Raw genomic sequence first — 46113 nt, 5'->3', positions numbered from 1 at the left:
GGACTTGCCCGAGCCCGAACGGCCGAGCAGCCCGACGATCTCGCCTTCGCGCAGCGACAGGTTCGCGTCGTCGAGCACGAGCAACTCGCCCTGCGACTTGTTGAAGCCGCGATTCACATGTTCGACGCGCAGGATTTCCTCGCCGAGGCGCGGCGGCTGAAGCGGCTGGGACGTCTGGACAGGGGCGTTGATTACGGTCTGGTTTTGCATCGCGCTTACTCTCAATCGAGACGGAGCCGGGATTCCGCATAGGCGTACATCGGACGCCACAGCAGACGGTTGAACAGGGTAACGAACAGGGACATCACGGCGATGCCCAGGATGATCTTCGGAAAATCGCCGGCGGCGGTCATCTGTGCGATGTACGAGCCGAGGCCATGCGCGACGACCCTGGTGTCGCCCCACTGCACGAACTCCGACACGATGCTCGCGTTCCACGCGCCGCCGGATGCGGTGATCGCACCGGTCACGTAGTACGGGAAGATGCCGGGCAGCATCGCCTGCCGCCACCACTGCCAGCCGCGAATGCGGAAGTTCTTCGTCGCTTCCTTGTAGTCGTTCGGATAGGACATCGCGCCGGCGATCACGTTGAACAGGATGTACCACTGCGTGCCGAGCACGATCAGCGGCGACAGCCAGATGTCCGCGTTCAGATGGAAGTGGACGATCACGATCACGAACACCGGGAACAGCAGGTTCGCCGGGAACGCGGCGAGGAACTGCGCGAGCGGCTGGATCTTCTCGGCCAGCGCGGGGCGCAGCCCGATCAGCACGCCGAGCGGCACCCAGACCACCGACGCGATCGCGATCAGCACCAGCACGCGCAGCAACGTGATCAGCCCGAGCACCAGCACATGGCCGACCTCGCCCATCGTCACGCCGGTCGCGACGAAGCTGACGACGCGCCACCCGACGTACACCGTCAGCAGGATCACGAACGCGCCCCACACGATATCGCCGACGCGCGACGAACCGCGCGCCGACGTGCCGCGCGAGCGCTTGCCCGTGAGCGCCGGCACGCGCAACGGAATCCGCGCGGCCTGCGACAGCAGCCAGCCGGCCGGCACGAGCAGCTGGTGAATCAGGTGCGTGCGGCGCAGCATGTCGAGCAGCCAGGACTGCGGCGCATCGCCCGACGCGGTGTTCTCCATCCGGAACTTGTCGGCCCACGCGACGAGCGGGCGGAACAGGAACTGGTCGTACGCGAGGATCACGACCGACATCGCGACGATCACCCAGCCCACCGCGCCGAGGTTCTTGTCGGCGATCGCCTGCGCGAGATACGCGCCGATGCCCGGCAGCGTGATCGTCTGGTTGCCGACGGTGATGGCCTCCGACGCGACGACGAAGAACCAGCCGCCCGACATCGACATCATCATGTTCCAGATCAGCCCCGGCATCGAGAACGGCACTTCGAGCTTCCAGAAGCGCTGCCACGGCGTCAGGTGAAAGCCGCGCGACACTTCGCTCAGGTCGCGCGGCACCGTGCGCAGCGACTGGTAGAAGCTGAACGTCATGTTCCACGCCTGGCTCGTGAAGATCGCGAAGATCGCCGCGAGCTCGGCGCCGAGCACGCGGCCCGGGAACAGTGCGAGGAAGAACGTGACCGTAAACGAGATATAGCCGAGCACCGGCACCGACTGCAGGATGTCGAGGATCGGGATCAGCACCATGCCGGCACGGCGGCTTTTCGCGGCGAGCGTGCCGTAGACGAGCGTAAACACCAGCGACGCGACCATCGCGGCGAGCATCCGCAGCGTGGTGCGCAACGCGTATTCGGGGAGGTTCGACGGGTCGAGCGAGATCTTCTGCGTCTGCAGCACGGCGATCGGCGCCATCGTCTGATGAAAGCCGACGATCGCCATTGCGAGTATGCCGATGATCAGCGGAAACGCGACCGCATCCCAGCGGTTGGGGAGCACGCGCCACGCGGACGCGTTGGCGGTGCGATTCGGATCGAAGAAACTGATATCCATCGGTAGCGTCTTGGTCGAATTGAAAATCGATGGGATCGGCCGCTGACGCGCGGCCGGATGCGCCGTTAGCCGGCGCGGCTCAGAACGGCTTGTTGCGGGCCCGGCACAGGACCGCCGAACGCGCGATCGACGCAGGCAAGACCAGCACCCGCGCGACGGCGGGCAGCATGATCGGCAGGACCGAACCCTCCTTGACCGGACCGGGATCCGCGCTCAGCTGAACGCCGACGTAGACGATGCCGCAGGCAACGATCGGCAAGAACGGCGCGAAGCCGACGGTGCGCGTGCGATGACCGCCCGCACCGCTGGTTTCCGTTGCCGCGAGATTCGGCATGAGGGGCTCCGGAGAAGTGATTCGGTGTCGCAGGCTATCGGGCGGACATGACGCAAACGTGACGTGTCACTTACAGGACATTGACAGGTCATCGGCCGGTGGTCCGTCATTGCGCCGCAAGCCGTGAGCAACCTCGCAACGCGCGGGAATAAATCCGCCGCCGCAGCGGTATGGCATACGAAGGCGCCGGCTTACTCCAGGACGATCCGGCCGTCCGGTTCCGTCACACGAATGCGAGGCTCACATGTCTTCATCGAATCCCACCCGCCCGTCGCGTCGCAAGGCCCTGCAATGCATGGCGTTCGGCGGCCTCGGCACGCTGTTTACGCTGTCGGGCGGCATCCTGACGCCGTTCGACCTCGCGCTCGCGCAAAGCGGCGCCGCACTCCCTGCGGACAAGGGCCGGCCGCTGTTCGTACAGATCAGCGACACGCACATCGGCTTCAACAAGGACGCGAATCCCGACGTCGCGGCCACGCTGCGGCAGACCATCGAGCTCGTCAACGCGATGCCCGCTACGCCCGCGCTCGCGATCCATACCGGCGACATCACGCATCTGTCCAAGGCAGCGGAGTTCGACCAGGCGTCGCAGCTGCTGTCCGCGCTGCGCGTGCCGGAGCTGCATACGGTTCCCGGCGAACACGACGTGACCGACGGCTCGGGCGCCGAATATTTCAGCCGCTTCGGCAAGGCGTCGGACAACCGCGGCTACTACAGCTTCGATCACGCGGGCGTGCACTTCGTCGCGCTCGTCAACGTGATGCACTTCAAGCCGAACGGGCTCGGCAGCTTCGGCGACGAGCAGCTCGCGTGGCTCGCGCAGGATCTGAAGGGGCAATCGTCGAGCACGCCGATCGTCGTGTTCTCGCACATGCCGATGTGGACCATCTACGAGCCGTGGGGCTGGGGCACCGGCGACGCACCGCAGACGATGGCGCTGCTGCGCCGCTTCGGCTCGGTCACCGTGCTGAACGGGCACATTCACCAGATCGTGTCGAAGGTCGAAGGCAACGTGACGTTCCACACCGCGCGCTCCACCGCGTTCCCGCAGCCGACCGCCGGCAACGGCCCCGGCCCGGTGCCGCTCACCGTGCCGCGCGACCGGCTGCCCGCGATGCTCGGCGTGACGACCGTCGACTTCGCCGGCCATCCCGTGGCGGCGTCGCTGCGCGACACGACGCTGGCCTGATCCCTCGCCTGATCCCTCGCCCGATTCCGCTACGCAAGGAGACCGACATGACCTTCCTCAAGCCCTCGACGCTGCTGGCGGCGCTGACCCTGTGCGCGGCCGCCGCCGGCACGCCGCTCGCCGCATTCGCGCAACCCCCGGCCGGCCCGCTCGTGACGATCCACAACTTCATGTTTTCGCCGATGTCGACCACGATCAAGGCCGGCACGACGGTCACGTGGAAGAACCTCGACGCGGAACCGCATACCGTCGTCAACGACGCGGGCATCTTCCATTCGAATGCACTCGACCAGGACGAGAGCTACTCGTTCCGCTTCGACAAGCCGGGGGTCTACAAGGTGTTCTGCGGGATTCATCCGTACATGAAGGAGACCATCACCGTGGAATGACGCGGCGCAGCGCGCCGCACCATGCGCGCGAAGATCCGGCACCGCGGAGCGACGCCCGCCGATCGCCTACACTGGTTCCAACCGGCCGGCCCCCGCCGGCCGTCACCGACCACGAGGCACGCGATGACGGCAAGTCAACCCGCACACCCGAAGCTACCCGGACAGGTCGTGCTCGTGCTCCAGGGCGGCGGCGCACTGGGCGCATACCAGCTCGGCGTATTCGAGGCGATGGACGCGGCGGGCATCCAGCCCGACTGGGTGATCGGCACGTCGATCGGCGCGATCAACGCGGCGCTGATCGCCGGCAACGCGCCCGCGCACCGCGCGCAGCGAATGGCCGAATTCTGGCGCCACGTCACCGAACGGCCCGCCGTGACCGTGCCGGGCTTCCCGACGACCTGGGACAAGATAGGCTCGGAACTCGCGGTGATCGGCGCGGGCCTCACGGGATTCTTCCGGCCGAATCCCGCCGCGTGGCTCGGGCCGCTCGCGCGGGTCGGCGTCGAGCACGCGTCGTATTACGTGGTCGAGCCGCTGCGCGACACGCTCGCGTCGCTGATCGACCTCGACCTGCTGAATGCGTGCCGGCCGCGACTGACCGTCGGCGCGGTCAACGCGTGCACCGGCACGATGCGCTATTTCGATTCGCGCGACCGGCCGCTCGACCTCGACCACGTGATGGGCTCGGGCGCGCTGCCGCCCGCGTTCCCGGCCGTGCGGATCGACGGCGCACCCTACTGGGACGGCGGCATCTACTCGAATACGCCGGTCGAGGTCGTGCTCGACGATGCGCCGCGCCGCAGCTCGATCATCTTCTCGGTGCAGATGTGGAATCCGGTCGGGCCCGAGCCGCAAAGCATCTGGCAGGTGTCTGAGCGGCAGAAGGACATCCAGTACGCGAGCCGCACGGACGGCAACATCGCGCGGCAACAGCAGATTCACCGGCTGCGCCACGTGATCAAGGAACTGGTGATGCGGCTGCCGGAGGCGGAGCGCACGTCGGCCGACGTGCAGGCGCTCGCCGCGTGGGGATGCCAGACGACGATGCACGTGATCAAGCTCGCGGCGCCGCGGCTCGACGGCGACGATCAGTGGAAGGACATCGATTTCACGCCGGACGGCATCGCGGCGCGCCGGCAGGCCGGGTTCGACGCGACGATGCAGGCGATCGCCGCGCGGCCGTGGGATCAGCCGATGGACCCGACGGAAGGGCTCAGCGTCTGGAGCCCGGAAGAGAACCGGATCGGCGAACGGCACAACTGAGGCAGCCGGCGCAACGTCCGCGCGCGCACCGCCTGCCCGGCAGCGGCTTAAAGCGCGCGGACGATGCCGCCGTCGACGCGAATGTTCTGCCCGGTGATGTAGCCGGCGCCTTCCGACAGCAGGAACGTCACGGTCTGCGCGATCTCCTGTGTCTTGCCGAAACGGCCGGCCGGAATGCGGGCCACGATCTCGGGCGTCTCCGGCCAGCTGTCGATGAAGCCGGGCAGCACCGAATTGATGCGGATGTTGTCCTTCGCGTACCGGTCGGCGTACAGGCGCGTGAACGCACTGAGCGCCGCGCGCAGCGCGGACGACACCGGCATCGCCTGCTCGGGCGCGTCGGCCGCGAAGCTCGAAATGTTGACCACCGCGCCGCCGCCCTGCTTCAGGAAGACCGGTGTCACGCGGCGCAGCACGCGCGCGACGTTGAGCACGATCAGGTCGAGCCCTTCGTGCCATTTGTCGTCGTCGATCGAGAGCAGGTCGCCCTTCGGCGGATGCCCGGTATTGTTGACGACCGCATCGATACGGCCGTACTTCGCGAGCGTCTCGTTCACGAAGCGCGCGATGTCGGCGTCTTCGGTGACCGACCCCGCCACGCCGAACCCGCCGAGTTCCTTCGCCAGTTCGACCGCGCTGCCGGACGGCGACATCAGCGCGACGCGATAACCGTTGCTCGCGAGATCCCGCGCAATCGCGGCGCCCATGCCCTTGCCCGCCGCCGTCACCAAAGCCACTTTCTCTACAGTCATGCTGTTCTCCTGAATGGGTCGGCGCAGCGCCGCGATCATCGTCCATGGCAGCACTGTAGGGCTCTATAATCGGCTTGTCGAACCATGATTTCTCCACCCACCCTGTAGAATTTCTACTGCATGAAGGCGCTATCGCGTACCCGCCGGTTCCCGCCGCTCAATGCGCTTCGCGCGTTCGAGGCCGCCGCGCGACACCTCAATTTCCGGCTGGCCGCCGACGAACTCGGCGTGACCCAGGGCGCGGTGGCGCAACAGGTCAGGCATCTGGAGGACGTCGTGGAGGTTCAGCTGTTCCGGCGGCTGCCCAGGGGGCTGGCGCTGACGCGCGAAGGGCTCGAGTATTTTTCGTCGGTCCAGCGTGCGCTGCAGATCATCTCCGACGCCACGGACGCGCTCGGGCAGCGCCCGACGGTTCTGGCGGTCAGCACGACGCCGTCGTTCGCGTCGAAGTGGCTGATTCCGCGCCTGTCGGACTTCGGCCGGCTGCATCCCGACATCGAGGTGCGCGTGATCGCCGACGAAAGGCTGGCGTCGTTCCGGGCCGACGGCGTCGACATCGCGATTCGACTGAGCAAGCCGCCGTTCCCGGCCGGCCTGGTCGCCGAGTTGCTGTTTCCGCTCGACATCTTTGCCGTCGCCAGCCCGAAACTGCTCGACAGCGGCTCGCCGATCCGGACGCCCGCGGACCTCGCCAAGCACGTGCTGTTGCACGACGCGCACGATCTGTGGCCCGAGTTCATCGACAAGCTCGGCGGCAAAGGCCGGGCCGATCCGACGAAAGGGCCGCGGTTCAGCCAGTCGCTGCTCGCAATCGACGCCGCGGTCGCCGGCCAGGGCATCGCGCTGACGAGCGAGCCGCTGGTCGAACGCGATATCGCGGAAGGCCGGCTGCGGCGCGTGTTCGACTTTTCGTTTCCGATGTCGCTCGGGTTTTACGTCGTCTTTCCGCAGGCCAGTGCGCACTCGGAAGCGCTCGATGCGATGCGGCGGTGGCTGTTCGCGCAGTACGGGAACGGGTGACGCGCTGAAGTCCGACCGACCAACAACCCCACTTCCATGAGTGCCTTCGCGCATATCGTTATTTTCCGATATATGATTCGCCCATCGACGATACCCGTTTGCCCAGAACACCACGCCCTTCCATGCCGACCGAACTCGACATCGACGCGATCCTGAAAGCGCTCTCGAACCCCGTGCGCCGGGAAATCCTCGTCTGGCTGAAAACGCCGGGCGCGCATTTCCCGGAGCAGACGCTGCCGTACGACCACGGCGTCTGCGCCGGGCAGATCGACGCGCGCTGCGGGCTGTCGCAGTCGACGGTTTCCGCGCACCTCGCGACGCTGCAGCGCGCGGGGCTCGTGACGTCGACGCGGATCGGCCAATGGGCGTTCTTCCAGCGCAACGAGGCCGTCATCGACGCATTTCTCGACGCCCTGCGTCGCGAACTCTGACCCAGGCCATGCGGGCCACCCGCCGCGCACGACGCGACGGCCATCCCGTCTTTCGTGAAAAGGTTATCTCCATGCCCACCCTGTTCGACCCCGTTACCCTCGGCGACCTGACCCTGCCGAACCGCGTCGTGATGGCGCCGCTCACCCGTGCCCGCGCAAGCGAAGCCCGCGTGCCGAACGACCTGATGGCCCGTTATTACGCCGAGCGCGCATCGGCCGGCCTGATCATCAGCGAAGCGACTTCGGTCACGCCGCAGGGCGTCGGCTACGCGGACACGCCGGGCATCTGGTCCGACGAGCAGGTGGAAGGCTGGAAGCGCGTAACGCAGGCCGTGCACGCGGCGGGCGGCCGCATCGTGCTGCAGCTCTGGCACGTCGGCCGGATTTCCGATCCGGTGTTCCTGGACGGCGACCTGCCGGTCGCGCCGAGCGCGATCGCCGCGGGCGGTCACGTGAGCCTCGTGCGGCCGCCGCGTCCGTACGTGACGCCGCGCGCGCTCGACATCGATGAAATTCCGGGTATCGTCGCCGCGTATCGCAAGGGCGCGGAAAACGCGAAGAAGGCGGGCTTCGACGGCGTCGAGATCCACGGCGCGAACGGCTACTTGCTCGACCAGTTCCTGCAGGACAGCACCAACCTGCGCACCGACGCGTACGGCGGCCCGATCGAGAACCGCGCGCGCCTGCTGCTCGAAGCGGTCGACGCGGCGATCGACGTGTGGGGCGCGGGCCGTGTCGGCGTGCACCTCGCACCGCGCGGCGACGCGCACACGATGGGCGATTCCGATCCGGCCGCGACGTTCGGCTACGTCGCACGCGAACTCGGCCGCCGCAAGATCGCGTTCATCTTCACGCGTGAATCGTATTCGGGCGACCAGCTGAGCCCGCGTCTGAAGGAAGCGTTCGGCGGCCCGCTGATCGCGAACGAGCAGTTCACGCTCGAATCGGCGCAGGACACGCTCGCGAGCGGCCACGCCGACGCGATCGCGTGGGGCAAGCTGTTCATCGCGAATCCGGACCTGCCGCGTCGACTCGAACTCGGCGCACCGCTGAACAAGCCGGTGCCGGAGACGTTCTACGCCGAAGGCGAGACGGGTTACACCGACTACCCGGCGCTCAGCGACGCGGCCTGACGGCCGGCGGCACGTTCATGCGCGCACGTCCGCGCGCATGAACACGCGCTGCGTCTCGTCGAGCCCGCGTGCGACGTGATGCGCGCGGATCGCATGCAGCGTGTCGTCGAGCGATGCGTCGTCGATGACGTCGAAGCCCAGGCGCGCGTAGTACGGCGCATTCCACGGCGCGTCGCGAAACGTCGACAGCACGACCTGCGCGATGCCGTCTCGCGCGGCGCGCGTCATGATCCGTTCGATCAGGCGCGCGCCGATCCGCTGCCCCGCATGCGACGGCGCGACGTCCAGCTCCTCCAGATAAAGCCGCTGCGCATCGAGCAGCCGGTAGAACGCGAAACCCACGCAGGCCCCCGCTTCGTCCGTCGCCACATACGCGCGACCGTCGTCGATGCGTGCGAGCACGTCGGCCGCATCGGTCGGCTCGCCTTCGGCGATGTCGGACATGCCGATGTCGCGAAAGCGCTGGGCGGCGGCCACTTCCACGGCGGCCATCGCGGCCGCGTCTTCCCGCGTGGCGGGACGAATCCGGATCGATACTGTCATCACGACGAGGTAGGCAGGCAGGAACGGCCGTCACTATAATCGAAACTTCATACCTTTCGAACGCCTTGCCCACGAGGTTCGCCATGACGCTGTCCGCGCTCGCCGTGTTCGCCATCGCCCTGCTCGTCACCGCCGGCACGCCCGGCCCGAGCGTCGCCGCGCTCGTCGCGCGCGTGCTGACGAACGGCGTGCGAGACGTGCTGCCGTTCCTCGCCGCGATGTGGATCGGCGAGGCGCTGTGGCTCACGCTGGCGGTGGCCGGGCTGTCGGCGTTCGCACGCACGTTCGAGACGGGCCTGCTCGTGCTGAAGCTGCTCGGCGTCGCGTACCTGCTGTTTCTCGCGTGGAAGATGTGGACCGCGCCGACCGACACGCAGGCCGGCGACCTGCCGCGCGGGCAGTCGCCGTGGCGCATGTTCGTCGCGGGCACGCTGGTCACGCTCGGCAATCCGAAGATCATGCTGTTCTATCTCGCGCTGCTGCCGACGATCGTCGATCTGACGCACGTCGGTGTGCTCGCGTGGGCCGAGCTCGTCGGCACGATGCTCGCGATCCTGATCCTCGCCGACTGCTTCTGGTCGCTGCTCGCGGTGCGTGCGCGCGCATTTCTGACGTCGGCACGCGCGAAGCGGGTCGCGAACCGCACGAGCGCGACCGCGATGGCGGGTGCGGCGGTGGCGATTGCGACGCGGTAGTCCGTCGATCGCACACCCTACCGCTCTCTGCAGACCTGCGATGCCGCAACTCGAGAAAATTCCCGCGGCACTTGCCGCACCGTCGATTTCTCGTCGCGAGATCGTGCTTCCGCTCGACGCCGCGCTCGAATGCATTGACTATTGCGAGCGTCATCGCATTCCGATCTATGGTTGGGAAGGTTGGGTCCTGACTGCCGACGGACGTGTCGGACATGGCAGCGCTCCGCAGGGCACCGTGAGTCTTGATGATTGGCCGCTGGCGGAGGCCGCCGCGTTCTGCCGCAGCACGATGGTGTCCGAATCGAAGGTGTGGCACAACGAATACCCCGGGACAACCGACCAGCTGCATTTCTGCATCACGATCGGCGACACGTACTGATTGCCCCACCCGCGCGATCGGTCCTCGATATCGACGGCGTCTCGAATGCCACGCATTTCACCTTTCTCAGGCAGTGCCCCGATCAGCTAGTTCGCAATCGTCAATGCGAATGCGCTAACAACCCACCGACCTGCGCCTGCCACCCGCCACAGGCACATCCTCATTACACTCAACCAACGCCCGCACCAACGCCCAGTCATCGTCGTCGCAGAAGTCGAGCAGCATCGCGCCACACGGCCCGCGCGCTTCTCGCAACCGCGCCGCGAGCCGCGCCTGAATCCCGACCACCCTGCCGTCGCCGCGCGCGACCACCGACGGATTCGCGCCCATCCCCGTGCCGCTGCAGAAATTGATCGCCCAGCGCCCGCTCTCCGGCGACGGCATGCGGCTCAGCAGCGCATCGATCACACGCCACTTGTAATGGATCGACCCGGCGACAGGCACACGGTATTCATCCTGGATCACGAACGCCGCATCCGGATGATCGACCGTAAACGTCGCATTGTCGGGCCACGCGGTCAGGTCGATGCCCAGCGGCCGGCTGCTGCGGAACCGCCGCAACAGCACCATCGCGCCGCGCACGTCGCCGAGCGCCGGCAGCGCGCCGCCCGCATGCCAGCGCAGCCGCGGATGCCGCGCGCAATGCGCATCGAACGTCGCGTCGAAACTGCGCGTGCACGCATGCGCGGGCCATTCGTCCTTCACCGACATCACGATGCATTCGCGCGGATGCGCATCGAGAAAGCGCGTGCAGTCCGCGAGCACGTCGTCGAACGACAGGCCGAGCGCGATGCCGCCGTGATGGATGTCGAACGTATCGCCCCGGTGCCGGCAGCGAATGTCGAGCAGCCGCACGCCATGCGCGAGCTGCGCATCGAGCGGCGCGCGCTGCGTGCGCACGAGCGGATCGTCGACCGTATACGCACAGGTGTCATGGCTGCCCGGTAGGGTCAGCGTATGCAGCGGCCGCGCGTCGTCGAGCGCCGACATCCAGTCGGCCAGCGGCGTGGAGGCTTCGTGTCGCGAAGGGATCATGAATCGATGACTGACAAGGAAAGAAAGACATGGGTGACCGCGTCGGATGTCGCCGTGCGGGCCGGCGTGTCGCGCTCCGCGGTGTCGCGCGCGTTCTCGCCGACGGCGAGCATCGCGCCTGAGACGCGCGAACGCGTGATGGCGGCCGCGCGTGCGCTCGGCTACCAGGTCAACCTGATCGCGCGCGACATGATCACGCAGCGCAGCAGCATGATCGGCGTCGTGACGGCCGGGTTCGAGAATCCGTTCCGCGCGCGGCTGCTGTCGGACCTGATGGCCGCGCTCGGGCAGCGCGCGTTCACGCCGCTCGTGACCAATGCGGACGATCCGCATCAAGTCCGGCAATCGCTCGAACGGCTGCTCAGCTACCGGATCGCGGGCCTGGTGATGACGTCCGCTTCGCCGCCGCTGTCGGTCGCGCAGCAGTATCTCGACCACCGGATTCCCGTCGTGATGATCAACCGCGAAGCGAACCTGCCGGGCGCGGACGTCGTCGTCAGCGACAACGCGGCGGGCGCCGTCCATGCGGCGCAACGGCTCGTGCGGACCGGCGCGCGCCGGCTCGCGTTCGTCGGGCCGCGCACCGCGAGCTACAGCGCACGCGCGCGCGCGGATGCGTTCGCGCAGGCGCTGCAACGGGGCGACGCGTACGATGCGGCGCTCGTCCGCGTGATCGATACGGACTCCGACACGCATGCATGCGGCCTCGACGCCGCACAGAAACTGTTCGCGACGGGCGAGCGGCCGGACGGTGTGTTCTGCTCGTCCGACCTGCTCGCGCTCGGCATGATCGACGCCGCGCGCGACGCCTTCGGCTTGCGCGTGCCCGACGACCTGCGCGTGATCGGCTTCGACGACATCCCCGCCGCCGCATACGACGCCTACCGGCTCTCGACGCTGCGCCAGGACACGCAAGGCCTCGCGCACGCGGCCGTCGACCTGCTCGCCGACCGGATCCAGACGTTCGACGGCGCCTCGCGCACGCGGGTCGTGCCGGTTACGCACGTGGTGCGGCATAGCTGCACGTAACGCGTCGCGTCACTTCAGCCCGCCGGCGAAGCCGCGCAGCAGGTAGCGCTGCACGTAGCCGGCCACCGCAAGGGTCGGTAGCGACGCCAGCAGCCCCGCGCTCATCAGGTCGCCCCAGTCGATGCCGTTCTCCGTCACGTAGCCGGCAATCGCGAGCGGCAGCGTGAAGCGGCTCGGCGTCGACACGAACAGCAGCGCGATCAGGAACTCGTTCCATGCGGCGATGAACACGAAGATCGCGGTCGCGATCAGCCCCGGCGCGCACAGCGGCAACACGATCTGCACGAGCCGCCGCGCGAGCCCCGCGCCGTCGATGCACGCGGCCTCCTCGTATTCGACGGGCACGTCGCGCACGAACGCGAGCAGCATCCAGATCGCCATCGGCAGCGCGTAGATCTGGTAAGCAAGCATCAGCCCGAGCGTCGAATCGAGCAGATGCAGCCGCTTCGCGAGCGCGAACAGCGGCACCGCGATCGTGATCGGCGGCATCAGCTTCAACGCCAGCACGAGCATCAGGAACAGCACATCCAGCCGCGCCGGAAACCGCAGCCGCACGAGCGCGTATGCGGCCGGAAACGCGAGCGTCAGCGCGAGCAGCGTCGTGCCGAACCCGACCAGCAGCGAATTGGCGAGCGGCGCGCCGATACCGTTCGACCACACCGACGCGAAATGCTCGAACGTCGGTGCAGCCGGCCAGATCCGCAGCGGATGATCGAGGCGCTCGAGCGTCGGCATGAACGCCGCGCCGGCCATCCACAGGCACGGCAGCAACAACAGCGCGAGCGCAATGATGCGCAGCGCCCACGGCGCGGCATGCGCGAACGCGGCACCCTTTCGCGCGTGCGCGAGGTACGCGGATCGCGCCGTCATGCGCGCCGCTTGCGAACCGTCTGCCATACGTACCCCGAAACGAGCAGCGCGGACGCCGCGAGCATCAGCACCGACGCGGCGCTCGCCGGCCCGACGTTGAAGAAGCGGAAGCCCGTGTCGTAGATGTAGGTCGACAGCGTCTGCGTCGCGTTGCCGGGGCCGCCGCCCGTCAGCGCGTAGACCTTGTCGAACAGCTTGAACGTGTCGATCGAGCGCAGCAGCAGCGCGAGGCCGATCTGCGGCGCCGCGAGCGGCAGCGTGATGTCGCGCAGGCACTGCCATTCGCTCGCGCCGTCGGTGCGCGCGGCTTCGTACAGTTCCTGCGGGATCGATTGCAGCCCGGCCAGCACGATCAGGAACGCCATCGGCGTCCACTGCCATACGTCGACGAGCGCGAGCGACCACAACGCAAGATGCGGATCGGACAGCCAGCGCACGCCTTCGACGCCGAACGCGGCGAGCAGCGCGTTCAGGAAGCCGTCGAAGTTGAGCCAGTTGCGCCAGATCGCCGAGCACACGAGCGTCGAGAGCATCATCGGCAGGATCGCGAGCGGCAGCGCAATGCGCCGCCCCGGAAACGCGCGCACGAACAGCAGCGCGAGACCGAAGCCGAGCGCGACCTCGACGAGCGACGCCGCGATCGTGAAGCGCAGCGTGTTGCCGAAACCGGCCGCGAACGCGTCGTCGCCGAGCACCGCGCGATAATTCGCGAGCCCGATGAACGCGCGCCGGCCGGCCGCATAGTCGACCTGGCAGAACGAGTCGATCAGCACCTGCGCGACCGGGTACAGCGCGAGCGCGGCCAGCACCAGCAGCGCGGGCCCGAGCAGCGCGACGAACGGCAGGCCGCGGCCGAGGGCTTTCATGCGCGGTTTCCGGACGATGCGTGGCGGCGTGCCGTCATTTGCCGGCCGCGGCCATCGCCTGCGCGATCTTCTGCTGCGCCTGGCGCAGCGCGGCGTCGGGAGCGGCCTGCCCGGTCAGCGCGAGCTGCAGCTGGTCGCCGAGAATGCTCTCGACCTGCTGCCAGTCCTTCACGCGCGGCCGCGCACGGCCGGCCTCGAGCGCCTTCAGCTGATCGGGGTACCAGCGGTACTGGCGCACCAGCGCCGGATCGGCGAACACGCTGCGGCGCGTCGGCGGAATGCCGATCCCGGCGAGACGCGTTTGCGTGTCGCGCGAGCTCAGGTAGGCCAGGAAATCCTGCGCGAGCTTCGCGTGCGGCGCATCCTTCGGAATGCCCATCTGCCAGATGCCGAGCATCGGCGCCGGGCCGGCCGTCTGCCCGGGCGGCGGCTGCAGCGCGATCTGCCCGACCACGCGCGACTGCTTCGGATCGTCGAGCGCCGGGATCCACGCCGGCCACACCTCGATCGACTGCGCGGCCGTGCCGCGCTGCAGTGCGTCGCGCACCTCGGCGGCGCCGTATACGTCGACGTCCTTCGGCGCGGCGGTCTTCAGCGCAAGGAAAGTCTTGAGCGCGGCCTGCGACTCGCGCGAATCGATCGTCACGTTGCCGGCACGGTCGAACACGTCGCCGCCGTAGGCCCACAGGATCGGCAGGAAGCCCGTCACGACCGGGTTGCCCTTGGTGCCGCGGAACACGACGCCCGACACGCTCTTGTCCGCGCCGCCGATAGTCTGCGCGATCTTCAGCACGTCGTCCCAGTTGCGCGGCGGCTGCAGCTGGTACTTCGCGAGCAGATCCTTCCGGTACGCGAACATCTCGACGTTGCCGACGATCGGCAGCGCGTACAGCGCGCCCGCCGCGTTGCGGCCGAGCGCGACCGCCGACGGCACGAGATCGGCGTCGGCGAGCGCTGCGGGCAGCGGCTTCAGCCAGCCGTTGCCGATGAATTCGGGTGCCCACGTATCGTCCATCATCACGAGGTCGTACGTGCCGGTGCCTTCGCGCATCGACAGCTTCAGCTTCTGGTACAGGTTCGCGTTCGGCAGCTTGAGCAACTCGATGTCGGTGCCCGGATGCAGCTTGGTGAAGCCGGCGACGGCGTCGGCCAGCCCCTTGCCGTAGATGTCGTCGCGGCCCGCGATGACGAGGTCCGCCGCGAAGGCGTGCGAGGCGGCAACGGACAGCGCAACGGCGGCGGACAGCGCGCGCAGGCGGCTCAGCAGGGTCATGTGGTCTCTCTCGATCGGCGTGGTGGCGAGCCGCCGGGCGTTGCACACGTGTGCAACGCGGGCGACGCTTCGGGCGGCCTGAAGCGAACGCCATTGTTCACGTCGATCGTTAAGAATTTGTGGCACGCGGCGAAAGCGGCCGACGGTGCGGCCGCCCGCCCCGCCCGCCGCCCGTGCCGTCGTGTGCGTGCCGTCAGAAGTTCACGCGAATCCCGGCCATCACCGCGAGCTGCCGGCTCGAATTGCTGTTCGCGAGCACCGGAATCTGCGCATAGTTCATCGCATTGCCGTTCGCGTCGGTGCCGAGCCCCGTGCCGCTCGCGATCTGGCCGATCGCGACCGCATACAGCGCGGTGCGCTTCGACAGGCTGTAGTTCGTGCCGACGTTGACCTGGTGAAAGCGCGTCGTGCCGCGGCCGTCCGTGTGCGCGGCGTTGAAGATGTACGCGACGCCGCCTTGCAGCGCGGGCGTGAACATGTACGTGACGTTCAATTCGCCGATGTCGAACGTGAACGCCTGCGTGCGCGGCTGCGCGCCGGTCGAGAAATAGCGGCTGTCGCCGAGGCGCGTGTGCGTGTAGGTCAGCGCGACCGTCGCCGCGCCGAGCGTCACCGAGCCGCCCGCGCCGAACGCGCGCATTGAGCCGGCGTCCTGCAGCAGGCAGTACATCGCGCCCGGGTTGCTGCACGCGAAGTCGCCGATATAGCCGCTCGCGCCGCCGAGCGCCGCGTCGAGCGGCTGGTGCAGGTCGAGATAGCCGACCGAGAACGCGACCGGCGCACGCGTGTAGGTCGCGGCGACCGCATAGCCGCGCTTCGCGGAAAAGTCGCCGGCCTGGCCGCCGAAGCTGAACGTGCCGCCGAACGTCAGGCCGTTGAAATCCGCGCTGGTGAACTTCACCGCGTTGTTGAAGTTGAACGCGGCGTTCAGGTTGTCGACGTCGCCGAGGTGCGAGCCGTACGGCGTCGCCCAGTTGTTGCTCGATACATACGCGCCGAGCATGTCCGTGTACGAGTCGTATTGCCGGCCGAGGCCGAGCGTGCCGATCGCCTCCTGGCGCAGCCCGACCCACGCCTGCCGGCTGAACGCGGTGCCGCCCTGCAGCGCCTGCCCGTTCGCGGACAGGAACTGCTGCTCGAGCGAAAACACCGCGTCGAGCCCGCCGCCGAGCGGCTCGGCACCCTGAAATCCGAAGCGGGACGGCACGAGGTTGCCGCCGCCCATCTGCCATGCATGGCCGCCGCCCGTGCTGCCGTCGGCGCGCGTGAACTGCTGGTTCGTCGAATAGATGACGCCGGTGTCCACGGTGCCGTACAGCGTCACGGTGCCGGAGGTCTGCGCGTGCGCGTGCATGCAACCCAGCGTGGCCGCGGCCGCGGCCAGTCTTCGTCCGATCTTCATGTCCCGTCCCTCTGTTGTCATCGATTCGCAGTGCGAACCGACGGTGTTGTCGATTTCGGTGACAGGACTCTATCCAGCGAAAATTCGGGACCCCTATCCCAAATCAGCAAATGGTGAAGCGAACGGAACGGGCGACACGCGGCGGCGCCCGGCGGCGCCGTCGCGATGCGAAGACGTCATTCGGGGCGCAAGGTTTGCGACGGCAGCTCGCCGAACAGGTCGCGATACTCGCGCGCGAAATAGCCGAGATGAGTGAAGCCCCAGCTTGCTGCGGCCTCGCCGACGCCGAGCTGATGCGCGGACGTCGTGCGCAGCAGGCGCCGCACCGCGTTCAGCCGGATCGTGCGCAGATAGCCGACGGGCGTGACGTCGGCGACGCGCTGGAAGCTCGTCTGCAGCGTGCGGCGGCTGCAGCGCAGCGCGCGGCACAGCTCGAGCACGGTGACGGGTTCCTCGGGCCGGTCGCGCAGGTGTTTCTCGCAGCGGCTGACGATATCGCTGTAGGTGGCGTGCGTGATGTCGCGGCGCTCGACGCCGATGCCCTGCTCGAGCGCATCGAGGAACATGCCGAGCATCGTGTCGCGGAACATCTTGCGGGTGGCCGCGTATTCGAGGCAGCCCGGGTTGCGCTGCGCGTCGTCGATCAGCGACGACAGCCGCGCGCCGAGCGCGACGCCTTGCGCGTCCGACAGCCGCGTGACGTGCCGCAGCTTGCGCGCGCCGGCTGCGCCGAATTCGGCCTCGCAGAGCTCGTCGACCATGTCCGACGCCGCGCTGATCCCGACCAGCCCCATCCCTTCCGGCGTATGGAATTCGAAATCCTCGCCGGCGCGCAGCGCGAGCAGCGCATAGCCGTCGACCGGCTGGCTCTGGAACGTGCCGGCGAGCGGCACCGACAGCGGCACCGCGAGCGACGTGCGCCCGGCCGGTGCGAGGCCGGTTTGCGCGACACGCCGGTTGGTCGTCTCGCGGAAGAAATGGAAGTCGTCGTACAGCACCTGCGTGACGGTGCCCCTGAAGCGGCCCGGCGTCATCTGGCGGTAGACCTGATGCCAACCCGCGATCGCGAGCCCGTGGTCATGCACGTCTTCGTGTGAGCGTGACTGGAACAGCATCGGCATCTCCGGTAAAACCCTGATTCCACGCTGCGGCCGCACGGCACGCAGCGCCACAGCTTACCCCCGCAAAATTCCGCGCAGTGCAGTTTCGAATGCAAGACAGGCCGCCGACAGCGCGGCGGCCTGCTCACCGGTCACGCGCACGTAGCGGCGAAACGACGGCATCCGGTTCACGACCTCGCTGCCGCCGAACGGCACGACGGCGAGCGTCCAGCGGCCGTCGCGCGCGGCGATCGTACAGTCGGTCAGGTGCAGCGGGCGCAGCGCGCCGGCGAGCGACGAATCGGCGACGAGCGCGGCCACCGTCCGCGCGAATCCGGGGTCGCTTCCCGGCTCGGGCGCGGCCGCGATGCCGGTGCGCCGCAGCCAGCCGGTCTGCAGCACGCGTGCAAGGCCCTGCGCGGCCGGGCCGTCCGCGCTGATCGACACCTGCACGCTGACCGTATGCATCAGGAACTGGCGGTCGACGCGTTCTTCGACGCTCACGCGCACGCCGTTCGGCAGCCGGGCCAGGATTTCGGCCGCGCCGCCGTTCGCGTCGCGCACCGCACCGAGGTCGGCGAGCACGCGCGCGGCGATCGCGCCCGGCCGGTGGCCGGGCGGCGGTGCGTCGGGCGCCGCGCGCCAGCGGGCGAGCGCGGCCCTCACGAGGCGACGTGCTCGTTGCGCAGCACTTCCTCGACCGGCACCGGCCTGAACGGATGCCGGCGCTGCACGACGAGCGTCCAGAACAGCGCGTACAGCGCGGTGAGCCCGAGCATCGCGCCGAACGGCACGTAGATGTCGCGCGCATTCATGCCGGGCGGCGTGATGTACCAGATCGCGAGCACGATGCCGACGCTCGACACGATCTGCGGCAGCGGGAACAGCGGCGAACGGTACGGGCGCGGCAGGTCCGGGCGGCGGATGCGCAGCATCACGACCGACGCGGTCACGAGCAGGTATGCGGTGCCCCATGCGCAGGTCGCGGCGAGCACGAGGTGCAGGATGCTGTCGAGATTGCCGTTGATCAGCCACGCATGGAAGATCGGCACGACCGCCGCCGCGACGATGCCGACCACCGGCGTCTTGAAGCGCGGATGCAGATACGCGAAGCAGCGCGGCAGCGCGCCGTCGATCGCCATCCCGTACAGGATGCGCGGCAGCCCGGCCATCAGCGTGTTGATCGTCGCGGCGCCCGCGCACAGGAACGCGATGCCGAACCAGATGCGGCCGAAGGGCCCGAGCACCTGCAGCGCGAACGCGGGAATCGCGCCCGGCGTGTCGAGCAGGTGCGTGAGGCCGTCCGGGCTCACCGGCACGTTCGCGACCTGGCGGCGGATCGCCGCGCCGTACAGGAACATGCAGATCGCGACGCCGACGAGGCCGAGCGCCATCGCGCGCGGAATCGTGCGGCCCGGCGCCTTCATTTCCGGCGCGAGCGGCGTGACGAACTCGCAGCCGACGAACATGAACATCGCCATCCCGACCAGCGACAGCACGGCCGGCACCGACGTGCCGACTTCCGAGCCGCCGAACCAGCCGTCGAGATGCACGGCCGGCGCGGCCGCGAGGCCGAGGATGCCGAAGATCATCAGCGACAGCCACATGCCGGCCGTCAGCACGATCTCGAGCTTGCTGAACACCTTGATGCCGATGACGTTGGTGATCGCGAACGTGACCACGAGGCCGACGCCGACGAGCCACGAGCTGTTGTGCTTCTCGAGCGCGGCGTTCAGCGATTCGAAGTTCACGAGCGCCATGATGCCGCTCAGGATCGTCTCCGCCGTGCCGGCGAACACGTGCACGAGGAAATACGCGGAAATCGTGCCGGTGATCGCCCAGAAGCGGCCGAGCCCGCATGACAGGTAATCGTAAACCGAGCCGGCCGTCGGCAGCATCGCGGCGGCTTCGGAGAACGTCGTGGCCTGCGCCTGCATCATCACGAACGCGATGAGCATCGCGACCGCGAACGCCCAGCCGCCCATCCCGAAGCCCGACGTCGCGGTGAGAATCACCGGGCTCGCCATGATGAGGCCGACGGCGCTCGCCAGCGCGGTCGGAAACCCGACCGCACCGGCCTTCAGCGCCGTGCCGCCGCCCGCTTCAGCCGACGCACCGGCGGGCGTGTCGCCCGCTGCGCCGGTCATTCCAGACCATCCCGACATCTTCGTCTCCTTCCCTTTTCGGGCCGGAACCGGCGCTGCGGCGCCCGCTCCGAGCCATGCTTCGCGGTCGGCCCGGGGCGGCGCTCAAGCGCCGGCACCCGGGCCCCTGTCGATCCAAACCTGATCCGATGTCGAAAAAATACGCAGGCAAAATAATCCGGTCATAGCGCAAATCGGCAAACCGGCGGTGGTGAACGGGTTATCCCGCCCTCCACCGCCGGTTCGGCGTCATGCGCTCATGCCGTCACGGCCTCATGCGAACGGCACGGCCTCGAAGCCCGCCGCGAGCGCGTCGACGATCCGGTCGAGCTGCTCGCGCTGGATCACGAGCGGCGGCGACAGGATGATCTTCGTGCCGACCGGCCGCACCAGCACGCCGTGCTCGCGCGCCACTTCCGCGACCGCGTTCGCATAGCCGGACAGCGGGTCGATCGGCTCGCGGGTCTGCTTGTTCGCGACGAGATCGAGCGCGAGCATCAGCCCCTTGCCGCGCACCTCGCCGACCGCCGCGAAGCGTTCCGGGAACGACTGCAGCGCTTCGAGCAGATACGCGCCCTGCTTCGCCGCGTTCGCCGGCAGGTCTTCCTTCACGACGATGTCGAGGCTCGCGATCGCGGCCGCGCAGGCGACCGGGTGCCCTGCGTACGTGTAGCCGTGCATGATCGCGCCGCCGAAGTCCGCGTTCGCGGCGAACGCATCCTCGATCCGCGCGTTCACGGCCGTCGCGCCGAGCGGCACGTAGCCGGACGAGATCCCCTTCGCGAGACACATGATGTCGGGGCGCACGCCCCAGCCGCGGCTGCCGAACAGGCTGCCGCTGCGGCCGAAGCCGGTCACGACTTCGTCGGCGATCAGCAGCACGCCGTAGCGGTCGCACACCTCGCGCACGAGCGGCCAGTAGTTGGCCGGCGGCACGATCACGCCGCCCGCGCCCTGCACCGGCTCGGCAATGAACGCGGCGACCGTGTCGGGGCTCTGGAACTGGATCTCGCGCTCCAGCATTTCCGCGCAGATCCGCCCGAGTTCCTCCGGATCCTGCGTGAACGGGTTGCGGTACAGCCACGGCGTCTCGACGTGGAAACAGCCGGGCAGGTTCGGCTCGTAATTGCGTCGGAACACCGTGTTGCCGTTCACCGACGCGCCGCCGAAGTGCGTGCCGTGATAGCCCTGCTTCAGCGAGATGAACTTGGTGCGGTCGGCCTGGCCGCGCACCTTCCAGTACTGGCGCGCGATCTTCAGCGCGGTCTCGATCGAGTCCGAGCCGCCCGAGCTGTACAGCACGCGGCGCATCCCTTCCGGCTCCATCATGTCGATCAGCTTCTTCGACAACTCTTCCGCGCGCGGATGCGAGATGCCGTCGAACAGCTGGAAGTATTCGAGTTCGTCGAGCTGGCGCACGATCGCATCCTTCACTTCCTGGCGGTTGTGCCCGACGTTCACGTTCCACAGGCCCGCGACGCCGTCGACCAGCTGCTTGCCGGTTTCGTCGAACACGTAGCAGCCGTCGCCGCGCACGATGCGGATCGGCTTGCGCTGTTTCATTTCGTTCGGGTGCAGCATCGGGTGCCAGAATTTCGCTTCGTTGTAGCTCATTGCAATCTCCACTTTTGGATCGTTTGAATCTCGACCGCCCGGGGTCGAGGTTCGAGGTTTTCGGGGTGTTCGCGGGGTTCGTGGTGTTCGGCGCAGGCGCCGCGCGTCAGTGCGCGAGGCAGACGGATTTGGTTTCGGTGAAGCCTTCGATCGCGTACTGGCCGAACTCGCGGCCGATGCCCGATTGCTTGTAGCCGCCGAACGGCATCGACGGGTCGAGCGGAATGTGACAGTTCACCCACACGGTGCCGGCCTCGATCTGCGGCACGAGGTTCATCACGCGCTTCAGGTCGTTGCTCCAGATGCTCGCGGCGAGGCCGTACGGCGACGCGTTCGCGAGACGCACCGCGTCGGCCGCATCGTCGAACGGCACGACGACGATCACCGGGCCGAACACTTCGTCGCGCACGATCGCGCTGTCCGGATGCGGATCGGCGATCACGGCCGGCTTCACGTAGTAGCCGGGCAGGTCGTCGGCCGGCGTGCCGCCCGCGAGGAACGTGAGGCCCGCGCGGCGCGCGCCTTCGATGTGCTCGACGACCTTGTCGCGATGGTGCGCGGAGACGAGCGGGTTGATCTGCGCGGTGGTATCGAGCCCCGCGCCGAGCTTCATCGACTGCGCAACGCCCGCGAGGCCGTCCGCCAGCTGCGCGAATTTGCTGCGATGGACGTAAATGCGCGACGCGGCCGCGCACACCTGCCCCTGGTTGAAGAACGCGCCGGCGGCGACGCCGTCGAGCGCCTGCGCGACGTCGACGTCGTCGAGCATCACGATCGGGTTCTTGCCGCCGAGTTCGAGCGAGAAGCGCGTCATGTTCTGCACGGCCGCCGCGCCGACCAGCTTGCCGGTCGCGGTCGAACCCGTGAACGAGATCTTCGCGATCGACGGGTGGCTCGACAGCGCGGCGCCGCACGTGCGGCCGCCGGTGACGACGTTGAACACGCCGGGCGGCACGCCGGCGTCGAGGGCGAGTTCGGCGAGGCGCAGCGCGGTGAGCGGCGTTTCCGGCGACGGCTTCAGCACGATCGTGCAGCCGGCCGCGAGCGCCGGTATCAGCTTCCACACCGCGATCATCAGCGGGAAATTCCACGGCACGATCGCCGCGACCACGCCGACCGGCTCCTTGCGCGTATAGGCCGTATAGCGGGCGCCGGGCGGAAACGGGATCGACACGTCGAGCGTCTGGCCGGTGATCTTGGTCGCCCAGCCGGCCATGTAGCGCACATATTCGACGCTCGCGCCGACCTCGATCGCGCGCGACACGTGGATCGACTTGCCCTGGTTCAGCGTTTCGAGTTGCGCGAGCGTTTCGGCGTCGGCCTCGATCAGGTCGGCGAGCTTCAGCAGGATGCGCTCGCGGTCCGCCGGGCGCAGCCCGCTCCACACGCGGGTGTCGAACGCCTGCTTCGCGCTCGCGACCGCGCGGTCGACGTCGTGCGCGTCGGCATCGGCGACCGTCGCGAGCCGCTCGCCCGTCGCCGGGTCGTACACGTCGAGCCGCGCGGGCGAGTGCGCGCGCTGCATGGCGCCGTCGATGAAAAGGCCGAAGTCGCGTGCGACGAAGGTGCGCACGGTGTCGCTGACCGCGACGAAGTTCGTGGTGCTCATGGGCGTCTCGATGATTGTCATGACTGGGCCGCGTGCGCTTCGGCATGCGGGTGTCGAACCACTGTATCGACGGGGGATCGCGCCCGGTGAGCGCAAATTGGCAAGCGCGTGCGGGACCGGAACGCGGGTGACTCGGGAACGTGGAATGGCGGCGTGCGAGCGTCGCGTTATCGTCGGATCGATGGCGCGGTGTGGCGTGGTGCGATGCGGTGCGATCGGTGCGACGTGGACGCGGGTGCGGGTGCGGGTGCGGGTGCGGGTGCGGGTGCGGGTGCGGGTGCGGATGCGGATGCGGATGCGGATGCGGATGCGGATGCGGAAAAGCTACAGGAACAACGCGCCGACCAGCTCGGTGCGGTTCGACACGCCGAGCTTCCGGTACATGCGCATCAGATGTGTCTTGATGGTCGGCTGGCCGAGCGCGAGATCGCGTGCGATTTCCTTGTTCGAGCGGCCGTCGCGTACGAGTCGGGCGATCTGCTCCTCGCGGTAGGTCAACCGCTCCTCGCAACCGATCCGGTGAATCCCGCGCCGCGCGCGCAGCAGCGGCGCCAGCGCGGCTTCGGCGACCGGCTGCAGCCGTGCCAGCGCGTCGATCTCGCCTGATGCGAACCGGCCCGCCGTGCGGTTGCCGTCCGCGTCGCCCGTCCCGAAGCGCAGCAGCGAAAACGCGCCGACCGTGCGGCCCGCGTCGTCGCGCAGCCAGATCTCGACGACGTCGGCCACGTCGTGCCGTCGCAGGAAACGGGTCCAGTACGCGGACGCATCGCGTCTTTCGTCAGGCAATTGGGACGCGAGCGTCACGACCGCACGTTCACCTGCCGCGCAGCGCGACGGGTGCAGCGGATCGAGCATCCGGTAGCGCGCGATGTAGGTGCGATGCATCGCCTCCGGCATCCCGAACAGCTCGAAATCGGCCGGCTCGCCGCTCAGGTCGAGCCGGTAGAACACGGTCGCGGACGGGCTCGCAAACGCGTCGAACGCATCGACGCACGCGCGTAGCGCGCGCTGCCAGTCGGCGGCTTCGTGGTCGGCGGAAGCGGATGAGGTCGGCATGATGGGAGCGGCCGGCGGCCGAACGCGTCGAAGGTCGGGCCAGCCTACCCGCGCCGAAATGGGCCGGTGAGCACAAATCGGCAATTCGTCCGTGGGTGACGTATGACGGGGCTGCCGGCCATGCCGCGACAACGGAGTCTGCGTCGGGAAGGCATGCGCCGTGAGCCGTGCGGACGATGATGGCTGTCGACGGTGGCGCGGGTCATCGCGCGCGCCGGCCGTGTCCCGACGACAGAATCCGCACCGGGAAGTCTTGCGCCGCGAGCCGTGCGGACGATGATGGCTGTCGACGGTGGCACGAGACATCGCACGCACCGGCCGTGTCCCGACGACAGAATCCGCGTCGGATAGGCATGCGCCGCGCGCCGTGCGATCGAAAATGGATGTCGAGGGCGGCGCGGAACATCGCGCGCCGATCGAGCGCGATCGGAATGATCAGCGAAATGCGCGGAGCGGCCGCACGCGCGGCCGCGAAACGGCGGCGCGGCAGCGTGTGCGCCGCGCCCGGTCAGTCAGGGTCCGCGTCAGTGCGCGTTCGCGGCGAACGTGTCGCAGGCACTTACTTCACCCGACTCCATCCCGCGCCGCAGCCAGTACACGCGCTGCTCGCTGGTGCCGTGCGTGAAGCTCTCCGGCACGACATAGCCCTGGCCTTGCTGCTGCAGCCGATCGTCGCCGATCGCAGCCGCCGCCTTCAGCCCCTGCTCGAAATCGCCGGGCTCCATCAGCCGCTGGTTCGCGCGCTGCGCGTTGTTCGCCCACACGCCGGCGAAGCAGTCGGCCTGCAGTTCCATCCGCACCGACAGCGCGTTCGAGCGCGCTTCGCTCGAACGGCGGCGCGCGGCATCGACCTTGTCGGAAATGCCGAGCAGGTTCTGCACGTGATGGCCGACTTCGTGCGCGATCACGTAGGCCTGCGCGAAATCGCCGCCCGCGCCGAAGCGCTTGCGCAGTTCGTCGTAGAAGCCGAGATCGATGTACACGTTGCGATCGCCCGGACAGTAGAACGGCCCCATCGCGGTCTGGCCGGTGCCGCACGCGGTCGGCGTCGAGTTCGTGAACATCACGAGCTTCGGCGGCTGGTACTGCGCATGCAACTGGGTGTTGAAGACGCCCGTCCACGTGCGCTCGATATTGCCGAGCACCTTGCGCGTAAATACCGCGCCGGGATCGTTCGCCGGCGCGCCCTGGTGCTGCGTGGGCGCGGGCTGCGCCTGCTGCTGGCGGCCCTGCAGCGCCGACGCGCCTTCGAGCACGACGCGCGGGTCGATCCCGAAGAAATACGATGCGGCCAGCGCGACCACGATCGTGCCGATGCCGATCGTCGCACGCCCGCCGCCGAACCCGCCGCCGCGTCGATCCTCGACGTTCACGCTTTCTCTTTCGTCGTCCAGCCTCATTGCCGGCCCCTCCCTGTTCTTGTCGATGGTCCGGCCGCGCGATGCGCAACCGGGCGATCAGCCGGCGCGCCTTGCGCGATCGGCAGACGCGATGCCTCCGTATCGGGCGCGCACCCACGCCGATCTCGCCGCCTGCCGCTCCGCTTGCACGACGGAATCGGCCGGCCGGCGCGCACCGTACCGGTGCGCTGGCTCGCCCGCGCTATTTTGCCGGGCTTTCGCGAACTATCTCAAAAATACGGAGGATAGAGCGATTCGGCGCCGAACATCGTCAGCCTTTGCAAAATGGCCGCGGTCGTGCCGTTCGGCCCGGTGCCGGGCGCGGCCCTCGACCGTCCGGCCGGTGCGCGTTCATCCTTTCGGCGGATACCGGCGCGCGTCGGCGCCGCCTAAAGTGACCGGAACGCCCCCCTTCCGGAGAACGACATGACGCACCCGCAACCCCGTACGATCGCGATCACCGGCGCCGGCACCGGCATCGGCGCCGCGTGCGCGCGCCGCTTCGCCGCCCGTGGCGACCGCGTCGTGCTGATCGGGCGGCGCCGCGCCCCGCTCGACGCGCTCGCCGCCGAGACGGGCGGCCTCGCGCTCGCCGGCGACGCCGCGGGCACGGCCGACTGGGCCCGCTTCCTGCCGGAGATCGCCGGGCGGTTCGGCCCCGTCGATGCGCTCGTCGCGTGCGCGGGCGGCCACGGTCTCGGCCGCGCGGACGAAACCGACGACGCGCAATGGCGCGACGCGCTGCATGCGAACCTCGACACCGCGTTCGTCAGCGCACGCGCGTGCCTCCCCGACCTGATCGCGCAGCGCGGCAGTATCGTGCTGGTCGCGTCGATCGCCGCGCTTGCGGCCGGGCCCGGCGTATGCGGCTACACGGTCGGCAAGCATGCGCTGCTCGGGCTCGCGCGATCGCTGGCACGCGACTACGGGCCGCACGGTGTGCGCGCGAACGCTGTGTGCCCGGGCTGGGTCCGCACGCCGATGGCCGATGCGGAAATGGAACCGCTGATGTCCGCATACGGCGACACGCTCGACGGCGCGTATGCCCGCGTGAGCGCCGAGGTGCCGCTGCGGCGCGCGGCCGATCCGGACGAGATCGCGGCCGTATGCGCATTCCTGGCATCACCGGATGCGTCGTTCGTAACGGGCGCGACGCTCGTCGCCGACGGCGGCGCAACGGTCGTCGACGTGCCGACCCTCGCATTCGACACGCTTTGATGCATGGGGATACGCCGCCCGCACGACGCATCTTCGCTGCACGGAGACGCATCGCCCGCGCGCGCATCGTGACGGGCGGCCGCGCTCGCCCGCCGGCACGCGACCGCCCGTCCCTTCGCCCGGCGCATGCACCACGCCGCGCGCGCTTCCCGCCCCGGAAATCCGCTAACATCGACCGATCCCGCCGCCCCCGCGCGGCCCTGCCTCACCGATCGGCATTCGATGAACATCCGGTTTCTTGAAACCTTCGTCTGGCTCGCGAAGCTGGAGAACTTCCGGCTCACGGCCGAGAAACTGCACACGACGCAGGCGGCCGTGTCGAGCCGCATCGCGTCGCTGGAAGAAGCGTTCGACGTGCGGCTGTTCGACCGCAACACGCGCTCGGCGACGCTCACGCCCGCGGGGCGGCGCATGCTCGCGTACGCGGAACGCATCGTGCGGCTCGACAGCGAGATGCGGCGCGACATCGACGCAGCGAGCGACGCGGGGCTGATCCGGATCGGCGTGATCGAGTCGATCGTGCACAGCTGGTTTCCGGCACTGATGGCGCAATTGCGCGAGCGCTATCCGCGCCTCGACGTCGAGATTACCAGCGACACGACACTGCACCTGATCCGCCTGCTTAGCACCGACGGCGTCGACCTGATCCTGCAGACCGACCCGGTGCCGGGCCCCGACTTCACGAACCTGCCGCTGTGCGAATTCCCGGTGCGCTGGGCGGCGAGCCCGCGTCTCGGGCTCGGCGGCGAACGGCTCGACGTCGCGCGGCTTGCCGCGTACCCGATCATCAGCTTCTCGCGCCACTCGGGCCCGCACGCGACGATCGAGCGGCTGTTCGCGGCCGTCGAGCGGCCGGCCAGCATCAACTGCATCACGTCGGTCGCCGCGATGATCCGGCTCGTCGCCGACGGCTTCGGCGTGGCCGCGCTGCCGCCCGCGATCATCGGGCGCGAACTGCAGGAAGGCGCGCTCGAACTGCTCGACGTCGAACCCGAATTCCCCGCGCTGCCGCTCGTCGCGTCGTATCGCACGCAGGGGCTGCCGGTCGCCGCGCGCATCGCGGAACTGGCGAGCGAAGTCGCGCGCGCGATGCCGGCGGTTTCCAGCCATACGAAGCCCGCCGCGTCGGCAAAGGCCGAGGCCGAGGCCGAGGCCGAAACCGAAACCGAAACCGACATCGTCGACAAGTCCCCCGCCCGCTCGGCGAAAAAAGCCCGACCCGCGTCGGCAAAACGCACGCCCCAATCCACATCGCCCGCCACCCCGGCGAAACGCCGCCCGCGCCGCTCATAAGAAAACCTGTTCACCGCGAATTTGTTTTCTTGTTGGACGGGTGCGGCCCGTCTTCGGGACACTGCGGTTCCTGACACACCCCGTCACAAGGAACCCGCCATGTCCCGCCTTTCCCTTCCGCACGGCCAGCTCTGCGTCTGGACGGACATCGATCCCGCGCACGAAGCCGATTTCAACGCGTGGTACGACCGCGAGCACATGCAGGAGCGTGTCGCGATTCCCGGCTTCACGCATGCGCGCCGGTTTCGCGCGACCGACGGCGGCCCGCGCAAGTACCTCGCGCTGTACGTGACGGACACGCTCGACGTATTCCATAGCGACGCGTACCGGCGCGCGTTCACGCAGCAGACCGCGTGGTCGCTCGCGAACTTCGAACGGATGACGGGCACGCAGCGGCGGGTCGGCGACCTGACGATCGAGGCCGGCGACGGCGAAGGCATGCATCTCGCGCTGTTCGTGCTGCCGCCGGAGCGCGTCGACGTGCCGCACCTGCGCGAGCGCTTCGACGCGGCGCTGCACGAGCCCGGCATCCACGCGGCCCGGCTGTTCCGCACCGCGCCGGACCTGTCCGCGCCGATCGGCGCCGACGCGGCCGCGCGTCCGGCCGCCGACGCGCTCGTGCTGATCGAGGGCAGCGATGCCGCGGCCACGCGCCGCGTCGCCGCCGCGATCGCCGGTCACGACGACGTGCGCACCTTCGACCTGCTGTGGCGCGCCGCCGCGCCGCTGCCGGCTGCCGGTCGCGACGCCGAAGCCGAACCGGCCGCCGCCGCGCTGCCGGCCTGAACGCCGACGCCGCCACCGGCCGCGCCGTCCGTGATCCGCACGCGGCCCGCGCATCGGTCCCCGCGCGTCACCCCCGTCCTCCTTCACGACATGCCCGACACCATGAGCACTCTCGCCCAGCCCGCCGCCCACGCGCCCCGCCGCGTCCGCAACAGCCGACTCGCGACCGCGAGCATGATCGGCACGTCGCTCGAGTGGTACGACTTCACGATCTACAACACGCTCGCCGCGCTCGTCTTCAACCACCTGTTCTTTCCGTCGGTCGATCCGCTGGCCGGCACGATCCTCGCGTTCTCGACCTATGCGGTCGGCTACGTGTCGCGTCCGCTCGGCGGCTTCGTGTTCGGCAACCTCGGCGACCGCATCGGCCGCCGCGCGGTGCTGATGCTCACGCTCGTGCTGATGGGTGTCACGACCGCGCTGATGGGCGCGCTGCCGACCTATGCGCAGGCCGGCATCCTGAGCCCGATCCTGCTCGTCGCGCTGCGCTTCGTGCAGGGTGTCGCGCTCGGCGGAGAATGGGCCGGCGCGGTGCTGCTGTCGGTCGAGCACGGCGACCAGAAACGGCGCGGACTGTCCGCGTCGTGGACGCAGATCGGGCCGTCGTTCGGCACGCTGCTCGGCACCGGCTGCATCGCGCTCGTGACGCTCTCCACCACGTCCGACACCTTCCTGTCGTGGGGCTGGCGCGTGCCGTTCGCGGCCAGCGCGCTGCTCGTCGTATTCGGTTTCTGGCTGCGGCGCGGCGTCGACGAAACACCGCAGTTCGAGCAGCTCGCCGAGTCGCACGCGACCGCCGACGTGCCTGTCGCAGAAGTGCTGAAGTGTCACTGGCGGCGCCTGCTGATCGCCGGCGGCTCGCGGATCGGCTCCGACGTGCTGTACGCGCTGATCGTCGTGTTCACGCTGACCTACGTGACGACCGTGCTGCACCTGTCGCGGCCGGTCGCGCTGACGGCCGTGATGATCGGCACGGCCTGCAACGCGCTCGCCGTGCCGTTCTTCGGCGCGCTGTCGGACCGCTTCGGACGCCGTCCGGTATACCTCGCCGGCGCGATCGCCGGGATCGTGTGGGCGTTCGTGTTCTTCGCGATGCTCGATTCGGCGCGGCCGGGCGCGATCGTCGCGGCGGTTGCGATCGGCCTCGTGATCCATGCTGTGATGTACGGCCCGCAAGGCGCGTTCGTCACCGAACAGTTCCCGACCCGCGTGCGTTATGCGGGCTCGTCGCTGGCCTACACGCTCGCCGGCATCGCCGGCGGCGGCTTCGCACCGCTCGTGATCGCCACGCTGTTCCGCCAGACGGGCACGACGACGGCCGTATCGCTGTACGTCACCGCGGCGCTCGTCGTCACGTCGATCGCGCTGCTGGCCGCGCGCGAGACCGCGCACCGGCCGCTCGCGGATTGAACATCCCCGCCGGTCGTTTCACTCATTCGCACTTCGAACGGATACCCGCATGCAAGCCCTGTCGTTCAACGTGATGGCCCTGCAAGGCGCGCCCGCCCAGGTCGACGTCGAGATCGAACGTGTCGTGATCGCCGGCTGGGCCGGGCGCGATCCGGACGCGATCCGCGCACACATCGACGAACTCGCGGCGCTCGGCGTCGCGCCGCCGTCGGCCACGCCGTGTTTCTATCGCGTGTCGTCCGCGCTGCTCACGCAAGCGCCGTCGATCGGCGTGCTCGGCGCACGCTCGGGCGGCGAGATCGAGTGCGTGCTGATCGACAGCCCGGTCGGCACGCTGGTGACGGTCGGCTCCGATCATACGGATCGGGAAGTCGAGGCCTACGGCGTCGCGGTGTCGAAACAGGTGTGCGCGAAACCGCTCGGCCGCGACGCGTGGCGTCATGCGGACGTCGCCGATCATTGGGACGCGATCGAGATGCGTTCGTGGTGGATCAAAGCCGGCGGCGAGCGCGTCGCATATCAGCACGGCGCGGTCAGCGGGCTGCTTGCGCCCGCCGCGCTGTGGCACCGCTTCGACGACCGGCGCACGATGCCCGCGCGCTGCGCGATGTTCGGCGGCACGGTCGCCGTACACGGCGCGATCGCGGCGATGGGCGACGGCGACGCGTTCGAGATGGAACTCCACGATCCGGTGCTCGGGCGCAGCCTGCGGCACCGGTACGAGGTCGAGGTATTGCCGGTTGTCGCGTAAAGGCGGTGGCAGGTGCGCAGGCAATAAAGAACCCGCCCGCACGCGGCCCCGTCACCCGCCTTCAGCGCTCGCCGTCATCGCAAGCAGCCCAGCCCGGCCAGCGTCGCCTCCACCGCCGTATCGAGCGGCGTCACCGGCTCGCGGCCCAGCACCGCCGTCACCCGCGCGTTGTCCATCCGGAGCGGCTCGCGCCACAGATAGCGCATCTCGAGCATCTCGCGCATCGTCGTGACGAACGGCGCCGCGACCCACACGAGCCACCACGGGAAACGCCGCACCGTCGGCCGCATCCCGTGCCGCTGCGCGACGCGGCGCACGGCCTGCGCCATCTGCGTGCCGTCCGCGTCCCAGTGACCGCCGAAGTGGAAGCGCGCGAACGGCGCCAGCGTGTCGCGCCGCTCGAGCAGCTCGACCATCGTGCGCGCGACGTCCGGCAGGTACGCCCATTGATGGCCGACGCCCGGCCGGCCCGGCACGCTGATGGCCGCGACGGGCCGCCCGGCCTTGACGAGCGCCTGCCCGAACCAGTTGTTGCCGGCGTGCGCCCCGAAGAAATCGCCGGCCCGCACGATGATCGTCCGGACGCCCTGCGCGGTCGCCGCCTGCAACCGCCGCTCCATCTCGACGCGGATCGCGCCCTTGCGCGTCACCGGATGCTGCGGCGCCTCTTCGCGCAGCACCGGAAACGCGTCGGGGCCATAGTTGTAGACCGTCCCAGGCAGCACGACGGTCGCCTGCGCCAGCGTCGCCGCCGCGATCGTGTTGTCGAGCATCGGCAGCACCTGCGTCGACCAGTTCCGGTAGCCGGGCGGATTCACCGCATGCACGATCACGCTGCAGCCGCGCGCCGCGCGAACCACCGCCTCGCGGTCGAGCGCGTCGCCGCGCAGCCATGCAATCCCGTCGCGCTCCACGGTCTCGGCGTCGAGCCCGCGCTTGAGCGCGCGCACCTGCCAGCCGGCATCGCGCAACTGACGCGCGACCTCGCCGCCGATACCTCCGCTCGCGCCGAGCACGAGTGCCTGTCGTTGCGTCCCGCCTGCGTTCGCCGTCATTGCCGTTCTCCGTGAATGAACCGTTGTCAGCACCCATTCTGGCGCGAGGCCGCCTAACAAGGAATTGCCTAACCCGATGCATCGGCTATACATTTATGCATGGCCATCGATCTGAACTGGGAACGCTACCGCACCTTCCTCGCCGTGCTGACGGAAGGCTCGCTGTCGGGCGCGGCGCGCACGCTCGGCATCACGCAGCCGACGGCCGGCCGCCACGTCGCGGCGCTCGAAGCCGCGTTCGGCCAGACGCTGTTCACGCGCTCGCCGTCGGGGCTGCTGCCGACCGAGGCGGCCCTGGCGCTGCGCGGCCATGCCGAGGCGCTGCGCAGCGCGGCGGCCGCGTTCGAGCGCGCGGCCGCGAGCCACGGCGCGGGCGTGCGCGGCACCGTGCGGATCTCGGCCAGCGACGTGATCGCGGTCGAGGTGCTGCCGCCGATGCTCGCGCAGTTGCGGCGCGACCATCCGGGGCTCGTGATCGAACTGGTGCCGACCGACCGCATCCAGGACGTGCTGAATCGCGAGGCCGACATCGCGGTGCGGATGGCGCCGCCCGCGCAGGAGGCGCTCGTCGCGCGGCGCATCGGCCAGCTGGAAGTCGGGCTGCATGCGCGCGACGACTATCTGGCGCGCAACGGTACGCCGTCATCGACGGACGAACTCGCCCATCACGCGCTGATCGGCTTCGATACGGTCACGCCGTTCATCCGCGCGGCGGGGCGCGGGATGCCGCTGTGGAACCGCGATGCATTCGCGCTGCGCACCGACAGCAATCTCGCGCAGCTCGCGATGATTCGCGCGGGCTACGGGATCGGCTTCTGCCAGAACCGGCTCGCGCAGCGCGATGCACGGCTCGTGCGCGTGCTGCCGGACGGGCCCGCGACGAAACTGGAAACCTGGATGGTCATGCACGAGGATCTGCGGACGAGCCCGCGTTGCCGGGCCGTATTCGATGCGCTGGCGAACGGGCTGCGTGGGTATGCCGAAGGGACGGCCGACTAGGCCGTTCCCGCCCGCCGCGCACGCAAATCGCCGCGGCGCGCGCTATTCGTGGATCTTGCCGGCGAACAGGATGTCGGCCATGCGCCGCCACGGGTTGTCGGGCAGGTCGTAGCAGCGCAGCCCCTCGTCGGACGCCTCGGCCCAGTCGACCATCGCCTCCAGGTACTCGCCGATCGAGCGGTTTTCCCAGCCGAGCGCGGCGGCCGCATACGGCGCCGGCGGCAAGTCGGCCTCGAGCTGGCGCTCCTTGTGCCAGTCATGGCCGAGCACGCGCAGGAAACGGATCAGCGAGCGCTCGTCGATCACCCGCTCGAGCGCGTGCGCCAACCGCGCGGCCATCTCGCTTTTCAGTTCGTCGTTCATGCGTATCGCCCCCTGCTACGCAACGTTCAGAACGCTTCCAGCTCGCACCAACCGGGATACGTTTCCTCGACGATGAAGAAATCGTCGAAGTAGACCAGCCCGAGCCGTTCGAGCGACCTCATGCACGCATCGGCGGCGTCGCCGCCGAAGAACGGGCCGAGCGACACCAGCCGGTCCGACTCGTCGAAACAGTCGGCGAAATTGAATTCGCGCATGAGCGCGGACAGGTCGACGTCTTTCTCGACCAGCGCCGCGCGTCGAACGACGATCCCGAAATCTCTCGATATTTTCATCGGTACCGACTCCCGTCGAATACGTGCCGCTGCGCCGACGCGCATGCGTGCTTCATGCTTCACATCAGCAACTGCCGCGACAGCACCTCGCGCGCCTGCGTGACCGTCTCGCGCTCGCCCGGCATCGGCGGCGTCAGCGAGAACACCGCGTCGGGCAGCGTCGGCAGCCGGTATTTCGCGCCGAGCCGCACGAGGCCCTCGCCGATCGCCGACGCGCACAGGCAGCCGACGCCGAGCCCCGCCGCCAGCATCGACTGCAGCCCCGCGACGCCCGACGCGCTGTGCACGAGCACGTACGGCGCGTGCTGCTCGTCGAGCGAGCGCACCGCGATCTGATGCATCATGCAGTCGTCCGGCAGCAGCACGAGCGGCAACGGCTCGGGCAACTGCTCGGCGAGCGCGGCCGACGTGACCCACGACAGCGGCTCGCGCCGCAGCACCCAGCGCGTATCGGCCGACGCGGGCCGGAACGGGCCGCTCGACAGGTTCATCACGACGCCAAGATCGATCTGCCCGCGCGCATGGGCAGCTTCGATCTCCGCGCTCTTCATCGCGCTCACGTGCAGGCTCAGTTGCGGGTAGCACTCCCGCAACCGCGCGAGCAGGCCCGCGACTTCATGCGTCCGGTAGTAGTCGGTGATCGCGACGCGCAATTCGCCCTTGATCGCCTGTCCGCGCACTTCGTCGAACGCGGCCTCGTTCAGCGCGACGATGCGCCGCGCATGCTGCAGCAGGCGCGCGCCGGCCGGCGTCGGCTCGACGCCGCGCTTGCTGCGCACGAACAGCGGCACGCCGGCGCGCGACTCGAGCTTGCGCACCTGCTCGCTGACCGTCGACTGTGACAGATGCAGCAGCGGCGCGGCCGCCGTTAGGCTGCCCGCATCCGCCACCGCCGCGAACGTGCGCAACTGATCCAGGTCGAAACCGCGCATCGCACCCTCCATCCATCGAATAACCCGATGGATGCTACCACCAATTCCCGCTTTTCCGATTCATCGGCGGTCCCCAGAATATCGGTTCAACGGCCCGCCGAACCCGTTTCCACGGGATTCGGCATGCGTTGCGGCCACCATTCTTCCGGATTTCCTTTCATGACCGACAACACCCTCGCCCGTTGCGCGCCGGCCGGCGCGGCTGCCGCGGCACCGCCGCGCAGCCATCACGGCTGGGCGCTCGTGGTCCTGCTGGTCGGCGCCATTCTGCCGCCGCTCGACTACTTCATCGTGAATCTCGCGCTGCCGGCCATCCGCGACGGCATCGGCGCGCGGCCGGCCGAGCTGCAGCTCGTCGTGTCGGCCTACGCGTGCGCGAACGCGGTCGTGCAGATCACCGGCGGGCGTCTCGGCGACCTGTACGGCCGCAAGCGGATGTTCATGATCGGGATGGCCGGGTTCGTCGTCGCATCGGCGCTGTGCGGGCTCGCCGGCAGCGGCGCGGTGCTGGTCGGCGGCCGCGTGCTGCAGGGCCTGTTCGCCGCGATCCTCGCGCCTCAGGTGCTCGCGACGATCCGCAGCGTGTTCAGCCCGCAGGAGCAGGTGCGCGTGATGGGCTTCTACGGTTTCGTGTTCGGCCTCGCGGCCGTGATCGGCCAGCTCGGCGGCGGCGCGCTGATCGACCTGCATCCGTTCGGGCTCGGCTGGCGCGCGATCTTCCTGGTCAACGTGCCGATCGGCATCCTTGCGCTGCTCGGCAGCTGGCGCTTCATCCCGGAAAGCCGGCCGCCGCGCGGCCAGCGCATCGACGTGCCCGGCACGGTGCTGCTGTCGCTGTTCCTGCTGATGCTCGTCTATCCGCTCACGCACGGACGCGAGGCGGGCTGGCCGCTGTGGATGATCGCGTGCGTCGTCGGTGCGCTGCCGATGCTCGGCGCGCTGCTGGCGGTCGAAGCGCGCCGGCTCGCCGGCGGTCGCGATCCGCTGCTCGACGTGCGTCTGCTGCGCAATCCGGTCGTCGCGCTCGGGCTCACGCTCGCGTTCCTGTTCTACATGCTGAGCGCGTTCTTCCTGAGCTACGGCATCTATCTGCAGGGCTGCCTGAACTGGTCGCCGCTCGCGTCGGGGCTGGCGATCCTGCCGCTCGGCATCGGCTTCCTCGCGAGCCCGCTGCTGATGCCGCGTCTCGTCGAGCGGTTCGGCGGCTATCGCGTGCTCACGCTCGGCTTCGCGATGCTCGCGGCCGGCGTCGCGACCGCCGCCGCGCTGGCCGGCGATCATGCGCCCGGCCCGGGCTTTTACGCGGGGATCGCGGCGATCGGCATCGGGCAAGGCCTCGTGCTGCCGTCGGTCGTGCGGATCGTGCTCGCGGAAGTCGACGCGGCGCGCGCCGGGGTCGCATCCGGCATGGTCACCGCGATGCTGCAGATCGGCGCGGCCGTCGGCGCCGCGACGCTGGGCGGGCTGTTCTTCGCGCGGCTCGGCGCGCAGCCGCGTGCGCTCGACTACGTGCAGGGGTTCAGGACGGCGATGTGGGCGCTGGCGGCCGTGCTGCTGGCGTGCGTCGCATTGTCGGCCGCATTGGGGCCGATGCATCGGCGGGGGCGGGCCATCGCGTGACGACGCCGGCCAGGGAAGCCCTCGCCGGCAGCGAATCGCGGCATGCGCGACTGCTTGTCGGCGGCGGGCTCACTGGTGATGCTTGAGTTGCGCGTGCCGTGCTTCCCATTCGGCCAGCTCGACGCGATAGCGCGCCAGCGCTTCGTCGTACAGGTCGAACACGCACGGCGAGCAGCCGCTGTTGCAGCAGTCTTCCAGTTCGGGTTGTTCGGGCGGGGTCGGACGCGGATCGTCTGCGAGCGTATCCGCGGAGGCAGGCTTGGTCACGGCTTCAGTCATATGGTGTGGAACGCCCAGTATACGGTGATGGTCAGCGGCATGCAGGCACGCACCGGGCGCAGCCGCGCATCCGCCCCGCGGACAGGAGTCGCGCCACGGCCGAAGCCGTGAATCCGCCGGAACGCCGGGCGCCGTTCGGCGCCTTCTCGATGGCCGCGATCCAGGGCGACGGCGGGATCCGATCGAAATCGCGGCGATCGCGGAAATCCCGCGTGCGCGATTTCGCATGCCCTGACGTCGCACTCGAGTGCGATCACCCGCTCCCTGCTACGCCACGCGACCGCTCACCGGAATCGATGCGCCGGTGATCGCCTGCGCGTCGGTCGACAGCAGGAATCCGATCGTCGCCGCAAGCTGCTCGGGCCGGACCCAGCGCGTGAAATCCGCATCCGGCATGTCCGCACGGTTCGGTGGCGTGTCGATGATGCTCGGCAGCAGCGCGTTCACGGTCACGCCGCGATCGAGCAGTTCCGCCGCCAGCGCCTCGGTGAGCCGCGCGACGCCCGCCTTCGCGGCTGCATAGGCGCCCATCCCGGCGCCCGCCTTGAACGCCGCGCCCGCGCCGATGTTGACGATGCGGCCGGCCGGGCTCGTCACCAGATACGGCAGCGCGGCCTTCGACGCGTTCAATGCCGTCTTCACGTTCAGTTCGTACATGCGGTCCCACGTGGCCGCGTCGCCGTCGGCGATCGTCTGCCAGACGAACGCGCCCGCGATGTTCAGCAGCGCGTCGACCCGGCCGAATTCGCGATTCACCGCTTCAAGGGCGCGCGCAGCCGCCTGCGGATCGACGAGGTCGATGCCGCCGATGCGCAGCGCATCGGCCGGCACGCCGGGCAGCGCCTGCGCGTCCGGCGCCGCGCCGCGGCCGATCAGCGCGACGCGCGCGCCGCGCTGGCCGAGCCAGGCGGCCGTGGCGACGCCGAGATGGCCGAATCCGCCGGTGATCGCGACTGCCTTGCCTTTCAGATCGTGTTCCATCGATGTGCTCTCCTGGGTCGAGGGGGTTGGATGATACGTGGTTCGGGGCGATGCCGGTACCGACACGGACGCGCGTGGCCAGCGTTTCGACAGCGTAGCGCCGTTCATGCTTGCGCGCGCACGGCGATCAATGCGTCACCGCCAACGCAGCCGCTCGGTTGATCCGCAGCCGTGAAGGCGCGCACCGCGCATGACGGTGGACGGCAGGAGGTAGGGGTTAGGCGTTAGGCGACAGGCGGCGGGCGGCAGACGGTGGGCGGGGGAAGGTGGACGGTGGACGGTGGACGGTGGACGGCCGACAGCCGACGGCCGGGCATAATGCGCGAACACGGTGCGCCGCGCGGTGCCCCGTGATCGCGCCGGGCCCTTGAACGGCCCGCGTCGTTTCCGTAACGAAACCCGAACCTCAACCCGTCTATCCCATGCAAGTACTCGTCGTTGGCACCGGCAAGCTGGCAACCGAACTGCTCGGCTCGCACCGGCTCGACCCCGCAACCTGTCGCGTGACGGCCTGGTCGGACCCCGCACGCACCGAGACGCGTTCGATCGTCGTGCACGCCGGATCCGGCCGCGAGCTGCCTGCCGCGATCGAATTCTGCCGCGCAACGGGCTCGCCGCTCGTCGAGCTGTCCACCGGCTCCGAGCTCGAAACCGGATCGCACGACTTCCCCGTCGTGCTTTGTCCGAATACGAACATCCTGATGCTGAAGTTCATGAGCATGCTGGAAACCAGCGGCCATCTGTTTCGCGACTGCCGCATCAGCGTGACGGAGTCGCACCAGGCCAGCAAGACGTCCGTGCCGGGCACCGCGGTCGGCATCGGTCAGGCACTCGGCGTGCCGGCGCAGGACATCCGCTCCGTGCGCGACCCCGACGAACAGCGCGACGCCCTGCAGATTCCCGACGATCAGCTCGGCCGCCATGCGTTCCACCGGATCCGCATCGAGGATGGCGCATGCAGCCTGCAGTTCGAATCGCGCGTGTACGGCGCGTCGCCTTACGCGGACGGCGTGTCGCGGATCGTCGAGACCGTCCGGCAGCACGAACTCGAACCCCGCCGATACTCGATCGTGGAGTTCATCCGCAACGGCTGGCTGTAGGCGCGACGGTGCGCTGATCGCGCCGACGCCACCGCGGCCGGCACATTCGACGGCCGCGATCGCACGATCGCGCACGCGCCGCTTATCCGTCGCCCAGCACGGCCCCGCTCTCCGGCAGCGTCGCGCCGCCGTCGACGACGATCGTCTGCCCGGTGATGTACGCCGCATCGGCCGACGCGAGAAACAGCATCGCGTTCGCGATGTCCTCCGGCTCGCCCATCCGCGCGAGCGGAATGTCGCGCGCGATCTGCGCGGCGACCGACGCATCGCCGAGATTGCCGGCGGCCGGCGTGCGGATCATCCCCGGCTCGACGCCGTTGACCGTCACGTTGCGACGCGCGAGTTCGAGCGCCGCCGCGCGGATGAAGCCGTTCACGCCGGCCTTCGACGCCGCGTAGTGCGCGAGCCCCGGATAGACGACGCGCGGCCCGGTCACCGACGACGTGACGAGCAGCCGCCCCGCTCCCGCACGCTCGAATGCCGGCAGCGCGGCCTGCGCGAGCCAGAACAGCGCCGACAGGTTGACCGACAGCGTGCGCTCGAGCATCGGCTCGTCGATCTGCGCAAACGGGGTCAGCGGGAAGTACGCGGCGTTGTGAACGACGACGTCGAGCCGGCCGCCGTCGCGCTCTACCGCCGCGACGAGCGCGCCGAGTTCGTCGCGGCTCGCGGCGTCGACGCGATACGCGCGCGTGTCGCCGCCCGCACTGGCAAGGGCGTCCGCCTGCGCGGCGGCGGCATCACCGTTGAGATCGGCGAGCGCGACGAACGCATCGGATTCCGCGAAACGGCGCGCGATTGCCGCGCCGATCCCCTGCGCGGCGCCCGTGACCAGCACGACGCGTCCGCTGAAATCCGCACGCAGGCGGGCGCTGCCCGGCACGGCGCTCATCATTGCGCCTCGCCGCCGAGCGGATGCACGGTTTCGTTCAGCACCTGCGCATGCGCGCCGATCGGGAAGTTCGACAACGTGCCGAAGTCGCCGCCCTGATAGCCGAAGATCTTGCCGTCCGTCTTGCGTTGAGCAAGATCGATCAGCACGACGCCGAGCGTCGGCACCACCTTTTCGCGCCACACGAACAGATACAGTTCATCTGCAATCCTGAAGTAATGGCAGCGATCCACGTCCGCCAGCCCGCCTTCTACGCCCTGCAGGCACTGCCATGCGTAGAAGTTCTCGTTCAGGTAGATGTGCTCGTAGCATTCGGTCGGGCTGTAGCGATACATCGTCCGCTTGCCGATCAGTTCGCGCGTGGGCCCATGCAGCGGGCCCGGCTGCGCATGGCCGCCGAGCGTGCCGTGCCGGAATGCCGCGTCGACGCCAGTCAGCGGCAACCCGCGCGAAACGCGCGTGAACGCGTCGACATGCGTGTCGGCCTCGGTCGGCAGCGTGCCGATCACCGACGTCCACACGCCGCTGCCGACGTCGATCACGAGGCTCACCGACGTCGCGCGCGCCACCGGATCGATGTAGTCGACGAAGTACAGGTCGTCGCGCAGCCGCGTGACGCGGCACGGCGCATGGCCGCCCGCGTCGGTCGCCGCATCGCGCCATTGCAGCGCACCGGCCTCGAACGTGTAGACGCGCCATGTGCCGGACGCGTCGCCGAGCGTCACCGAGCGCCCGACGAGCGCGTTCACGGGCGCGAGGATGTTCGCGTCCGGTGCAAAGCCGTCCGCGAGCGCGCCAACCTGAATGAATACCGGATCCTGTCGTTCCACCTGCCGTCTCCCGCGCAGCTTCAGGCCCGGCGGGCCGTGTACGCTGCTCATGTGCACATGGTGCGGGCTGCGCGCGCCGCACGGTATCGGCCAAAAGGATGAAGGGCGCGCGGCGCCGGAACGCGCTACAGTGCACGTGATCCGCGCCGCTGCCGGCGCGAGGAGCCCCCATGCACCGTGTCACCCACTACCGACGGACCGATGAAGGCATCGAGGCGATCAGCCTCGAGTCCGACCGCACGTTTCCGCGGCACGCGCACGACGAATTCGGGGTCGGCGTGATCGTCAGCGGCGCGCACCGGTCCTGGAGCGGCCGCGGGCAGGTCGATGCGCTGGCCGGCGACGCGATCATGGTCAATCCGGGCGAAATGCACGACGGCATGCCGATCGGGACGGGCACGGCCCGCCGCTGGCGGATGCTGTACCTCGCGCCGGCGCTGGTCGCGGGCGTCGCGGCGGAAGAAGGCGTCGGCGGCGTCGAGCTCGCGCATCCGGCGGTGCGCGACGCGCGGCTCGCGGCCGCGTTCGGCCGGTTGCATGCTCGAATCGTCGCAGGAGATACCATGCCGCTCGCCCGCGACGAGGCGCTCGTGACCCTGGTCGCCGGGCTGCTTGCGCGGCATTCGAACCGGGCGCTGCCGGCCGCCGGCGTCGCGCCGGCGATCCGCGTGGCCCGCGAGCGGCTCGATGCGGCGCCCGCCGCACCCGTCTCGCTGGCCGAACTCGCCGGCCTGAGCGGCGTGAGCCGCTTCCAGCTGCTGCGCGGGTTCGCGCGTGAACTCGGCATCACGCCGCACGCGTATCTGGTGCAGTCGCGCACGCGGCTGGCGCGGGCACTGCTCGCGAGCGGCCGGCCGATCGCGGATGCCGCGGCCGAAGCCGGTTTTGCCGACCAGAGCCACCTGACGCGCGCGTTCGCACGCCAGTTCGGGATCACGCCGGGACGATTCACGCAGGCCGGCTGACGGACCTCGCGGTCCCGGCACGACCGCCGCCGTGGCGCGACGTCGTCGATCGCCGCCGTTCGGCAACAACGATGGCGCTTGATAGCAGCGCCACCGGTCATCCGGAGACACCGAGCGCAATACCCTTCCGTTCACCCGCTCCGCTCGCCGGCGCCGCTGCAATTTCGTTCAAGACGCCCGCGCCGCCGCACGCGACCATGCGGCACATGAAAACACGACTGATCGGCTATCTCTATCTCGCCGCCGCGATGGCGGGCGTCGGCAGCACCGTCATCGCGAGCCGCCTCGCGGCCGGCGGCCTGCCGCCGTTCGCCGCCACCGCGCTGCGCTTCCTGATCGCAACCCCGCTGCTGTTCGCGCTGATGCGGGCGCAGCGGCTGCGATGGCCGCGGCTCTCCGCACGCGACGCCGTGCTGCTGGTCGTGCAGGCTGCGGCGGGCGGGGTCGGCTATACGGTGCTGCTGATCAGCGGCACGAAGCTGTCGTCGCCCATCGATGCGGGCGTGATGCTCGGCACGCTGCCGGCGATGTCGACGCTGATCGCGGCGGTCGTGCTGCGCGAGCGGCAGACGCGGCGCGACTGGAGCGCGGCCGCGCTCGCCACCGCCGGCGTGGTGTTGGTCACGTTCGCGCCCGGCCAGGCCATGCCGTCGCTCCGAACGCTCGCCGGCGACGCGCTGGTGCTGGCCGCCGTCGCATGCGAGGCCGTGTTCATCCTGCTCAACCGGCGGCTGTCGGCGCCGTTGCCGCCGCTCACGCTGTCGACGGCGATGTCGGGCCTCGGCTTCGTGCTCGCACTGGTGCCGGCCGCGTTCGAATGGCACGCGCTGGCGACGAGCTGGAACATCGGCGCGGTGTCGGCGATCGTGTACTACGCGCTGGTGCCGACCGTGCTCGGTTATCTGTGCTGGTATGCGGGTTCGGCGCGCACGAGCGGCACCGAAGCCGCGCTGTTCACGGCGGTTGCGCCGGTCTCGGCCGTGCTATTCGCGGTCGCACTGTTCGGCGAGGCCCTGGGCGGCACGCGGCTTCTCGGCATCGCGCTCGTCGTCGCGGGAATGCTGGTGGGCGCGACGCGGCGGCGCGAGCCGCCGGCACGCGAAACGGATGCACGGTCGAGGTCGCCAGTGCGGCCGGCGGCATCCGCGTCGACCGCTACCGATTGATCCGCGTGCGCGGCGACTGTAGGAATGTGTCCGGCCGCGGCAAAATCGTTGCGCACCGTCGCACAAGATGCAATATTCGCGTGGCCGGGCCATTCGACAACCACCGAACAATAATTCGCATCACCATGAACAAGAAGGAAGCCAAAACGAGAATCGCGGCGCTGCTGTCCGCGGGTGCGAGGAAAGCCGACGTGCTGGCCGAACTGGCCGGACAGGGCCTCAAGGATCGCGTGCTCGCGCGCCTGATCGCGTCGCGCCCCGACCCTGAGCTGTGCAGGAAGAACAAGGTGCATACACGGGTCCTGATCGGGCTCGGCATCGCGCAGTTGGTGATCAGCGTCGCACTCGCCTATCTCATCCTGGTGGACACACTCAGCATCGGCGCCGCGGTGCTGTTCCTCGCACTGACGGTGCCGCTGTCGCTGCTGTTCATCTGGGGCTTCGCGACCCATCGCGTCGGCGCATATCACGCGTTCATCATTCTGTCGCTGCTGCAGGTACCGAAGACCATCGCCGATCTCGGCCGCGATCCGTCGGCCGCGCTGCCTACCCTCGGGGTGACCGTCATCCTGGTCGGCTACGTCTGGTTCGTCCGCAACCGGCTGTTCCCTGACTTCGGCTGGTTCACGCCGCGCAAGGTCGAGGGCCGTTACGCGTTCGTGGAAACCGCCTGATACCGCACACCACGCACCACGCACCGTGAAAAAGGCGCCGGGCCGCCCCGCAATCGCGGGACGGCCCGGCGCCTTCTGCATTCCGGAACCCGGCAGCTTATTTGGCCTTCTCAGCCGTATCGCTGATTGCCTGGCCACCCTTCGAAATGTCCTGCCCCACGCCTGCAACGGTATTGCAACCGGCGAGCGCGGCGGTCACCACCAGCAGCACTGCAGCAATCGTACGCGTCATGCTCATTCTCCTTCGAGTCAACATGCCCGACCGGGCGAATCGTATGCGGCGTGGTGCCCTGCGGCGTGCAGGACACGGGGCCTGACCTGATTATACGGAGACGGCCGCCGTGCGCCAGTGCCGACCGCGCCAGTGCCCTCGCACGACACGGCCGGCCGGCCGCACAGATTTTCCTTGACTTCGTCGGCACGCGAACTAATATACGCACCGCGTATATTTCTCATCAGGTGCCGCCGATGACCGTTCCCCAGCAAGCCTTCCTGCGCGACGCGATGCGCCGCCTCAACATGACCCGCGAAGCGTTCGCGAACCGCATCGGCGTGAGCCGCCGCGCGCTCGACACGTGGCTGTTGCCCGACGACTCGCAGGAATCGCGCGGGATGCCCGAGATCGTCGAACGCTTCGTGTCGGAAATCGTCGAGCGCTCGGCACCGGACGGCGGAGACTATACGCAAAGCGTAGACAAACAGGAGCTCGCAAAGCAATTCCTGTTCGAAGGCAAGCCGCAGTTGATCTCGGTGGACCAGTTCTCGCGCGACTCGGTCGAGGCGCTGTTCCGCGTCGCCGACGTGATGCAGCCGATCGCGCGCCGCCACAAGATCTCGCGCGTGCTCGAGGGCGCAGTGCTCGGCAACCTGTTCTTCGAAGCCAGCACGCGCACGCGCGTGTCGTTCGGCGCGGCCTTCTGCCGGCTCGGCGGCTCGGTGTGCGACACGACCGGCTTCACGTTCTCGTCGATGGCCAAGGGCGAATCGATCTACGACACGAGCCGCGTGATGGCCGGCTACGTCGACGCACTCGTGATCCGCCACCCGGAGAAAGGCTCGGTTGCCGAATTCGCGCGCGCGACCAACCTGCCGGTGATCAACGGCGGCGACGGCCCGGGCGAGCACCCGAGCCAGGCACTCCTCGATCTCTATACGATCCAGCGCGAGTTCTCGCGGCTCGGCAAGATCGTCGACGGCGCGCATATCGCGCTCGTCGGCGACCTGAAATACGGTCGCACCGTGCATTCGCTCGTCAAGCTGCTCGCGCTGTACCGCGGGCTGAAGTTCACGCTCGTGTCGCCGCCGACGCTCGAAATGCCCGCGTACATCATCGACCAGATCGCGACGAACGGCCACGTGATCGAGCAGACGAACGACCTCGCGGGCGGGCTGCGCGGCGCGGACGTCGTCTATGCGACGCGGATCCAGAAGGAGCGCTTCACCGACGAGTCGTTCGAGGGCTATACGCCGGATTTCCAGATCAACCAGGCGCTCGTCGACTCCGTCTGCAAGCCCGACACGCTGATCATGCACCCGCTGCCGCGCGACAGCCGGCCCGGCGCGAACGACCTGTCGGTCGACTTGAACCGCGATCCGCGACTCGCGATCTTCCGCCAGACCGACAACGGCATTCCGGTGCGGATGGCGATCTTCGCGGTGCTGCTCGGCGTCGAGAATCTCGTCCAGCATTCGATGCGCGATGCGACGTGGCGCCCGCCGGCGTACCTCGGGCCGGAGGATGCGGTGTTTCACGGAATCGATTGACCCGCATCCGGGGTTGCGCGGCCAGACTCGAGATTGCTGAAGATCGAGCGCCGCGCGCCGAAGCAACGCACGACGCGCCGCCTTGCACGGCGCGTTTTCATTTTCGGCGCGGGTGATATCGAGGCGACCGGCCGGAAGTTAGCGAGCCCACGGATCGATCACGCGCAGGCCCGCTGCTTCGAACGGTGCGACGTCGCGCGTGGCCACGATCAACCCGTTGGCTGCGGCGGTTGCAGCGATGAAGCCATCGGCAGGCGCCATCGTGTGCCCCAGGGCGCGTGCCTTCGCGCGTAGGCTCGCATATGCGTCACTGGCCGCATCGTCGAACGGCAGAATCCGCCCGCGAAACAACGGCACGACGCGTTGCTCGATGTTTTGGTGCAGCCAGTCTCGCCTGCGCCCCTCCGGCAACGCGGCCACGCCGAATCGCATCTCGGCCAGACTGATCGCGGCAAGAAACAGCGTCTCGACGTTTTGCGCGTCGAGCCATTCGATCACGGCCGCGCTCGGTTCGCGTCGCAGCGGCTCCGAAATGACGTTGGTATCGACCAGAATCATTCGAAGCTCATCGGATCGGTTGGCGATTGATCGCGCTGAACCTCGAAATCGATGCCGCCAGCCTCTCGCCCGATCTCCGCCAGCAGCGTTCCCAGTTTGGGCCGTCCTCCGGGCCGAACGGCCTGCTCGAGGATATCGCGCACCTCGGCCTCGGTACTGCGGCCATGTTGTGCGGCACGGATTCGAAGCGCGCGATGCACCTCGTCGGGCAGGTTTCTAACAGTGATCACAGGCATGATGCGCCTCACTACATTTGCTTTCAATGCAGTCATATTATCATCTTGCTGTCATTTTGGACGAGTGAAGACCCGATCACTGTAAATCGCCCGCCTCGCCTTTCCCACTCGGCCATTCGGCCATCGCCGCAACCCCGCACGCGCTCGGCAGCCCTCCGCCACATTCGCCAACATTCCTCCCACAAATGAGAACGCGAACGCTTCTCATTTAAAAAGAAATTACATAGAATGCCACCTGAAAACAAATCGTAATAATTCCCGGCGGCATGCACATTTCCGTAGCGCGTCGTTCCCGGGGCCACACTGCGAGGTCGAAGCGCATCATGAAGTCCCGTCCTGACGAGCAGAAGCTCGGCAAATTCACCACCCTGTGCAGCGTGCTCGCCGCGAGCCCTGCGTTCGCCGACGGAACGCCGCCATCCGCCCCGGTCGGCACCGAAGGCCAT

The 46113-nt window shown here is 68.9% G+C and carries 50 protein-coding genes (1 of these 50 only partly in view); 22 read left to right on the top strand and 28 right to left on the bottom strand.

Annotation, left to right across the window (positions count from 1 at the left end):
- From U4012_RS13080 to U4012_RS13070, 3 genes are all read right to left on the bottom strand, one after another.
- Positions 1 to 210 (bottom strand): ATP-binding cassette domain-containing protein (locus U4012_RS13080; RefSeq protein ID WP_415750375.1); only part of this gene is annotated, 210 nt, incomplete at its 3' end.
- A gap of 11 nt (positions 211 to 221) precedes the next feature.
- Entirely contained in the window at positions 222 to 1976 is a 1755-nt protein-coding gene (locus U4012_RS13075) for an ABC transporter permease subunit (protein WP_321799024.1), read from the bottom strand.
- A 79-nt stretch (positions 1977 to 2055) separates the two neighbouring features.
- Positions 2056 to 2310: a phosphate transporter gene (locus U4012_RS13070; protein ID WP_321799022.1), complete on the bottom strand. Its 255-nt coding sequence runs from the start codon at positions 2308 to 2310 to the stop codon at positions 2056 to 2058.
- A 244-nt stretch (positions 2311 to 2554) separates the two neighbouring features.
- Here U4012_RS13070 and U4012_RS13065 point away from each other — a divergent pair, with 244 nt between their 5' ends.
- From U4012_RS13065 to U4012_RS13055, 3 genes are all read left to right on the top strand, one after another.
- Complete coding sequence (locus tag U4012_RS13065; protein ID WP_044846687.1) at positions 2555 to 3499, top strand: metallophosphoesterase family protein; 945 nt, start codon at positions 2555 to 2557, stop codon at positions 3497 to 3499.
- Positions 3500 to 3546: 47 nt separating this feature from the next.
- On the top strand, positions 3547 to 3888 hold the full coding sequence (locus U4012_RS13060; protein ID WP_321799019.1) for a cupredoxin family copper-binding protein: 342 nt from the start codon (positions 3547 to 3549) through the stop codon (positions 3886 to 3888).
- Between the two features lie 123 nt (positions 3889 to 4011).
- Positions 4012 to 5151, top strand: coding sequence for a patatin-like phospholipase family protein (locus U4012_RS13055; protein WP_124489035.1), 1140 nt, complete (start codon positions 4012 to 4014; stop codon positions 5149 to 5151).
- A gap of 47 nt (positions 5152 to 5198) precedes the next feature.
- Here U4012_RS13055 and U4012_RS13050 read toward each other — a convergent pair whose 3' ends face one another.
- On the bottom strand, positions 5199 to 5903 hold the full coding sequence (locus U4012_RS13050) for an SDR family oxidoreductase (RefSeq protein ID WP_321799016.1): 705 nt from the start codon (positions 5901 to 5903) through the stop codon (positions 5199 to 5201).
- Positions 5904 to 6023: 120 nt separating this feature from the next.
- Between U4012_RS13050 and gcvA the strand changes: the two genes are divergently transcribed.
- The 3 genes from gcvA (at position 6024) to U4012_RS13035 (ending at position 8487) form a co-directional block, all read left to right on the top strand.
- Positions 6024 to 6923, top strand: coding sequence for a transcriptional regulator GcvA (gene gcvA / locus U4012_RS13045; protein WP_321799014.1), 900 nt, complete (start codon positions 6024 to 6026; stop codon positions 6921 to 6923).
- A 122-nt stretch (positions 6924 to 7045) separates the two neighbouring features.
- Positions 7046 to 7354: an ArsR/SmtB family transcription factor gene (locus U4012_RS13040; RefSeq protein WP_044846683.1), complete on the top strand. Its 309-nt coding sequence runs from the start codon at positions 7046 to 7048 to the stop codon at positions 7352 to 7354.
- Between the two features lie 71 nt (positions 7355 to 7425).
- The gene (locus U4012_RS13035; protein ID WP_321799011.1) at positions 7426 to 8487 is read left to right on the top strand and encodes an alkene reductase; all 1062 of its coding nucleotides are present in this window, start codon (positions 7426 to 7428) and stop codon (positions 8485 to 8487) included.
- 15 nt (positions 8488 to 8502) lie between these two features.
- Here the strand turns inward: U4012_RS13035 and U4012_RS13030 are convergent, their stop codons facing one another.
- Positions 8503 to 9030: a GNAT family N-acetyltransferase gene (locus tag U4012_RS13030; protein ID WP_321799009.1), complete on the bottom strand. Its 528-nt coding sequence runs from the start codon at positions 9028 to 9030 to the stop codon at positions 8503 to 8505.
- Between the two features lie 83 nt (positions 9031 to 9113).
- Here U4012_RS13030 and U4012_RS13025 point away from each other — a divergent pair, with 83 nt between their 5' ends.
- Positions 9114 to 9725, top strand: a complete 612-nt coding sequence (locus U4012_RS13025) for a LysE family translocator (RefSeq protein WP_044846680.1) — start codon at positions 9114 to 9116, stop codon at positions 9723 to 9725.
- A 40-nt stretch (positions 9726 to 9765) separates the two neighbouring features.
- Positions 9766 to 10104, top strand: coding sequence for a hypothetical protein (locus U4012_RS13020; protein WP_321799006.1), 339 nt, complete (start codon positions 9766 to 9768; stop codon positions 10102 to 10104).
- A gap of 114 nt (positions 10105 to 10218) precedes the next feature.
- Here the strand turns inward: U4012_RS13020 and U4012_RS13015 are convergent, their stop codons facing one another.
- Complete coding sequence (locus U4012_RS13015; RefSeq protein ID WP_153227283.1) at positions 10219 to 11139, bottom strand: phosphatidylinositol-specific phospholipase C; 921 nt, start codon at positions 11137 to 11139, stop codon at positions 10219 to 10221.
- A 6-nt stretch (positions 11140 to 11145) separates the two neighbouring features.
- Between U4012_RS13015 and U4012_RS13010 the strand changes: the two genes are divergently transcribed.
- A complete protein-coding gene (locus U4012_RS13010) occupies positions 11146 to 12168 on the top strand; it encodes a LacI family DNA-binding transcriptional regulator (protein WP_321799002.1) in 1023 nt (340 codons plus the stop codon).
- A 9-nt stretch (positions 12169 to 12177) separates the two neighbouring features.
- Here the strand turns inward: U4012_RS13010 and U4012_RS13005 are convergent, their stop codons facing one another.
- From U4012_RS13005 to U4012_RS12955, 11 genes are all read right to left on the bottom strand, one after another.
- Positions 12178 to 13038 (bottom strand): carbohydrate ABC transporter permease, encoded by an 861-nt coding sequence (locus U4012_RS13005; RefSeq protein ID WP_044846678.1) that lies wholly within the window; start codon positions 13036 to 13038, stop codon positions 12178 to 12180.
- Positions 13035 to 13904, bottom strand: a complete 870-nt coding sequence (locus U4012_RS13000; protein WP_321799000.1) for a sugar ABC transporter permease — start codon at positions 13902 to 13904, stop codon at positions 13035 to 13037. The genes U4012_RS13005 and U4012_RS13000 overlap by 4 nt, the downstream gene beginning before the upstream one ends.
- A gap of 34 nt (positions 13905 to 13938) precedes the next feature.
- Complete coding sequence (locus tag U4012_RS12995) at positions 13939 to 15177, bottom strand: ABC transporter substrate-binding protein (protein WP_321798998.1); 1239 nt, start codon at positions 15175 to 15177, stop codon at positions 13939 to 13941.
- Between the two features lie 193 nt (positions 15178 to 15370).
- A complete protein-coding gene (locus U4012_RS12990; protein ID WP_321798996.1) occupies positions 15371 to 16579 on the bottom strand; it encodes a porin in 1209 nt (402 codons plus the stop codon).
- Positions 16580 to 16755: 176 nt separating this feature from the next.
- Positions 16756 to 17694, bottom strand: coding sequence for a helix-turn-helix domain-containing protein (locus tag U4012_RS12985; RefSeq protein WP_044846726.1), 939 nt, complete (start codon positions 17692 to 17694; stop codon positions 16756 to 16758).
- Between the two features lie 60 nt (positions 17695 to 17754).
- The gene (locus U4012_RS12980) at positions 17755 to 18345 is read right to left on the bottom strand and encodes a DUF3156 family protein (RefSeq protein ID WP_321798994.1); all 591 of its coding nucleotides are present in this window, start codon (positions 18343 to 18345) and stop codon (positions 17755 to 17757) included.
- The gene (locus tag U4012_RS12975; protein ID WP_321798992.1) at positions 18342 to 19844 is read right to left on the bottom strand and encodes an APC family permease; all 1503 of its coding nucleotides are present in this window, start codon (positions 19842 to 19844) and stop codon (positions 18342 to 18344) included. Before U4012_RS12975 ends, U4012_RS12980 begins: the two co-directional genes overlap by 4 nt.
- Before the next feature lie 252 nt (positions 19845 to 20096).
- Positions 20097 to 21437 carry an aspartate aminotransferase family protein gene (locus U4012_RS12970; protein ID WP_044846672.1) on the bottom strand — a complete coding sequence of 447 codons (1341 nt, stop codon included), beginning with the start codon at positions 21435 to 21437 and terminating at the stop codon, positions 20097 to 20099.
- A gap of 106 nt (positions 21438 to 21543) precedes the next feature.
- Positions 21544 to 23046: an aldehyde dehydrogenase family protein gene (locus tag U4012_RS12965; protein WP_321798989.1), complete on the bottom strand. Its 1503-nt coding sequence runs from the start codon at positions 23044 to 23046 to the stop codon at positions 21544 to 21546.
- Between the two features lie 324 nt (positions 23047 to 23370).
- Positions 23371 to 24102, bottom strand: coding sequence for a helix-turn-helix transcriptional regulator (locus U4012_RS12960; RefSeq protein ID WP_124489048.1), 732 nt, complete (start codon positions 24100 to 24102; stop codon positions 23371 to 23373).
- A gap of 524 nt (positions 24103 to 24626) precedes the next feature.
- The gene (locus U4012_RS12955) at positions 24627 to 25502 is read right to left on the bottom strand and encodes a neutral zinc metallopeptidase (RefSeq protein ID WP_321798986.1); all 876 of its coding nucleotides are present in this window, start codon (positions 25500 to 25502) and stop codon (positions 24627 to 24629) included.
- Between the two features lie 426 nt (positions 25503 to 25928).
- Between U4012_RS12955 and U4012_RS12950 the strand changes: the two genes are divergently transcribed.
- The 5 genes from U4012_RS12950 (at position 25929) to U4012_RS12930 (ending at position 30960) form a co-directional block, all read left to right on the top strand.
- Positions 25929 to 26720, top strand: a complete 792-nt coding sequence (locus tag U4012_RS12950) for an SDR family oxidoreductase (protein ID WP_321798984.1) — start codon at positions 25929 to 25931, stop codon at positions 26718 to 26720.
- Between the two features lie 222 nt (positions 26721 to 26942).
- Positions 26943 to 28013, top strand: coding sequence for a LysR family transcriptional regulator (locus U4012_RS12945; protein WP_321799056.1), 1071 nt, complete (start codon positions 26943 to 26945; stop codon positions 28011 to 28013).
- A gap of 99 nt (positions 28014 to 28112) precedes the next feature.
- On the top strand, positions 28113 to 28799 hold the full coding sequence (locus U4012_RS12940) for a DUF4286 family protein (RefSeq protein WP_321798982.1): 687 nt from the start codon (positions 28113 to 28115) through the stop codon (positions 28797 to 28799).
- A 90-nt stretch (positions 28800 to 28889) separates the two neighbouring features.
- A complete protein-coding gene (locus U4012_RS12935) occupies positions 28890 to 30209 on the top strand; it encodes an MFS transporter (protein ID WP_321798980.1) in 1320 nt (439 codons plus the stop codon).
- Positions 30210 to 30258: 49 nt separating this feature from the next.
- Entirely contained in the window at positions 30259 to 30960 is a 702-nt protein-coding gene (locus U4012_RS12930; protein ID WP_321798978.1) for a DUF2848 domain-containing protein, read from the top strand.
- Between the two features lie 74 nt (positions 30961 to 31034).
- On the opposite strand, the gene U4012_RS12925 is transcribed toward U4012_RS12930, so the two are convergent.
- Positions 31035 to 32015 carry an NAD-dependent epimerase/dehydratase family protein gene (locus U4012_RS12925; protein ID WP_124489056.1) on the bottom strand — a complete coding sequence of 327 codons (981 nt, stop codon included), beginning with the start codon at positions 32013 to 32015 and terminating at the stop codon, positions 31035 to 31037.
- Between the two features lie 99 nt (positions 32016 to 32114).
- On the opposite strand from U4012_RS12925, the gene U4012_RS12920 reads away from it, so the two are divergent.
- Positions 32115 to 33014 (top strand): LysR family transcriptional regulator, encoded by a 900-nt coding sequence (locus U4012_RS12920; RefSeq protein ID WP_321798975.1) that lies wholly within the window; start codon positions 32115 to 32117, stop codon positions 33012 to 33014.
- A 42-nt stretch (positions 33015 to 33056) separates the two neighbouring features.
- Here U4012_RS12920 and U4012_RS12915 read toward each other — a convergent pair whose 3' ends face one another.
- The 3 genes from U4012_RS12915 to U4012_RS12905 are packed head-to-tail and all read right to left on the bottom strand — an operon-like array spanning position 33057 to position 34602.
- The gene (locus U4012_RS12915; RefSeq protein WP_257769343.1) at positions 33057 to 33377 is read right to left on the bottom strand and encodes a hypothetical protein; all 321 of its coding nucleotides are present in this window, start codon (positions 33375 to 33377) and stop codon (positions 33057 to 33059) included.
- A 26-nt stretch (positions 33378 to 33403) separates the two neighbouring features.
- Positions 33404 to 33670 (bottom strand): hypothetical protein, encoded by a 267-nt coding sequence (locus tag U4012_RS12910; protein ID WP_044846658.1) that lies wholly within the window; start codon positions 33668 to 33670, stop codon positions 33404 to 33406.
- A gap of 59 nt (positions 33671 to 33729) precedes the next feature.
- Complete coding sequence (locus U4012_RS12905) at positions 33730 to 34602, bottom strand: LysR family transcriptional regulator (protein WP_321798971.1); 873 nt, start codon at positions 34600 to 34602, stop codon at positions 33730 to 33732.
- 159 nt (positions 34603 to 34761) lie between these two features.
- Here U4012_RS12905 and U4012_RS12900 point away from each other — a divergent pair, with 159 nt between their 5' ends.
- On the top strand, positions 34762 to 36222 hold the full coding sequence (locus tag U4012_RS12900; RefSeq protein ID WP_321798969.1) for an MFS transporter: 1461 nt from the start codon (positions 34762 to 34764) through the stop codon (positions 36220 to 36222).
- 69 nt (positions 36223 to 36291) lie between these two features.
- On the opposite strand, the gene U4012_RS12895 is transcribed toward U4012_RS12900, so the two are convergent.
- Positions 36292 to 36489, bottom strand: coding sequence for an oxidoreductase-like domain-containing protein (locus U4012_RS12895; protein WP_039321747.1), 198 nt, complete (start codon positions 36487 to 36489; stop codon positions 36292 to 36294).
- A 279-nt stretch (positions 36490 to 36768) separates the two neighbouring features.
- Complete coding sequence (locus U4012_RS12890; protein WP_321798965.1) at positions 36769 to 37482, bottom strand: SDR family NAD(P)-dependent oxidoreductase; 714 nt, start codon at positions 37480 to 37482, stop codon at positions 36769 to 36771.
- A gap of 422 nt (positions 37483 to 37904) precedes the next feature.
- Between U4012_RS12890 and U4012_RS12885 the strand changes: the two genes are divergently transcribed.
- Complete coding sequence (locus tag U4012_RS12885) at positions 37905 to 38582, top strand: dihydrodipicolinate reductase C-terminal domain-containing protein (protein ID WP_044846655.1); 678 nt, start codon at positions 37905 to 37907, stop codon at positions 38580 to 38582.
- 82 nt (positions 38583 to 38664) lie between these two features.
- On the opposite strand, the gene U4012_RS12880 is transcribed toward U4012_RS12885, so the two are convergent.
- Together U4012_RS12880 and U4012_RS12875 are read right to left on the bottom strand one after the other, a co-directional pair.
- Positions 38665 to 39474, bottom strand: a complete 810-nt coding sequence (locus U4012_RS12880; protein WP_321799054.1) for an SDR family oxidoreductase — start codon at positions 39472 to 39474, stop codon at positions 38665 to 38667.
- On the bottom strand, positions 39474 to 40304 hold the full coding sequence (locus tag U4012_RS12875; RefSeq protein ID WP_321799052.1) for a molybdenum cofactor biosynthesis F family protein: 831 nt from the start codon (positions 40302 to 40304) through the stop codon (positions 39474 to 39476). The genes U4012_RS12880 and U4012_RS12875 overlap by 1 nt, the downstream gene beginning before the upstream one ends.
- Before the next feature lie 170 nt (positions 40305 to 40474).
- Between U4012_RS12875 and U4012_RS12870 the strand changes: the two genes are divergently transcribed.
- The 3 genes from U4012_RS12870 (at position 40475) to U4012_RS12860 (ending at position 43109) form a co-directional block, all read left to right on the top strand.
- Complete coding sequence (locus U4012_RS12870) at positions 40475 to 41269, top strand: AraC family transcriptional regulator (RefSeq protein WP_321798962.1); 795 nt, start codon at positions 40475 to 40477, stop codon at positions 41267 to 41269.
- 206 nt (positions 41270 to 41475) lie between these two features.
- Positions 41476 to 42435: a DMT family transporter gene (locus U4012_RS12865; RefSeq protein WP_321798960.1), complete on the top strand. Its 960-nt coding sequence runs from the start codon at positions 41476 to 41478 to the stop codon at positions 42433 to 42435.
- Between the two features lie 125 nt (positions 42436 to 42560).
- A complete protein-coding gene (locus tag U4012_RS12860) occupies positions 42561 to 43109 on the top strand; it encodes a permease (protein WP_321799050.1) in 549 nt (182 codons plus the stop codon).
- A 97-nt stretch (positions 43110 to 43206) separates the two neighbouring features.
- Here the strand turns inward: U4012_RS12860 and U4012_RS12855 are convergent, their stop codons facing one another.
- Positions 43207 to 43341 (bottom strand): entericidin A/B family lipoprotein, encoded by a 135-nt coding sequence (locus U4012_RS12855; RefSeq protein ID WP_006752948.1) that lies wholly within the window; start codon positions 43339 to 43341, stop codon positions 43207 to 43209.
- A 236-nt stretch (positions 43342 to 43577) separates the two neighbouring features.
- Between U4012_RS12855 and U4012_RS12850 the strand changes: the two genes are divergently transcribed.
- Positions 43578 to 44873: an aspartate carbamoyltransferase gene (locus U4012_RS12850; RefSeq protein ID WP_044846652.1), complete on the top strand. Its 1296-nt coding sequence runs from the start codon at positions 43578 to 43580 to the stop codon at positions 44871 to 44873.
- 138 nt (positions 44874 to 45011) lie between these two features.
- Here the strand turns inward: U4012_RS12850 and U4012_RS12845 are convergent, their stop codons facing one another.
- On the bottom strand, positions 45012 to 45431 hold the full coding sequence (locus U4012_RS12845; RefSeq protein WP_124668168.1) for a type II toxin-antitoxin system VapC family toxin: 420 nt from the start codon (positions 45429 to 45431) through the stop codon (positions 45012 to 45014).
- Positions 45428 to 45667: a FitA-like ribbon-helix-helix domain-containing protein gene (locus tag U4012_RS12840; protein WP_257769310.1), complete on the bottom strand. Its 240-nt coding sequence runs from the start codon at positions 45665 to 45667 to the stop codon at positions 45428 to 45430. Before U4012_RS12840 ends, U4012_RS12845 begins: the two co-directional genes overlap by 4 nt.
- Positions 45668 to 45990: 323 nt before the next feature.
- Here U4012_RS12840 and U4012_RS12835 point away from each other — a divergent pair, with 323 nt between their 5' ends.
- A protein-coding gene (locus U4012_RS12835; protein WP_321798957.1) for a TonB-dependent siderophore receptor crosses the window boundary here: on the top strand, positions 45991 to 46113 show its beginning. Its footprint extends 2121 nt past the window's final position; the window shows 123 of its 2244 coding nt (coding positions 1-123); its start codon is at positions 45991 to 45993; the stop codon falls past the right edge of the window.

Source organism: Burkholderia sp. BCC1988 (assembly GCF_905339895.1).
Classification (GTDB): Bacteria; Pseudomonadota; Gammaproteobacteria; order Burkholderiales; family Burkholderiaceae; genus Burkholderia.
Note: the sequence above shows the minus strand (reverse complement) of the source record. Positions and strands in the feature narration are given on the sequence as shown.

Coding starts and splice junctions, on each gene's coding strand:
- U4012_RS12845 (WP_124668168.1), bottom strand. CDS start 45,431: ATGATTCTGGTCGATACCAACGTCATTTCGGAGCCGCTGCGACGCGAA.
- U4012_RS12885 (WP_044846655.1), top strand. CDS start 37,905: ATGCAAGTACTCGTCGTTGGCACCGGCAAGCTGGCAACCGAACTGCTC.
- U4012_RS12870 (WP_321798962.1), top strand. CDS start 40,475: ATGCACCGTGTCACCCACTACCGACGGACCGATGAAGGCATCGAGGCG.
- U4012_RS12995 (WP_321798998.1), bottom strand. CDS start 15,177: ATGACCCTGCTGAGCCGCCTGCGCGCGCTGTCCGCCGCCGTTGCGCTG.
- U4012_RS13035 (WP_321799011.1), top strand. CDS start 7,426: ATGCCCACCCTGTTCGACCCCGTTACCCTCGGCGACCTGACCCTGCCG.
- U4012_RS12975 (WP_321798992.1), bottom strand. CDS start 19,844: ATGTCGGGATGGTCTGGAATGACCGGCGCAGCGGGCGACACGCCCGCC.
- U4012_RS13075 (WP_321799024.1), bottom strand. CDS start 1,976: ATGGATATCAGTTTCTTCGATCCGAATCGCACCGCCAACGCGTCCGCG.
- U4012_RS13010 (WP_321799002.1), top strand. CDS start 11,146: ATGACTGACAAGGAAAGAAAGACATGGGTGACCGCGTCGGATGTCGCC.
- U4012_RS12900 (WP_321798969.1), top strand. CDS start 34,762: ATGACCGACAACACCCTCGCCCGTTGCGCGCCGGCCGGCGCGGCTGCC.
- U4012_RS13020 (WP_321799006.1), top strand. CDS start 9,766: ATGCCGCAACTCGAGAAAATTCCCGCGGCACTTGCCGCACCGTCGATT.
- gcvA (WP_321799014.1), top strand. CDS start 6,024: ATGAAGGCGCTATCGCGTACCCGCCGGTTCCCGCCGCTCAATGCGCTT.
- U4012_RS12930 (WP_321798978.1), top strand. CDS start 30,259: ATGCAAGCCCTGTCGTTCAACGTGATGGCCCTGCAAGGCGCGCCCGCC.
- U4012_RS13025 (WP_044846680.1), top strand. CDS start 9,114: ATGACGCTGTCCGCGCTCGCCGTGTTCGCCATCGCCCTGCTCGTCACC.
- U4012_RS13015 (WP_153227283.1), bottom strand. CDS start 11,139: ATGATCCCTTCGCGACACGAAGCCTCCACGCCGCTGGCCGACTGGATG.
- U4012_RS12910 (WP_044846658.1), bottom strand. CDS start 33,670: ATGAAAATATCGAGAGATTTCGGGATCGTCGTTCGACGCGCGGCGCTG.
- U4012_RS13000 (WP_321799000.1), bottom strand. CDS start 13,904: ATGAAAGCCCTCGGCCGCGGCCTGCCGTTCGTCGCGCTGCTCGGGCCC.
- U4012_RS12935 (WP_321798980.1), top strand. CDS start 28,890: ATGCCCGACACCATGAGCACTCTCGCCCAGCCCGCCGCCCACGCGCCC.
- U4012_RS13050 (WP_321799016.1), bottom strand. CDS start 5,903: ATGACTGTAGAGAAAGTGGCTTTGGTGACGGCGGCGGGCAAGGGCATG.
- U4012_RS13030 (WP_321799009.1), bottom strand. CDS start 9,030: ATGACAGTATCGATCCGGATTCGTCCCGCCACGCGGGAAGACGCGGCC.
- U4012_RS12890 (WP_321798965.1), bottom strand. CDS start 37,482: ATGGAACACGATCTGAAAGGCAAGGCAGTCGCGATCACCGGCGGATTC.
- U4012_RS12880 (WP_321799054.1), bottom strand. CDS start 39,474: ATGAGCGCCGTGCCGGGCAGCGCCCGCCTGCGTGCGGATTTCAGCGGA.
- U4012_RS13065 (WP_044846687.1), top strand. CDS start 2,555: ATGTCTTCATCGAATCCCACCCGCCCGTCGCGTCGCAAGGCCCTGCAA.
- U4012_RS12960 (WP_124489048.1), bottom strand. CDS start 24,102: ATGCCGACCTCATCCGCTTCCGCCGACCACGAAGCCGCCGACTGGCAG.
- U4012_RS12950 (WP_321798984.1), top strand. CDS start 25,929: ATGACGCACCCGCAACCCCGTACGATCGCGATCACCGGCGCCGGCACC.
- U4012_RS12920 (WP_321798975.1), top strand. CDS start 32,115: ATGGCCATCGATCTGAACTGGGAACGCTACCGCACCTTCCTCGCCGTG.
- U4012_RS12865 (WP_321798960.1), top strand. CDS start 41,476: ATGAAAACACGACTGATCGGCTATCTCTATCTCGCCGCCGCGATGGCG.
- U4012_RS12855 (WP_006752948.1), bottom strand. CDS start 43,341: ATGACGCGTACGATTGCTGCAGTGCTGCTGGTGGTGACCGCCGCGCTC.
- U4012_RS12965 (WP_321798989.1), bottom strand. CDS start 23,046: ATGAGCACCACGAACTTCGTCGCGGTCAGCGACACCGTGCGCACCTTC.
- U4012_RS12970 (WP_044846672.1), bottom strand. CDS start 21,437: ATGAGCTACAACGAAGCGAAATTCTGGCACCCGATGCTGCACCCGAAC.
- U4012_RS13060 (WP_321799019.1), top strand. CDS start 3,547: ATGACCTTCCTCAAGCCCTCGACGCTGCTGGCGGCGCTGACCCTGTGC.
- U4012_RS13040 (WP_044846683.1), top strand. CDS start 7,046: ATGCCGACCGAACTCGACATCGACGCGATCCTGAAAGCGCTCTCGAAC.
- U4012_RS12905 (WP_321798971.1), bottom strand. CDS start 34,602: ATGCGCGGTTTCGACCTGGATCAGTTGCGCACGTTCGCGGCGGTGGCG.
- U4012_RS12945 (WP_321799056.1), top strand. CDS start 26,943: ATGAACATCCGGTTTCTTGAAACCTTCGTCTGGCTCGCGAAGCTGGAG.
- U4012_RS12955 (WP_321798986.1), bottom strand. CDS start 25,502: ATGAGGCTGGACGACGAAAGAGAAAGCGTGAACGTCGAGGATCGACGC.
- U4012_RS12915 (WP_257769343.1), bottom strand. CDS start 33,377: ATGAACGACGAACTGAAAAGCGAGATGGCCGCGCGGTTGGCGCACGCG.
- U4012_RS13005 (WP_044846678.1), bottom strand. CDS start 13,038: ATGACGGCGCGATCCGCGTACCTCGCGCACGCGCGAAAGGGTGCCGCG.
- U4012_RS12850 (WP_044846652.1), top strand. CDS start 43,578: ATGACCGTTCCCCAGCAAGCCTTCCTGCGCGACGCGATGCGCCGCCTC.
- U4012_RS12940 (WP_321798982.1), top strand. CDS start 28,113: ATGTCCCGCCTTTCCCTTCCGCACGGCCAGCTCTGCGTCTGGACGGAC.
- U4012_RS12990 (WP_321798996.1), bottom strand. CDS start 16,579: ATGAAGATCGGACGAAGACTGGCCGCGGCCGCGGCCACGCTGGGTTGC.
- U4012_RS12925 (WP_124489056.1), bottom strand. CDS start 32,015: ATGACGGCGAACGCAGGCGGGACGCAACGACAGGCACTCGTGCTCGGC.
- U4012_RS12985 (WP_044846726.1), bottom strand. CDS start 17,694: ATGCTGTTCCAGTCACGCTCACACGAAGACGTGCATGACCACGGGCTC.
- U4012_RS13070 (WP_321799022.1), bottom strand. CDS start 2,310: ATGCCGAATCTCGCGGCAACGGAAACCAGCGGTGCGGGCGGTCATCGC.
- U4012_RS13055 (WP_124489035.1), top strand. CDS start 4,012: ATGACGGCAAGTCAACCCGCACACCCGAAGCTACCCGGACAGGTCGTG.
- U4012_RS12860 (WP_321799050.1), top strand. CDS start 42,561: ATGAACAAGAAGGAAGCCAAAACGAGAATCGCGGCGCTGCTGTCCGCG.
- U4012_RS12840 (WP_257769310.1), bottom strand. CDS start 45,667: ATGCCTGTGATCACTGTTAGAAACCTGCCCGACGAGGTGCATCGCGCG.